Source organism: Flavobacterium sp. GSB-24 (genome assembly GCF_027924665.1).
Lineage (GTDB): Bacteria > Bacteroidota > Bacteroidia > Flavobacteriales > Flavobacteriaceae > Flavobacterium.
This window is the reverse complement of record NZ_AP027043.1, coordinates 3,459,664-3,517,334: the sequence shown is the minus strand read 5'-3', so window position 1 is coordinate 3,517,334 and position 57,671 is coordinate 3,459,664. Positions and strand designations below refer to the sequence as shown.

The window sequence follows — 57,671 nt, the reverse complement described above, 5'->3', positions numbered from 1 at the left end:
ACAATCGGAATCGGGGTTTCATCCTCTACAGAGTTTGACTACCAGTCATTTGGGGGCAATATCAGCTTTTCCCAGAAGACAAAAGACCGAAATGGGGAATTCACCGCTAAATTCCAGACCTTTATAGACCAGCTCAAACTGATTGAACCCGTTGAACTGCGCACTCCGGGAAGTGATGGATATGGAAGCTCCGGCCGAAATACCTTTGCGGGAACCCTGAGCTATTCGCAGATCATAAACAAAAACCTTCAGGTGATGCTGGTGGGTGATCTCATCAGCCAGAACGGGTATTTAAGCCTTCCCTTCCACAGGGTTTATTTCGCAGACGGGTCGGTGCACCAGGAAAAAATGCCTGATACCAGACTCAAAATTCCCCTGGGAATCAGGGCCAGCTATTTCTTAGGCGATAACATGATCATAAGGGCATATTATCGATATTATACCGATGACTGGAGCCTTAAGGCGCATACCGCAGATCTGGAAATTCCCGTAAAACTGACACAGGCTTTTTCGCTGAGCCCGTTTTACAGATATTATACCCAGACCGGCACCAAATATTTCAAACCTTACGCAGAACATACTGGCGCGGACGAATACTACACCAGCAACTATGATCTGTCGAAGTTTGACAGCAGTTTTTTCGGAATGGGAATGAAGTTCACCCCGCCAAATGGTATTTTCGGCCTTAAACACTGGAACACTCTGGAGGTCCGTTACGGCCATTACACCAGAACCACAAATATGACATCTGATATTATCAGCATCAATATCAAATACAAATAGCATTTAATTATCAAATCAATAATCAAAGCCCAATGCATAGCATTGGGCTTTTCAATTAGTGCAGTAACAGCAAAATTGAAAACAGAACTGCCTTGTCCAGTAAATTGAGCTGCCTGCAAATACGCATAAAGCAAAGATGAAAATTTGAACATCTTCTTTTTATTGATCTATTCTAACTATGCGCCCGTAAAAAAAATAATATTGTAAAAACAAGAACCTGATAATGCGAAAATAATATTTTCACTAATTAATAAATCCCGGCAATTGTTTTTATTGCACCGTTTGTTTAAATTTGTGGCTATTATGAAAAATTGGTGCACTAAACTCTTCATTTCAATTGTCATTCTTCTAAATGGATATGGCAGCGCTTATGCACACCGTAATATTGTAATTTTCAAAAAATTCTCATTCTGCACTCTTGTAAATAATGTTCATAATGAACCGGAATTAAATCGAGGACGCTCATTTGAATCTTTTAAAAGAAAAATATGCCTTTTTGATAATGAAGAAAATGAAGACAATTTTTCTGCAGCTCAAAAACAGCCTGCAAAAAATAACTACTTTTTAATTTTTCACAGCACCAATCATTTTGTCCATTCAGCGACTGCTTTTACCCAAAAAGTGAATGGCCGCAAAATCTTCAGTTTACTTGATAATAAAGTATATCTGCTGTTTCAGGTTTTCCGAATTTGATTTTTAAGGCTATTGCTGCTCAATAGCTCACTGCTTTATTGTTTTTATCCGCTGTAGGCTTTAATTAGAAAATAGACGGACAAGAACTCCTATGGTCTGTTTCTAAAGGCCTTTTTACCTAAAAATCAAAAATAAATTACGTTTTAACGCTGAAATAATTATGAAGAGAATTTTCATGATCATGAGTCTGTGCGCCTTAGTTTTGGCAGGCTGCAATTCTAAAAAAGAAGAAGAAAAAGAGGAAAAAACCAAATTTCTGGTTACCAATCCAATCGAAAAGGATACTACCATTACAAAAGATTATGTATCTCAGATACATTCCATCCAGCATATCGAAATAAGAGCCCAAGAACGCGGTTATCTTGAAAAAATTTATGTCGACGAAGGCCAGATGGTTAAAAAAGGACAGCTGTTATTTAAAATCATGCCTGCACTTTATGAAGCCGAATTAAAAAAATCCAAAGCAGAGGTAAGTTTCAGCTCAATTGAATACCAGAATGCTAAAAAATTGGCCGATGAAAAAGTGGTTTCTCCAAACGAACTGGCAATGGCCAAAGCAAAACTGGAAAAAGCAGATGCAGAAATGGCTTTAAGCAAAGTCCATCTTCAGTTTACAGAAATCAGAGCGCCTTTTGACGGAATCATAGATAAGTTTCATGTACGTCAGGGAAGTTTGGTCGATGAAGGAGAACTGCTGACAGAACTGGCAGATAACAGCTCGATGTGGGTGTATTACAATGTTCCTGAATCTGAATATCTGGACTATCAGGAGAAAACTGGAAAAACTGGAAAAATGAAAGTCAATCTCTTGATGGCCAATAATAAAAAATTCCAATATCCAGGAGTTGTAGAAACCATTGAAGCCGACTTTGACAATGAAACAGGAAACATCCCTTTTAGAGCTACTTTCCCTAACCCAAAAAGATTATTGAGACACGGAGAAACAGGAAGCATCCAGATGCCTATAGAACTGAAAAATGCTATGCTGATACCTCAGAAAGCCACATTTGAGGTTTTAGATAAAAAATATGTATATGTAATTGACAAAAACAATGCTGTAAAATCCAGAGAGGTTGTTATTGCTGCCGAGATGCCTCACCTATTTGCAATAAAAGAAGGCTTGTCTGTTGATGATAAAATACTTTTAGAGGGGCTTCGTCTTGTAAAAGAAAACCAGAAAATAGATTACCAAGTGGTAAAACCCCAGTCGGTTATCTCCAATTTAGAACTGTATGCAGAATAACCGAATCTAAAAAAAGAACACATGTTTAATAAATTTATACATAGACCCGTTTTTGCAATTATAATTTCGATTATAATTGTCTTTATAGGTACGCTGTCCATCAGACAGCTCCCTATATCGCAATTCCCTGAAATTGCACCCACAACCGTAAATATCTTTATCGCTTATCCGGGAGCAAGTGCCGATGTACTGGTTAAATCGACTTTAATCACCTTGGAGAATTCCCTTAACGGCACGCAAGGCGTGCGTTACATGGCGACAGATGCAACGAGTGCCGGAGAAGCAACTCTTAGAATCATATTTGAACCAGGAACAGATCCTAATGAAGCTGTAATCAGGGTAAAAACAAGGGTAGATCAGGTAATGCCATTATTACCTGAACTGGTTCAGCGTGAAGGGGTTGTCATTACTCCTATTCAGCCCAGTATGCTGATGTACGTGAACCTTTATTCGAAAAGCAAAAGCATGGATGAGAAGTTTCTCTACAACTATGCCGATGTGAAAATGATTCCTGAAATCAGCCGTGTTAAGGGTGTGGCAAGAACCCAGATATTAGGAAGCCGCAAATATGCCATGCGTGTATGGCTTAATCCGGACAGAATGAGGGCTTATAAAATTTCTGTTGAAGAAGTGATGCAGGCGCTTCAGGAACAAAGCATCATCGGCCGTCCAGGCCGATTAGGGCAGAGTTCCGGTATTGCCGCACAATCTTTAGAATATGTACTGACTTATAAAGGCAGGTACGACGAACCTAAAGAATATGAAAATGTAATTGTACGCGCCAATTCAGAAGGAGAAAGCATTCGCCTGAAAGATATTGCAAAAGTCGAATTAGGAAGCGAATTCTTTGATATTTATTCGAACCTGGACGGTCATCCTTCTGCCGCTATTGTACTGAAACAAAACTATGGAAGTAACGCGAGTGATGTAATTCGCGACGTGAAAGCAAAACTGGAAGAAATGAAAGCGGGTTTTCCTCCAGGAATGGATTATAAAATCAGCTACGACGTTTCGCAGTTCTTAGATGCTTCTATTGATCAGGTTGTCCATACGCTAAGAGATGCCTTCATTTTGGTTGCTTTGGTTGTATTTATATTTTTAGGAGACTGGCGTTCGACTTTAATCCCGATTATTGCCGTTCCTGTATCTTTAGTTGGAGCTTTCTTTGTAATCCAAATGTTTGGAATGTCAATCAACCTGGTAACGCTGTTTTCTTTGGTATTGGCAATCGGAATTGTGGTCGACAATGCGATTGTCGTCGTCGAGGCGGTCCATGCCAAGTTTGAAGAATTTCCGCATATTACGCCGTATCATGCCGTTAAATTAGTATTGGGCGAAATTGGAGGCGCCATTATTGCCATTACAGCTGTTATGGTTTCCGTTTTTATTCCCGTTTCCTTTATGTCGGGACCGGTGGGAACCTTCTACAGACAGTTTTCGGTTACCATGTCCAGCTCGATTATCATTTCTGCTATTGTAGCTTTGACCCTTACCCCTGTTCTCTGTGCCATTCTTTTGAAAAACAACCATGGAAAAGAGAAAAAAGGAAATATCCTGACAAAATCGCTTGATGCTTTCAACAGATGGTTTGAAAGGCTTACAGGCCGTTATGTTGCTGTTTTAAAAACAATCGTAAGCCGAAGAGTATTGACTTTTGGAATCCTGATTGCATTCTGCGCTTTCATTTTTATAGAGAACAAAGTGCTTCCATCCGGGTTTATTCCGAGCGAAGATCAGGGAACCATTTACGGAATCATCCAGACGCCTCCCGGCGCAACTTTGGAAAGAACCAATCAGGTCGCTCAGAAACTGCAGAAAATCTGCGAAAGTGTTGAAGGAGTTGAATCGGTTTCTTCTTTGGCGGGTTACGAAATCATGACCGAAGGTCGCGGCTCTAATGCCGGAACCTGTCTGATTAACTTAAAGTCATGGTCTGACAGGAAACATTCTGTAACCCAAATCATGGAAGAACTGGAGAAGAAATCAAAAGATCTGGGGGCTGTTGTGGAGTTTTTTGAACCGCCCGCAATTCCAGGATTTGGTTCTTCAGGAGGTTTCTCTATGCGTCTATTAGACAAAACGACGAGTACCAATTATCAGGAATTTGATAAAATCAACAAGCAGTTTATGGCCGAGCTGGGAAAACGTAAAGAGCTTTCTGGCTTGTTTACTTTCTTCGCCGCCAATTATCCGCAGTATGAGTTGGAGATCAATAACGATCTGGCTATGCAGAAAGGCGTTTCTATCGGCAAGGCAATGGAAAACCTGAATATCTTAATCGGAAGCACCTACGAACAGGGATTCATCAAATTTGGAAGATTTTTTAAACTATACGTGCAATCGGATCCAAAATTCAGAAGGCTGCCATCAGATGTGTTGAATCTTTTTGTGAAAAATGATCATGGAGAAATGGTGCCTTATTCTGCCTTTATGACGCTTAAAAAAACGCAGGGGCCTAATGAGATCACGCGTTACAACATGTACAATTCTGCCGCTATTCAGGGGCAGCCTGCAAGCGGCTATACCACAGCAGACGCGATTAAGGCGGTGCAGGAAACAGCTGCAAAAACGCTTCCGAAAGGTTATGATATTGCATGGGAAGGGCTTTCTTACGATGAAGCCGGCAGAGGAAACGAATCGATCTATATCTTTTTAGTGGTATTGGCTTTCGTTTACTTTGTACTAGCGGCGCAATATGAAAGCTTTATTATTCCATTGTCTGTAATTTTATCTATTCCTGTTGGAATTTTAGGCTCTTTTGTCATTCTGCAGATTATGGGCCTGCAAAACGATATTTATGCCCAGGTCGGATTGATCATGCTGGTTGGACTGCTGGGTAAAAATGCCGTACTGATAGTTGAATTTGCTGTCCTCAAGCACCAGCAGGGCGCCACAATACTGGAAGCGGCTATTGAAGGCGCCAAAGTTCGTTTCAGACCGATCTTAATGACATCTTTTGCCTTTATTGCCGGTTTGATTCCGTTAATCTTTGCTTCTGGAGCCGGTGCAATCGGAAACAGGACCATCGGTGGATCTGCACTTGGAGGAATGCTTTTCGGAACCATTTTCGGAGTAATCATAGTTCCTGGACTATATTACATTTTTGGCTCATTGGCCGAGGGCCGAAAACTAATTAAAGGAGAAGAAGAAAGTTCATTGTCTGATGATTTCATGCATCATGTAGATGATTTTTCAACAAACAATCAAACTCAGGAAAATGAAGAATAACAGAAATATAAAATACGCAGGTCTTGCCTGCGTAATGCTCTCTATAGCGGGCTGTAAGACGGCTTCTATTGCAGAGAAAACAGAAAACAGGACAGTACCCGAAAACTATGCCGATAATGGTTTAGATACGCTTAACACTGGAAAAGTAAAGTGGAGAAGCTATTTTACGGATGAAAATCTAGAAAACCTGATTGATATTGCACTGAAAAACAATCAGGAATTGAATATTACGCTTCAAGAAATCGAAATTGCAAAAAGCGAAGTAAAAGCCAGAAAAGGTGAATACCTGCCATTTGTTGGCTTTAGCGCTGGTGCTGATCTAACCAAGTCCGGAAGGTATACAAGCACAGGTTCAGGCGAGGCAACAACCGAGATTATGCCTGGCAGAGAAACGCCCGATCCGCTTCCCAATTATCGTTTTGCCCTTACTTCAAGCTGGGAAGTAGATATTTGGAACAAACTGCATAATGCAAAAAAAGCCGCTTTAAACCGATATTTAGGTTCCATCGAAGGAAAGAATTTTGTAATTACCAATTTAATTGCAGAAATAGCCGATTCGTACTACGAGCTTCTAGCTTTGGATAATCAGTTGGAAATTATCAAACAAAATATTGATATCCAGACCAATGCTTTAAGAGTTGTAAAAATACAGAAGGAGGCTGCCCGAGTAAACGAACTGGCTGTACGAAGATTTGAAGCGCAGATTTTAAGCACTCAGAGCCTTCAGTTTGATATTCAGCAGCAGATAACCGAAACGGAAAATAAAATCAATTTCCTGTTGGGACGTTTTCCCCAGAAAATTACCAGAAGCAGCAATACTTTCAGCACTATAACTCCAGCAGATGTTCATGCCGGAGTGCCTTCTCAGCTTTTAGAAAATCGTCCCGATATTAAAAAAGCCGAAATGGAACTAATCGCTGCAAAACTGGATATTAAAGCCGCTAAAGCTAAATTTTATCCTTCGCTGGGCATTTCTGCTGGAATCGGATACGAGGCTTTTAACACTAAATATCTGCTGACTTCTCCAGAATCTCTATTATATTCTATAGCTGGCGATTTAGTAGCTCCTTTGATTAACAGAAATGCAATTAAAGCAGAATACTTTACTGCTGGCGCTAAACAGATTCAGGCTGTTTACAATTATGAGAGAACATTGGTAAACGCTTATGTTGAAGTGGCCAACCAATTGTCTAAAATTCAGAATACGGCAAAAAGCTATGACTTAAAGTCAAAGCAGGTGCAGGCTTTAAATGAGTCTATTCAAATATCAAACAACCTATTTAGTTCTGCCAGGGCAGATTATATGGAAGTTTTATTGACCCAGAAAGACGCTTTAGAATCTAAGTTTGAACTTATTGAAACCAAAAAACAGCAGATGAACGCCTTTGTAAATGTTTACAGAGCACTCGGAGGCGGCTGGAATTAATAGTTTTCATTTTTATTTTTGAAAAGGAGACCTGTTAAATAACAGGCCTCCTTTTCTGCTTACCGCTTAGTCTAGGATCAAATCTAAATCTAATCCAGCTGTATAATTCCTTAGCATAAGCCATCCAAGCGATAGAGTTTGTCCACAATCTCCCTCTGCAACTATTATGATTTTATCAGCTCTTGCCCATTTTCAGATGCCGTTAAAAAATACTTTCCATCTTTACCAGCTCTATCAGCGCCATTTTTTTATTAATACAACTAAACAGGCTTTTATTCAAAGAATACGTTTCTATGCAAAAGATAAACTATCCGTTTGATATTGGTCTGTAAACAGCCGATAATCTGATCACCACTTAAATTTTCCAGCCTCATGACTCTGATTATTTATTGCCGCTCAACTGAGGCAAAAACTAGGTTTAATTCCCATTCTCAAAAGCCTGCAAAACAGCTGTGCGGAAAAAAAAAGCAGCATAGCATAAACCTTCGAAAATTGGCATTTTGAAAGTGATATCCTTTATTTCTGCTTTTGGGCCAGTTACGTAAAAAATAAATTACCTTTATCCGGCATTACCACTTTCTAAGAAATCAAAATTTATTTAAGCTTTAAATCCAATCCTATGAGCCAAGAAGAATTATTGGTATTAATCCGCAAAAAAGATGAAAGGGCTTTCACCCATCTCTACGATATGTACTCAAAAAGCTTGTTTTCGGTCATAAATGTTCTGGTAAAAAACCGCGAAGAAGCCGAAGATGTCCTGCAGGAAGTCTTTGTAAAAATCTGGAAAAACATCGATAGCTACAGCGAAAGCAAGGGCCGGTTCTACACTTGGATCCTTAATATTGCAAGGAATACATCTATTGACAAGCTGCGATCCAAAAATTTCAACAACACCCAAAAAAACCTTTCTTCGGATAATTTCGTAAATCTGTTAGATGACAGTAATAAATTAGCTAATAAACTAGATGCAATTGGCATTCAGGAATTCGTAAAAAAACTGAAACCAAAATGCATCGAGATTATTGATCTGCTATTCTTTAAAGGATATACCCAGCAGGAAGCTTCAGAAGAATTAGCTATACCTTTGGGAACTGTAAAGACACAAAACAGGAACTGTATCAATGACTTAAGGAATTATTTAAAGATATAATGGAAGCGAATCAATATATTGAGTCAGGCATTTTAGAAATGTACGTTTACGGCCTGCTGACAGAAAAAGAGAACCTGGAAATTGCCGAACTGGCCAGAAAAAACCCTGAGGTTGAAAGTGAAATCATTGCTATAGAAAAAGCTGTTTCGGCCTTATCATCTAGCTTCTCACCTTTCCACTCGGCTGCCAATTTCGAGAAAATAAAAGCGCGTTTAGAGCTTAAACATACTAAAGTTGTCGATATAAAACCAGCATCAAACCTGCCGCAATACTTCGGCTGGGCGGCTGCAGTATTATTATTGCTAGGTTTTGGATATCAGACTTTAGAATTGACAAAATCCAAACAGGCAGTCTCTGAGGCTGGAGGCAAAAAAAATAAAATTGAAAGAGAATATGCTATTTTAGACCAGCAGAATAAACAGACTGAGAAAAATCTGAGCATTGTGAGAGACATTAAAAATACAAGCGTTACTCTGGGCGGACAATCAGTATCTCCGGCATCATTTGCAAAAGTATACTGGAACAAAGAAACAAAAACGACTTATATCGACGCGGCAGGTCTGCCAAACCCTCCAAAAGGAATGGTTTACCAGGTTTGGTCTTTAAAACTAAGTCCGGTGCTTACACCGACAAGTATTGGTCTGCTGGATAATTTTGAAGAAAACTCTCAAAAAATCTTCGCTGTAAGCCAAACCGATTCAGCTGAAGCTTTTGGGATCACGCTGGAACCTGCAGGGGGAAGCCGTACACCTACAATGGAGCAGCTTTATACTTTAGGAAAAGTCTAATTCCATAAAAAGTCCTAACTAAAAAGCGCATATTGATACTAATCAATATGCGCTTTTTGGGATTCGATCTGCACTCTGGCGGAACTTTAACCAAACCCCTTAGCCATAGTAAAAAAATCTAAAATCATCGTCAAATTTTGACTTGAATAGTTTCTCTGTTAATAGTTTAAATTTGTGCAGCCAAAGTAGAATTTTAAAGCATCCTTTCAATAATTAGATACTTTCGACTTATACTTTATTTAATTAAAAAGTTTAAGCTTAACGTTTTTTAGCGTTTAACCCTCGAGGATGTTTATAAACTGTTTTTGACCAACAATTTCAAATAGTAATCTTCCAAATTCACTTGAAAAATAAGATAAATTGAAACTTAGCGTAAGTTAAAAGTTAACAGGATTCGAACGCCAAAAATGGAATAGACCCCATACTTCTTTTTTTAAAATTTCTAGTAATTGAAATAATGAAAACCCATTAAATCGTTAACTATTTATCATTTATTGAATTTTCCACTCTCACTCTCTGATTATCAATTATTGCTCAGCTGAGGCAGAAAATTAGTTTACTCCTCAAGCGTTTGGTACGCCGGCCCGCCTTTTTTATAACATGGATCAATGACGTGAGGCAATTTATAGTAAAAAAGCTGATTATAAAATTAATTAATAATCATGTAATTATCACCAAATTAATTAGTCTAACTTTACCAAATGAGGAATTGATTACTCCCATGCAGAATTAAGTAAACATTTTTTGGAAGATTATGTTTATGGACAAGCCCGTCGCAGCGTGCACCGCAGCTGACGGGTTCTATTTTTGCATGGCTTGTTTCAGTACTCTGGTAAGCTTTGAAACTGAAACTGATTAAGCATTTATGACAGATTGATTTTGTATTTTTCTTCTATTGGTGAAGAAGCCTTATTCGGTGCAAGCTGTCCTATCTGAAATACTTTTTCAATGAATTCAATGCTTTGATCCACTGAAGTGTTTTCATTTTTTAAATGGCTGGCAAAATGGTTTGTTAATTTTTGAATAATTCTTGAACTGATTAAATCCATCTGTGCATCATCAAAATGGGTTGTTTTCCTTTTTTGAAAAGCAAATTCTGCTGATACAATATCATTTAGCTTGGATTTTAAGGCATGAATAGTCGGAGCACATTTTCGGCCGTTCACCCAGGTATTCAGTTCTAATTTCAGATCATCAATAATGGCTTCCGCAGCAGGAATATGCTGTTTTCTTTTTTCCAGCGTGTCATCCGTAATTTGAGACAGATCATCCAGATGTATTAAAGTTACACCGGGGATTTCTTCTACATTGGCATCTACATTGCGCGGGATGGATAAATCCAGAATCAATAAGGGTTTCTGTAAAGCAAGCGATGTTTTGTCAATAGTGGGATTTTGTGCTCCTGTAGCTACAACCAGCACATCGGCCTGCTGCAGTTCCTGTTTTAAATCAGCATAATCTTTTACAATAACATTCAGCTTGCCAGCCAGTAATTCGGCTTTGTTTTTTGTTCTGTTTATAAGGACAATATGGCTGTTTTTAGTATGTTTTACTAAGTTTTCGCACGTATTTCTTCCTATTTTCCCCGTTCCGAATAACAAAATATTTTTATTCCCAATATCCGCCACATTTCGGATAATATACTGCACTGATGCAAAAGAAACGGATGTTGCACCAGAAGAAATTTTAGTCTCTGTTTTAACTTTTTTGCTCGCTTGAATAACCATATTTACTAAACGGTCCAGAAAAGTATTTACCAAACCTTCCCGTTTACTATGATTAAAAGCGATTTTAATTTGGCTGATGATTTCAAAATCGCCCAGAATCTGACTGTCTAAACCTGTTCCTACCCGGAACATATGGCTGACAGCTTCTTCATTCTTATATATATAAGCAGCCTGCTGAAATTCTTCTACAGAACCATTGCTGTTTTCGCAAAGCAATTTGATGAGTTCATAAGGATGATGGGCAAATCCATAAATTTCAGTTCTGTTACAAGTAGAAGTAACAATCAATGATTCTATACCTTCTGCTTTGGCTTGCATCAATAAATCAGATTGTGCTTTAGCATCTAAACTAAATTTTCCTCTTATAACTGCATCTGCTTTCTTATAGCTTAACCCTAATGCGTAAAAAGTGGTAGATCTGGACATATTAAAATTTTCCATATTTATGCTTTCCTTAAAAAGTTCAAAAAATTATTACTAAGTAATTTATATAACAAGGCTATAAGAACTTACTATATCGCTTTACAATACATCGATTCAAATTGGCGATTTTATATAATTTCCTGCCATTATACATGATATTAGACTTTCAAAATATTTATATACTGATTCTAAAATATTGTTAAGAGTCCCGCACTTCAAATAGTATTGAAATATAAAACGCTGCCTTTTTCAGGCAGCGTTTTGAGAAGAAATTTATTTTTGAACTATAGGAGTTCTCAATGATTCCAAAACAGCAACAATATCCGTATAAAGCTCTGTATTTGAAGCAACTCCATTTGCATTAGCGGCTGCCCCTACATAACCTTCGAATTTTGTATAATCTGCACTGCTTGATTTTGTTCCCATACGAGGATTTTTCGCAGGATCATGCGCTGCAACCATATTCAAACCAGAATATGTATTTACAGCATTGGTACCTCCGGTATTAAATGAAAAGAAATCAGTCAGATTATCTGATAATTTAGCAATATTAGTAGACTGGGTAGTTCCGGTTTCTGCCAATAAAGGTGCAAAATGTGCCTGCAGATTACCTGCCGCATTGGATTGGATATCAGCAACAATTAATCCAATAGTTGAATTTACGACTTTACGGAAACTCAAACGACCCTGCTCGATCATCTGCCCTGAATTATCCGGATCGGAAACCATTTTAGTTCCGCCTAATCGTTCGTAGATAGAAGCCTTAACCGGTGCTGGGGTTTCGTCGTCATTACTGCTGCAGGAAATCATAGCTGCCGATGCAGCAATTAGTACACTAAGTGTAAGTTTTGAATAAACTTTCATAAATTTAAAGTATTAAAGGGTTAATTAAAAAAACGATTTATCTTTTGAGACAGTTTATAGCTCAAACTATTTTGATTCATTGGGCAGACTTCTTTGTCTGCTAAATTTGCCGGTAAAATATAGCGCTGCGCATCGTAACGTCCTTTAGCCATCAGCTCGTTGAAAACTTTCTCCGAGTTTGTAATTTTATTATTGTGGAAATACACCACAACATTTCTTTTAACGATGATAGAGTCTGATGTCAGGCCTTTTATGCTTCTAAGGTCGGCACAAATTTTTCTGGCCTGCAGAGAATCAATATCTGATTTAAAATCGATTCTGCTTACTTGGAGATTTGGGGTGTCATAAACGGGCGGTTTGGCCGTTATAATGTGAAAAAGCAAAATCGCGGCAAACAGTACAAATATGCCGCTCAGAATTAAAAGTCCTTTTTTAATTATTTTATTAGTCTTCATAATTTTTTTATGGTTTTAAAATTATCTACGTGTACTTTAGAGCTGCGGTTTTAGAAATAATAGAAAATCGATTAATTTAGAATCATTTTAAATACAGAAATTACCTAATAATTTAATTATAAAGTAGATACTAAAAAACCCTGGCAAGATTAAATCCAAAAAATATATCTCCTTTTGTCCAGTCGCCAGTGGTTCTTCCTAGATATCCAGCCTCATCAATTGCCTGTGAACTGGTAAAATGCATCTGGAAAACATGTCCGCCGGTTTCCAGATCAAAACCAATAGACAGCGGATTTTTATAAAGTGAATTTGGCGCTCTGTTTAAATGCGCCGCATAATCCATATTTAAGGACCAGCGCTTAGCGAATTTATATCTTCCTCCAAATCCTATGGCATATTGGGAATTGCTTTGGTCTACATCATCAACAAAGTTTTGATGAAAGAATGACGGCACAATTTCTAAAGACAGCTTTTCAGAAAATTTTCTGGAAATCAGCAGCTGCGCAACATAAGTCAGCCTGTCTTTAAATTGAAGTTTCGGATACAGACTTTCTTTTAATGTGTTATTAATAGATAAACTATTAAAACCAGCAATAGTAACAGGAAAGCCGTCTTTTATTTGAGGAAACAGCATATATTTTGTTGCAAAGTCATAAGCAAATTCACTTCTGGCGGCACTTACGTTGAGTCCATTTGTTAGACCGTAAATAAATTTAATCTGCGTATTGGCATTATCCAGTCCATAGAAACCTTCAAAGCCATCTTTAATAGAGCCGAATCGGTGTGCAACAACAAAATACAAATCGCCTTTTGCTGCCAATTTTGTAGATTCGAGATTAACGATTTTTAAGGCTTTGAATGCAGAGGTCACTTTTTCTTTTGCAGAAGGAGTTTCTACCCCGGACAATAAATCGGTTTGGGAGAAGGTTAACAGCGGAAATAAAAAAAATAATAGGATAAAGTTTTTCATGAGGTTAGTTTTAAATTGTTATTTGTATTAGTGTACAACTGAAGATTGGTCTATTTTAAATTCCTGAAGCAGTTCGTCATATCCTAAAAAACGCCCTTTAATTTTTAGGTTTTTCCCGGATATAATATTTTGCGGCAAACGGTCTTTGAATGTCACAAATACTTTTTCGCCCATAACAATACCATTGCCGGCTTTATCGATACTGGTTACCCGTGCAGATAGTTCAATTGTTTTGTCCTGATATTTGATGTAAGCCAGAGAGTCGTTTGAGGTAAACTCTCTCTCCAGTCCGCTGACCGTTACAGCATAATCGGCAGTTTCCGATTCTATATCCCTATGTCCTTTGTAGAGGTAGAGGTACGTTGAAATTCCGATTATTGTAAAAAGTGAAATTGTAATTAGTATTTTTTTTCTCATAACTGGTTTTTAGCATTTGGTTTTATCTACGTTAAAAAATGCCTGTTGGATTTAAACCATTAAATATGCCTCCTTCGAAATCTGGATTATTCATTTCATCGTATATGATTTTGAAATGCCTGGTAATTCTTAAAGTCATGCATTTATTTATAACTAAAAACCAATCTTATGAATCTAAAAACCCTTCTGGCCATCTCATCATTAGCTTCAATTTTTGTAAGCTGTGCCAATGACGACCCAAGCACCCTAAGCGACACTGCGCCAATTAATGGTTTGGCAACATACAGGCAAAATGTAAAATCTATTATTGATAATAACTGTGTTGTATGCCATGCAGCAGTTCCTAAAAATGGAGCGCCGATGTCTTTAGTTACTTATGAACAGGTGAAAAATGCAGTTTTAAATAGAGGACTGCTTACACGAGTTTCTTTAGAAAACGGAGATAGTTCCTTAATGCCCCAGGGAGGGCCAAGACTGCCCCAGACAACTATAGAGATTATAAATAAATGGAGTCAGGATGGATTATTAGAACAATAATCCAGAACAAGAACATGAAGAAAATCATAATAATGCCAATGCTATTGGCTTCTTTTATTGTTTTTTCACAGGAAAAAATAGTAACTAAATCTGCAACAATAACTCTGGAAGCTTCAGTACCTTCTTTTCAGCCGGTTGCAGGAACTAACAGCAATGTAACTTTTGTTTTGAATCCCGCAACTGGAGAAGTGGCAAGTCTGGCTTTAATGAAAGGATTCCAGTTTGAAATGGCATTAATGGAAGAACATTTTAATGAAAATTACATGGAAACCGATAAATATCCAAAAGCTATTTTTAGAGGGCAAATAGAAGGATTCGACATTAAAAATCTAACTGAAGATTATAAAGATTACACCATAAAAGGAAAATTAGAAATGCATGGAAAATCCAAGGATATAAGTGCCGATGCAAAAATTACAAGATCGGGTTCCAGAGTCACCTTTATATCTGATTTTGAAGTAAATGCAAGTGATTTTAACATTCCGATTCCAGCGCTTATTAAATATAAACTGGATAATAAAGTCAAAATTCAAATTATTGCAGTTTTAAAATAAGAGCTGCACAAAATAGATAATGATCTAAAAAAAATAAAGGCGAAATAAATGAAAAAAACAATACTTATTGCAATGCTGTGTCTTTGCGCCATTGGCGTATCACAAGAAAAAATGGTCAGTAAATCGGCAAAAGTCATTTTTGAAGCTTCCGTTCCTTCTTTTGAAGAAGTTAAAGCAGTAAATCGGAATGTTACTTTTGTTTTGAATCCAGCAACAGGAGAGATTGCAAGTTTAGCCCTGATGAAAGGTTTCCAGTTTAAGGTTGCCTTAATGGAAGAACACTTCAATGAAAATTATATTGAAAGTGACCAATATCCAAAAGCCGTATTTAAAGGAAAGATAGAAGGATTTGATCTTCAAAGCCTAAGCGCAGATGCTAAGGATTTTATCATTAAAGGCAAATTACAACTTCACGGTAAATCCAGGGATATAAATACTGCTGCAAAGATAAGCAGATCACCATCAGGGGTCAGCATTTCATGTAATTTCAGCGTAAATGCCAGTGATTTTAATATTGAAATCCCAAATTTGGTTAAAAGCAAGCTTTCCAATAAAATAAATATCCAGTTTGCCGCAGTTTTAGAAGCCAATAGACAATAACCAGCTGGAAACTATCTCGAAAAGTCAATAATTTTTTATATCAAAAAAATGGAGGAAGAAATACAAATTGAGGACGGCCTTACCCTTATCCGTTTCCAGAACGACAGCTCAGAATCTTTTTCTGCACAGCACGAAATAGGTGCCGGCCTGATACAGTTTCATTTCGCACTAAAAGGTAATGCATTTTTTTTGTCCAGTCAGGATCATTGCACATTAGAATTGAAAGAGGAAAAATCACTGATTTTGTGCAATCTGCAGCATCAGTCATTGCTTAAGTTAGAACTTTCTCCAAATTCATGGATGATTTCTGTTATTGTTTCGATTAATAAATTTCACTCGTTATTTTCCGTTCAAGCAGATTATATTTCTATTTTAAGCCCCGATAAGAAGAAAAAAAAGTATTATGCCAAAGCGTACATCAGTCCTGCTATGGCTGTTGTTTTGAGCCAGCTGTTTCATTACAGCCTTCATCCTTCCCTAAAGAACCTTTATTATAAAGGAAAAGCATATGAATTATTGAGTCTGTATTTCAATAAAATGGAAGATCCAAACGCAGTGCAATGTCCATTTTTGACTGATGAAGATAACGTGCTGAAAATCAAAAAAGCCAGAGAAATACTTATCGCCAATATGGCCGAACCGCCAGGACTGCAGCAGCTGGCAGATGAAATTGGGCTGAATATGAAAAAATTAAAAACAGGCTTCAAACAAATTTATGGTGATACGGTATACGGTTTTCTGTTTGACTACAAAATGGATTTCGCCTTAAAACTATTGGACAGCGGTTCTTACAATGTAAATGAAGTCGGCCTGAAAATAGGATACAGCACCGGAAGCCACTTTATTGCGGGATTCAAGAAAAAATTTTCCACAACCCCAAAAAGATATCTAATGTCCATTAATACCAATCATAAAAACAGTTTCGCTTTTATAGATTAAGGCATAAATAAAAATATATTTGATTAATTTTAAGAAGCAACAAGTAATGAGTTTGAGGAAAATTAAAACAAAGCTTAAAACAAAAACGATAATGAAAGGCGTATTATTAGTAAATTTGGGATCTCCCGAAAGTCCCGCACCAAAAGATGTAAAACCGTATTTAGATGAATTTCTAATGGATAAATACGTGATCGACGTTCCGTATTTATTGAGAGCATTATTGGTTCGCGGCATTATTTTAAGAAAAAGGCCAGAAGAATCTGCGCACGCTTATGCGAAAATCTGGTGGGAAGAAGGTTCTCCATTAGTTGTTCTTTCAGAAAGAATGCAGAAAAAAGTACAGACTTTAGTAAATGTACCGGTTGAACTTGCAATGCGTTACGGAAGCATGACAATCGAGAAAGGACTCCAGCAATTGCATGATAAAGGCGTTACTGAAGTACTGCTTTTTCCGCTGTATCCGCAATATGCAATGGCTTCGACTTTGACTATTTTGGTAAAGGCCGAAGAAATCCGCAAGAAGAAATTCCCGCACATTACATTTACTGATGTTCCGGCATTTTATAACAAACCGGATTACATCAAGAATTTGGCAGATTCAATTCAAAAACATTTAGTTGGTTTTGAATATGATCATTTGTTGTTTTCTTATCACGGAATTCCAGAGCGTCACATTCGCAAAACCGACGTTACAAAATCACATTGTAAAATTGACGGTTCTTGTTGCAGTGCGCCATCTCCGGCACACGATTTCTGTTATCGTCACCAATGTTACGAAACAACAAGGCAAGTTGTAAAATTATTAGGGCTTCCCGAAGATAAATACAGTCTGACATTTCAATCGCGTTTGGCGGGAGATAAATGGTTAGAGCCTTATACTGATATTGAAATTGACAAAATGCCGGCAAAAGGAATTAAAAATCTGGCTGTTGTAACACCTGCTTTCGTTTCGGATTGTTTAGAAACGCTCGAAGAAATCGCCATGCGCGCCAAAGAAGATTTTGAGAAAAATGGAGGGGAAAATTTCCTGGCTATTCCCTGTTTGAATGACGACCAGAAGTGGTGCCAGACTGTTAGCAGCTGGATTAATGAGTGGGCTGAATAATGCTAAAATAACAATAGGGAATATTGGAGCTTTCATTATTAATATATCAATTCGCCTCTTGTATTCATTTTAATTTATTTTTTTACCTCTTTTAAAACCAAAAAGAATATTAAAGCGTAAATGACTTTATAACTTAAAAAAAGTAATTATGAAAACTAGAAAATTTTTAGCAGCAGCAATCCTGGCATTAGGATTTGGATTGACATCATTTGCACAAAAAACAGTAATGGTTGGTGGAGCAGCTATGTATCCTAATAAAAATATTATAGAAAATGCGGTAAACTCAAAGGATCATACCACCTTGGTAGCAGCAGTAAAAGCAGCAGGATTAGTTGAAACTTTACAAGGTAAAGGCCCATTTACTGTTTTTGCACCAACAAATGAAGCATTTAGTAAATTGCCGGCTGGAACTGTTGAAACATTATTGAAACCTGAGAATATTAAATCATTACAAACTATATTGACATATCATGTAGTGGCCGGTAAAATGAATAGTTCTGATATTGCAAAAGCAATAAAAGCTGGTAAAGGAAAAGCTTCTTTAAAAACAGTTAGCGGCGGAACTCTAACTGCCTGGATGGATGGAAAAGATTTGTACATTAGTGACGAAAGTGGCAATAAAGCTAAAGTTACAATTTCAGATGTAAATCAATCTAATGGTGTCATACATGTAGTGGACGCAGTACTGCTTCCAAAAATGTAGTTTGCTGAAAATAAATTACAATTAAGCCCTGAAATTTCAGGGCTTTTTATATAATTACTATGCGACAAAATAGTAATAGTCAATTGTATTAGAGATTTTGATTACCATTTTATTGCCAGCTCAAAACTTTAAATATAAGGAATTGATATCTTTTTTTTGCAAAAGATTAAGGCTGTCTCTTTTTATTTTTGGTAAAATAATACATAAAACTAAATATATTTTTGCTTCAATCCCCAACAGTACATCTAAACCAAAACTCTAAAGCCAATGAAAGACAAACATTACATGTAGTAAGCCAATTTCTTCAAATCATCCAAAAATGATGTTGTAATTTGTCCCGTTGAGGTCACTACTGGGGACAAAAGAAAAATATCATCTTTTGTCCCTTTTTTTTGTTTTTCAAATCCTTATTAGTCAAATAGATAGACTCTACAATTGAGCTAACTCTAGCGGTTTGTATTTTACTTTCTTGAATTGTAAAATTTTCGGGATAAACTAAACCAATTAGACTGAGCCTCTGACAAAATCCATATCTACATATGCTTGGTTCATTTTAATTAAATTATCAATCCCTACATTTAGAAGCTTTTCTATACTGTGTTTATCTTTAGTTACTAAAAAATTCGTGACATTATAAAACAGTTCCTCAAAAATAAGAGGTTCATGCAGTTTCTTAACAAACCTGCTTTCTTGATCTTTATATTTCGTAACAAATATTTTACCACAGTAAATAAGATTTCGTGTCAAGTCCCATATATTAGCTTTAGTTATTTTAATCCCCCTTCTAGCCATATGGTGTATTTGTTCAGTATTGAAGATTTCCTTAGCAAGAGAGCGGTTAAACAAATCCAAATTGCTGTTGAGGAAAATTATAATTCAAATTAATCTTCTTACTATAATGGTAAATTACGAACAAATGATCCAAAAAAATAGTTATAACGATTATACTCATGTAAAGTTCATTGTTCTACAGATATAGTTCTCATGATCAAACATTAAAGTGGTTATATATATTCACTAAGAGTAAAAAATATTCGACAAGATATATCGCTTTTGACAATTTTTATTGAATTATTATATATTGTTATGCAAAAACAAACACTACTTTAGCCCAAAATTCTTATAGCAGAAAAAACTTAGCATAATCTTAAACCAACCAGAAAATTAACCTTAATATGGAAAATCAAGAAATTTTAATTTTGAAGAGGAAAGTTAAATTCCTTACTATTAATTTGTATGTAATATCACTTTTAATCATTTGCTTTTTTGTGTTTTCGTTTGTTTCCAATAAAAATGAAACATTTAATGAAATCACAGCAAAAAAATTAACAATTGTAGAACCAAATGGACAAACAAGACTGGTATTAGCGAACTCTCAAAATTCACCTGCTAACCTAATGCATGGAAAAACTTACGGTTTAAAAGAAGGAGGAAGACCAGGGCTGATATTCTTTAATGATGAATTAACTGAATGTGGCGGGCTTGTTTTTACAGGAAAAAAAGATATTAAAACTGGAGAATATTTTGCATCTGGACATTTTTCTTTTGACCAATATGACCAAAACCAAGTGCTTTACCTGCAATATTTAGATGATAATGGTTCAAAAAAAACAGGACTTTATGTAGACGACTGGCACAAAGATCCAAATTTTGCAGAATGGAGAAAAGAATATAAAGAAGCAGAAAAAATTCCAAATGATATTGAAAGAAAAAAGAGACTAGAAGAGATTAGGTTTCCTAAAAATTCTGAACCAGCATTTGCAAATAGAGTTTTTATAGGAAAGGATATAAACAAAGATGCTGTACTAAACTTATCAGATACCAAAGGAAATGTTAGGCTGCAAATGAAAGTTGACTCTCTTGGAAATGCACAAATTCTGTTTTTGGACGATAAGGGCAGAATAACTTCCAAATTTCCTCAATAATAAAAATCATATCAACAGTTTAAACATGATAAATGCAGGTTGGGGAGATTTTGTTCGAATCTCTCTTGCTTCGATTATCTCTATTTGGAGTTAAATGGTTTGAAAAAATCACTTCCCAACACAGAATAAACAACTGAATTCCAGATAAAAAAAAACTCCCTTAAAAAAGGGAGTCCTTTGGCGGCCGGCGGCTGCCTGAAAACATATTGGTAATTAACTAAATCATTTGGGACAGAACCTCCAGACGAACACCGCCGGTCCCCTGTTTTTTCTGACTGATTATATAATGTCATTACCAGTATAAGTACAAATTTAAGGCAGTATTTCCAGCTGAAGCTTACAGCTTCTTACGATAATATTACAATATTTTAAGCTCTGTTCTCCAAAGTTGCGACTACCTGCATTTAAAAATAAAAAGGAGTTTACAAGAGGTGATTTAAAAGTTAGTCCGCCAATTTACAGAATGATCTAAATTATAGATATTCCTCGTTTGACCATCTGATTCTTTATAATCATATGCACAACTTCAATTCCACTCAATGCTCGCCTAGCCAGTTCAAAACTTTTAAAACCTAGTCTATTTGTATTCGCCATTTATAAAATGATGGTCCTGTTCGACAATATTGTTGAGATTTACATTTACCGGATTTAATCTTTGAGAATGAACATTTGTTATATCCTTTTATCGAAGGTGTATTAGAACCTCTTTTATCAATGTTTATTACTACTGGACGGCAATTATTACTAATTGCTTTAATTAGAAATGACGCTCATTCTCTGCCTTCTCTTGGTTAATAAGAAATCAACTGTATTGACAGATCTATCAACTTCCCTCTAAGATAACACCGTTTTCCTTTCATCTTAATGTAAGTCTCGTCCATTCAGGGACGCTGAGAATAATTGAATTAAACTGTATTCTTACCTGCCAAAAAAGAAATGTGACAATCATTTAGCAGAAGACCAAAAAGATTTTCAAAAAGGAAAATGACAAAACAGGAAACGATAATCTATCTTACAAACAGCTTTTAGTCAAGTCAGAGTAACACTCGGCACAGATCCGCAAACCTGCCGCCGTTCTAATTAGTCATAATCCTGTAAAATTCCGCCCGTTATTCTGTAATGAAACAGCACAGCTATTTTTTAATTTTATTACACTTAAAAATAGTCATCATGGGTGCTAAATCAAAAACAGCAAAAGGAGATGATTCGCGCATTAATGCTGAGAAATCCTATACCCAGAGCGCTGCTTCGGGACGGGGTAAAAGAAAATAGCCCTTGCAGGAGATAAGCAGTAACAAGTAGCATAGGCAGAGAAAACAAATATAAACTTTAAAGTAGTATATTATGAAAGAAGAAAACAATGAATCTTACGATCAGGAGGAGCGTAAAATTTCCAATTCAGACCCGAAAAGTACAGATCTAAACAGCAATCCTTACGATTCAGAAAATCTCGACAATGAATCGGACAGTGAATCAAAAGATATAACCGAACAAGACATTGAAGAGGATCTTAGAGAAAATGATCCATCTGAAGGTTTTGAAACTGAAATTGACACCCAGAAGAGTGATGAAGCTGAAAGTTCATCCTTTAAAACCATAGAATCAGATCAGGATAATCCCGTTAACAAGGAATTCGAAATAGGCGAAATTGGCAACGAGGAACTTAAAGAAGATGAACTTACCAGAAATGAGACAGGTAGTAGCACACTCCACAATTATAAACCTTCTCAGCGAAAATTTTAATGTACTCAGATTTAACACTTATAAAAAACCGTTATCATTAACGGTTTTTTTTATTCCTTCTTTAATTTAGTGATAATATCCTATCTAACTGCTTCTTAAAACCCTCACTGATGCAAATTAACTGCTTAGTAAAAAAATAAAGTCGATGAATTTCAGATTTGTAAAACATTACAAGTATAAAGCAATTTACTTTTAGTAAAGTAACAAATCCGTTTTAGTACTAATGCCTATCGGTTTCTATTCTGCTCCTTTCAAAAAATAATCTTTGGTTTATTCTTTCGTTCTCTTTAAACAAAAAAATCTTAAGTATTAATTTGCACCTTAAACTTATAGTCAAATACTATTTATTTCTGTATTGCTCCTCCCATAAACGTATAGTACTAATGCGTTCTAGCGAAGCAGTAATTAAAGTCCTGGACTGATAAGGTTCCTGCACATCTTTTACGCTCACTTCACCACTTATCAGCATTGGAATATAAACTCTTGCCTCTGACCATAAGAAATTTTCTTTCATTGCAATGGACTGCAGAATTACCATCTTATCTTTGAGAAGCTGTAATTCTTTGGAGAGATTTTCTTTTCCATATGTGGAATCGAACTGAACAATAAGCTTATTAACATAAGCCTCAGCCGCTTGAACAGCTTCAAAATTTTTATTCAGATAGCTATTGATTTGGTTTAGTTTAGAATAATCCTTTTCAATACTATTGTTTATTGAAATTGCAATGAATTCATTTCTTCTCTGAGCTGCGGTAAATACAGAATCTAGTCTGCTGTTCCAGGAGCGTATCTCATTATGCTCCACTTTCCTGTCATAAAGAATGGTTCTTTCGGTGCGTTCTTTAAGATAATCACCTGGCTGCATATAAAGTTCCCGAGTAGTCCAGTTATTAAACTTATCGTAAGTATACTTTAGCGTATATTCATTTGGCGTTTGATTTTTATAAAATACACGCACTACATCTCCTTGTTGATTTCTGACTAGTTTTTGTACGTTATGGAATCCATATAGCGGCAGACGCATTGCAAAATTCGTACTGAATATCTCGGGGCTTACTACTGATGATTTACTATGTATCTGCAAGATTTTCCCCTTCAAATATTCAAGTCGATATTGCATATCATAACTTGCCCCTAGGAAATAAGACTTTACAAGCAGAAGTTTGTTATCCTCAAACTCAAATTCCCAAGTATGATCCCCCGTTTTTTCAGTAATATGCTTAATATTTCCTTTCAAATTCATGGTTTGTGTATCAAACCTGACTTCCTTTTCCTGTTGAGAATTACAAGACATACATACCGCCAATAAGACAATTGAAAATATTTTTTTTACAATAGGTGTATTAAAACTCATAAGTTAGTTAGTGAAAGTTACTAAACTATTCAATAGTTATTTGACTAAAATAATGCTTTTTAACAAATAGCTGTTTTTATATTTTAAAAATTTTGTTTTAATAAATAAAAGTAGTTCAGAATTGACATTTGAATCTGTATCTAGTAGATTTTTTTTTCTAAACTTCCCTAATTCTCATCACGGCATTAATAAATTTACGATATATCGTAACAAATAATTATCCCGCAGATCTACAAAACCCTTATAAACAACTATATAAATTTAAAGGCATGTTATTTGGCTAATGTCATGCAGCGCTTACCTGTTTGAAGATGCATCACATCAAACAAACAAAATCAGGCGCTGGATAAAAGAGCTAAGAATTAATCTGGATTAAGAAGTACTGGTAGAGTACATCTTCTTAATCTAGGTTAACAGATCAACTTTCTTGTCTGTAATAGATTTGCAGTACCAACAAAGCAATACCACATAATAATAAATAAAATATTCAAACAATTTAATAATCTAAAAATCAAAACCATGAGTACAATTACAGCACAAGACGGAACACAAATTTTCTACAAAGATTGGGGAACAGGACAACCAATCGTTTTTCACCACGGATGGCCATTATCAAGCGATGACTGGGATGCACAAATGATGTTTTTTCTTAAACAAGGTTACAGAGTTATAGCTCATGATCGTCGTGGGCACGGTCGCTCGGGACAAAGCGGAGAAAACAATAATATGGAAACATACGCAGCGGATGTAGCAGCTTTAACGGAAGCTTTAGATTTAAAAGACGCTATTCACGTTGGTCACTCAACAGGAGGCGGAGAAGTAATTCGTTACGCTGCTAAATACGGAAAAGGACGCGTGGCAAAAGCTGTAATTATAAGCGCTGTAACACCAATTATGATTCAAAACGAATCAAATCCAGAAGGAGTTCCATTATCAGTTTTTGACGAAATAAGAGAAGGAACAGGTTTTAACAGAGCACAATACTTTTACGATTTCCCAATTCCATTTTACGGATGGAACCGCGAAGGACAAACTGTTCAGGAAGGCATCAAACACAATTGGTGGCGTCAGGGCATGATGGGTTCTGTTTTTGCTCATTATGAAGGAATTAAAGCATTTTCAGAATCTGATTTTACTGAAGATTTAAAAAGTTTAGATATTCCGGTTTTAGTTTTACACGGAGAAGACGACCAGATCGTTCCTTACGCTCAAGCACCAAGAGCCACAGCGCTTTTGAAAAACGGAAAATTAATTTCATATCCGGGATTTCCTCACGGTATGCCAACCACAGAAGCAAAAACTATCAATAAAGATATTTTAGAATTTATTAAAGCCTGATCTGACGGCTTTTAATTAACTAAACTGCCTGCTACCAGTCCGCTATTGCAGGCGGTTTAAAAATCATCTCCAATTATGAGTAAGTTGCAACAACCTTCTTTTGACACCGTTACAGAAGCTTTACAATGGCTGAACATACAGGGTTTTACAGAAAATTTTAATCTCGACGAAAACTGTATTCGCTATAACAACAACAAACAATCCATGTCACCAGAAGAATTTAAAATCGAATACTTATTCCGTTTTGAAGGAGATACCGATCCCGGAGACGAAGATATTGTATATGGAATCATTTCTGAAATCTACAATGTAAAAGGTGTTTTAACTAGTGCCTTTGGCATTTACGCTGATTCAATTTCCAGCGAAATGATCAAGAAACTTTCCACCCATTAATAGTAAAACCAATAATTTTAAAAATAAATAATATGAAACCATCCGCAAACTTATTATCCCCAGACAATCACGCCTTAGTACTAATTGACTTTGAAGGTCAAATGGCATTTGCAACCCACAATATTCCGTTAAGCGAACTGCGTACCAACGTTGCAATTGTGGCCGGTGCATCAAAAATTTTCAATGTTGATACTGTTGTAACAACAGTTCCCGAAGAAAGCTTTTCAGGACCTGTTTTCCCAGAGCTTGAAGAATTTTATCCTATTGCAACTTCGGGATATATTGACCGTACTTCAATGAATACGTGGGAAGACGAAGCAGCTTACAAAGCGATTACAGGAAAAAATAAAAAGAAATTAGTGCTTGCAGGATTATGGACAGGTGTTTGCATCGTTGGGCCAGCTTTGTCTGCAATTGAAGAAGGTTATGAAGTCTATGTAATTACAGATGCATGCGGTGACGTAAGCGCAGAAGCTCATGAACGCTCGGTACAAAGAATGATTCAAGCAGGTGCAATGCCAATTACATCCATCCAATATTTATTGGAACTACAAAGAGACTGGGCTCGCGAAGGAACTTATGTTCCGGTAACCAATTTGATGAAAAAGTACGGTGGTTCTTACGGTTTAGGAATTCACTATGCGCACAATATGTTAAAGCACTAATTCAAAATTTCAAATTTTAACATGAATGTCAAATTTCAGCTTAAAACTTGAAAATTCGGAAGAAACAAAAACTAAAGAAACCCCTAACCTTCATTATCTTGGAATCAGCAAAATCCAAATTCAAAATCGTCAAGTTATTACTCGTTTTTCTCCTCATAGGAAATTCGGTATCGGCTCAAAATTTTAAGCTTTTGCGCTACGACGAAAATTACGAATCGTTAAAAGATTCTACGCGAAATTTTTACGAGAAGTTGAAATTTATTCCTTTAAATGAAGAGCAGGATTTTTACCTTTCTTTGGGAGGTGAAGCCCGATATGAATATGTTGATTTTGATAATGAAGATTGGGGAAGGTTAAATATTGGTCATAACAATTTTCTTTTACAGCGCTACGATCTGCATGCCGATATTCATTTAGGAAAAACCTTCAGGGTGTTTGCACAATTAAGAAGTGCATTACAAGAAGGAAGAATCAACGGACCAAGAGGAATTGACGAAGATCAGCTCAACGTTCAGAATCTTTTTTTAGATGTGAATGTTTATCAAAAAGAAGATAAAAAAATAACTTTCCGCGCCGGAAGACAAGAATTGGATTACGGTTCCGGAAGGTTGATTTCGGTACGAGAAGGGCCCAATGCAAGATTGTATTTTACAGGAGGAAAAGTACTGTACTCCTCTGCCCGACTTTTTATTGACGCTTTTGCGATGATGGAAGACGAAATTTTCACAGGCGTTTTTGATAATAAAATGAAAAAAGAGCTGAATCTCTGGGGCGCGTATTCTAAGATAATTATTCCGAAAGCAGGAAACCTTGACCTTTATTACCTAGGAATTCGTAGAGATGAAGCCGTTTTTGAAGAAGGAATTGCTCCAGAACGAAGACATACTTTGGGTACAAGATTCTGGAAATACGGCGGCGGTTTTATTTACAATCTGGAAGCGGCTTATCAATTTGGAAAATTTGGTTCTGGAAATATAAATGCCTGGACAGGATCTGTTGATATTGGATATATGTTTGAAAATATCAAATTTAAACCGACCATAAATCTTCGAAATGATTACATATCGGGAGATAATAATCAAGGCGACGGAAATCTTCAGACGTTTAATCCGCTTTTCCCAAAAGGAGGCTATTTCGGATTTAGTCCGCAAGTGGGTCCAGTAAACCTTATCGATATTCATCCCTATGCCACGATGGATTTACTTCCTTCATTAAAGATGCAGGTCGATGTGGTTTTCAATTGGAGATATTCACTCCAAGATGGTGTTTACAGACCAAGCGGAGTGCTCAATCGTCCGGGAAGCATGTCAGACGAGCGCTATATCGGGACGGCTTATTTAGCCAATTTCACTTATAATGTCAACAAATATATATCAGTCGTAAGCGGCATTCAATATTTTAAAACAGGCGCTTTTATCAACGACATCATTCCAAATTCTAAAGACGGAGTTTTTTTTAATGCCCGCCTTGGATTTAAATTTTAAGCAAACTAATAATTTATTAACCACAAAAATTTATTTAAACACATAGATACATAGCTTTTTTAGTCCTGTACAAAAAGGCGTTTCACTTACATTAATGCACATAACTATATGTGAGAAACTAGTTTTTTCTGCATCCTTTTATCTGGCAAAAATAAAATATATGTCTACATGTGCTAAAAAATATTCCACAACTAAATATTTAAACAATGAAAAATACAATCTTAACATACAAGCTTAGAAACATAATGTTTCTATTTATTTTAACAGCAGGCTTGTTTATTAATCAAGCTTTTGCACAAACCGCCGCACTCGGTTCCACTACAACTTGGGGTAAAGTAGACGGAGTTTCGGTAAACGGATTGGTTCAGGGACCATCGTCTGCAGAAGCAGATTTACAGGTTGCCTGCGTTTTTGAATATACAGAAGGTGACATATTTAACCCTCCTGCCCTTCCGGCAAATCTAAACGGAATGGTGCATTTAGATGACGCTTTTAAAGGCTTAATTACAGAATTACGCAAAAGCGGCAAATTTACAGGACATTCACTTGAAACCTTATTAATTACACCGCCAAAAGGAACTTTAGCATCAAAAAAACTTTTGCTTATTGGTTTAGGCGACCGCACAAAATTTATGCCTGATTTGATGATCAGTGTGGGAAGTGTGGCAATGCGCGAGGCTTTGCGTTTAGGTGTAAGTGATTTTTCTTTTGCTTCTGATATTAAAGATGCTGGAATAGATTCTCCAACAGCTTTAGTAGCCGCAAATGTGGTTTTAGGTTCTTTTGAAGCCTATAGAACGCAGACGTATTTAAAACAGAAAAAATTATCAGATCATAAACCTTTAACTAAAATTATCCTGCTTGCAGGCCCAGCTTTTTATAATGTTGCAGGCGAAGGCATTCAAGAAGCAATTGCAAAACTGAACTCTAAATAATTGAAGTTATGAAAGCAGATTTAATTTTATTCAACGGAAAAATACACAGTTTCAATGCAGAAACCCCAAACGTAACGGCTGTAGCCATTAAAGACGGGAAATTTATTGCCGTAGGAAACGACAGCGATATAATGGAATTTGCATCTTCAGCAACCAAAATAATCGATCTTCAAAATAAAAGAGTGGTTCCCGGAATCAATGATTCGCATATTCACTTAATCCGTGGCGGCTTAAATTATAATCTGGAATTACGCTGGGATGGTGTTCCTTCTTTGGCAGATGCACTTCGAATGCTGAAAGAGCAGGTGGACCGCACGCCAAATCCGCAATGGGTTCGTGTTGTGGGTGGATGGTCGGAGTTTCAGTTTGCTGAACGCAGAATGCCGACTTTAGAAGAAATCAATGCGATTGCTCCCGAAACTCCAGTTTTTATCCTGCATTTATATGACAGGGCGATTATGAACAGAGCGGCTTTAAAAGCAGTTGGTTACAATAAAAATACAACAGCACCTCCAGGAGGTTATATAGAAAGAGATGCCAAAGGCGAACCAACAGGATTGATTATTGCAACGCCAAACGCCATGATTTTGTATTCGACTCTGGCAAAAGGGCCGACACTTTCATATGAGCATCAGATTAATTCGACGCGTCATTTTATGAAAGAATTAAACCGTTTCGGAATTACAAGTGTAATTGATGCCGGTGGCGGATTTCAGAATTTTCCTGATGATTATAAAGTGGTAAACGAATTGAATGAAAAGAAACAACTAACGGTAAGAATCGCTTACAATCTTTTCACACAAAAACCAAAACACGAATTTGAAGATTTTTCAGATTGGATTGATACCGTAAAATTGTATCAGGGCGATGATATGTACCGTCATAACGGTGCGGGCGAAATGCTGGTTTTTTCTGCTGCCGACTTCGAAGATTTCTTACAGCCAAGACCTGATTTACCAGAAAATATGGAAGCAGAACTGGAAAAAGTAGTCCGCCTTTTGGTAGAAAACCGCTGGCCTTTTAGACTTCATGCGACTTACAACGAAAGCATAACCAGATTTTTAAATGTCTTCGAAAAAATAAATCAGGACGTGCCTTTCAATGGATTACCGTGGATCTTTGATCACGCCGAAACGATTGACGAAAGAAACATCGAACGTGTAAAAGCGCTTGGCGGCGGAATCGCAGTACAAAGCAGAATGGCTTATCAGGGAGAATATTTTACAGATCGCTACGGCGCAAAGGCAGCCGAAAACACACCTCCAATCAAAAAAATGATTGAGATGGAAGTTCCAGTTGGCAGCGGTTCTGATGCTACTCGTGTGAGCAGCTACAATCCGTGGGTTTCTATGTACTGGATGACGGTTGGAAAAACAGTCGGCGGTCTTCAATTGTACAACGAAACTAGATTAGACCGACAAACCGCTTTGGAATTGTATACCAGAGGAAGCGCTTGGTTTTCTCAGGAGCAAACTAAAAAAGGCGATATCAGAACTGGAATGTTTGCAGATTTGGCAGTTCTGGACCGTGATTATTTTACAATTGAAGACGAAGAAATCAAAAAAATAGAAGCCGATTTAACCATTGTCGATGGAAAAATTGTGTATGCAAATGGCGATTTTTCTTCGTTCTCACCTCCGCATATTCCGATCCTGCCGGACTGGTCGCCAACAAATATTTATAACGGATATCCTTCGAAAAGCAGCTTCCAGAGTACAATCGAGAATAATGCAAAAGCCGATTCAAAACCAGGATTAACGTCTCAGATACACAGCTGCTCCGGAAGTTGTGATGTGCATGCACACAGCCACGATATCGCTAGAATGAGCAATGTTCCCGTTAATAATTATAACGCATTCTGGGGCGCATTGGGCTGTTCCTGCTTTGCATTTTAAATACAAAACAAATGACAGACATTATAAAACAAATCCTTAATTCAGATTTAGGAACTTCATTCAATAACATCGCGTTTTTAATATTCAGAGTCTTATTAGCAATAGAATTATTCAGGGTTCATGGAATGAAGAAATTCAGAGTCGAAAATGGACAAAAAGAGCACGTTCCGAATCCGCTGCATCTGCCGGAAAAACTAAACGGATTGGTTGCAACTTTCTCTGATACTGTTGTACCCTTTTTTATTATGCTCGGCCTAGGAACACGCCTTGCAATTTTACCTACAATTGGCGTAACGGCTGTTGGTTATTTTGTGGTACACCAGAAAGATTCACTAGAAGTGCGTGACATTCCGTACATGTACACTTTATCCTTATTATTAATTCTTGCACTTGGAGCAGGAAAATATTCACTTGATTATTATTTATTAAACCTAATTTAAAATGAAAGCAAACATCGGAATTAAACAAGAAAGAATTAACAATGTCGTAGAAGTATTAATTAAAATCCTTGCAGACGAATTTATACTTTACACTAAAACAAAACGAGCACACTGGAATGTTGAAGGACCAGATTTTTACAATAAACATCTTTTTTTCGAACAACAATACGATGCGATCGACCAAATTGTAGATACGGTTGCGGAAAGAATCAGATCTTTGGGTCATTATACGCCTGCAACTCTAAAAGATTTCTTAGCGCTTACGCATCTTTCAGAAGAGTTACAAGAGAATAATGACAGCAATGGCTTTATTAAAGAATTGCTTATTGATCACGAAAGCATTATTGTTTATCTGCGTGAAAACATTAATTTAATTGCTAACGAATTACAAGACGCGGGAACCAGCGATTTTATTACAGGTCTTGTAGAAAATCACGAAAAAATGGCTTGGATGCTTCGTGCTCATTTAAAATAATAAATTATGGAAATGCAAAAAAATATCTGGTACGTAACCCTGCTTCTCACTATGATAGCAGGGTATTGCGACACTGTAACTTTCGTCGCAGCCGATTCGATTTTCTCGGCACACGTTACGGGCAACTTTATTGTCTTCGCATATCAAATCATTAAAGGTTCTGATGCCCACGCGTGGATCAAATTGCTGACCTTTCCAGTCTTTATCTTTGCCGTAATCGTTGGCGGAAGAATCGCTTTAAAAAGTGTAAACCATTATACTATCTTATTCTGGGAAGGGATCGTACTGGTTTTGTGCGGTATCGCTTCTTATGTTTTTGGTTATTTGCAAATATTTTCAGAATGGGCAATTTATATCGTAGCCATGACAACCGTTTTTGCAATGGGATTACAAAATGCTTTTGGAAAATTATTTGCTAAGGAAACTCATGGCCCTACAACGATGATGACCGGAAATGTAACACAAGCTTCGCTGGATTTAGGAAGCCTTATAAAAAACGGTACAAACGATGCAGATTCGCTGTTAAGTTTTAAAAAGCAACTCGTTACTATTTTAGGATTTCTTACAGGCTGTTTTCTAGGAGCTGTTGCCGGAAAGTTTTTCGGACTGGGAACTTTATTGATACCAGGTCTGGCCATGATTATTTGTTACTGGTACCACCGCAATAACTAGACAAAATTAGATAAGGATTTGCAGATTTCTAATAATAGATTACCTTTAAAAAATGAATAATACCACCATTTTTTCCTTTAAAAACTATGTACGTTTTTTATGTACTCTATTATTATTTTTATCTGCAAACCCTAACTCCATTGCGCAGTCCAAAGAAGATCCAGTTGTGTTAAGAAAGAAAATTACTTTGGCCGGCAATGACAGCAAAAAAGTCGAATTGCTTTTGGCTTTAAGCAATTATTATCTTACCAAAACAGGCGAATTTAAGGAAGATCTTGACAGCGCATCTGTTATCAATCTAAAAGCAAAAAACCTTAGTAACTCTTTAGGTTACAAACTCGGAAAAGGAAAAACGATACTTTTAGCTGCACAAATCGCCAGAGAAAGCGGCAATTCCAGAAATGCACTCAAAAACACCCAGAATGCTATAGCTTATTTTGAAAAAAATAACATGCCAGAACAGCTTGGAGAAAGTTATAACGAACTGGCGATGCAATCTGAAGGCGACGAAAAAGCAAAATATAAAGAAAAAGCTATTGCATTATTCAAAAAATCAGGAGCCCGAAAAAAACAAGCTACGGTATTACAAGAACTTGGCGAATACTACAGCACCAGCGAAAATCCTGATAAAGCAGAAGCTATTTCATTAGAATCTCTTGCGCTTTATAAATCCATACATTATAAAGATATACAGGGAATTTGTAATATTCTTGCCGAAATTTATACACAAAAAGGCAATTTCCCAGAAGCCTTAAAATATGGACTTTTAGCAGAAAAAACTGCTATAGCATTAAACGATAAAACCTTACAGCTAAGTTCTATTTACAATCATGTAGCTTTGGTGTATTATTACCTCCGCCAGAATGATAAAACTGAGGAATACTGGCAAAAAGCTCTTAAAATTGCAACACAATATAAGGATACAGAATATGTACGAACAATTGCCGACAATTTGAGTTCATTATATATTCGCCAGAAAAAAGAAAACGAAGCCCTGAAACTCATCAAAGAAATGCAAGATCATTATCCAACCTCAAATATTGAGCGTATAATGACCGAGAATTATCTTTTATTTAATATTTACCGAATTCAAAAAAATGCCAAAGCAGCAATTTATTACAAAAAAATGGCCGATTACTATGGTGACAATGCCGATAGAAACGGTAATACTTTTGCTGTTTTAAGAAGTTTTGCAGCATATCACTATCAGGTTAAAAACTATCCTTCTTTTTATCGAAACATTAAAAAATTAGATTCAATTGCTGCGACAATGGGAAATAATAATATTCGTTCTGAAAGTCATAATATTTGGTTTAAAGCCGATTCTTCACGAGGAGATTACATCAGTGCGATTAAGCATTACCAATTATACAAAAGCCTTTCTGATTCGGTTTTTAAGGGAGAAAAAAGCAAGCAGATCAGCAGTTTGCAGGTTGAATTTGAAAGCGAACAAAAAGATAAAAATATCGATCTGCTTAAACAGCAGGCAAAAGTACAGGAAATTCAAATTCAAAAAGATACCGTAATTCGTTATGTTTTTATAGGCAGTGTGGTTGTTTTGATTCTTTTTCTGGCCGTTTTGTACAAAAGCTTCCGCCTGAAAAAAAAGAAAAACGAACAACTCGAAATCAAGCGTCAGCAGATTGAAGCACAAAACGAACTGAACAAAAAAATGCTTTTGGAGAAAGAATGGCTTTTAAAAGAAATTCATCATAGAGTAAAAAACAACCTTCAGATTGTCATTAGTTTATTAAATACACAATCGGCTTATCTGGATAACGAAGATGCTTTACTGGCAATCCAAAACAGTCAGCACCGAATGCACGCCATGTCGCTTATTCATCAAAAATTATATCAATCTGATAATCTCGCAAATATAGATATGTCATGGTATATTTTTGAATTGATCAGTTATATGAGGGAATGTTTTGATACTGATACCAAGATCAATTTTGCTTTAGAAACTGAAAAAGTATATCTTGATGTGGCACAAGCAGTTCCGCTTGGATTAATAATCAACGAAGCGATTAATAATGCGATTAAATATGCTTTTCCAAAAGACAGAAAAGGAAAAGTAACGATTGAACTTAAAAATACAGGCGAAAATAACTACAAACTAGTAATTGCCGACAACGGCGTTGGACTTCCTGAAAACTTTGAAGAGACGGAAAGAAATTCGCTGGGAATGAACTTAATGATGGGATTGACCGACCAAATTGATGGAGAGTTTGAAATGAAAAACGACAGCGGACTGACAATCAAAATTACATTTACAAAAAATACAGAATTTGAAGGCACCGCTGATGATTCTGAAATAATATAACTTAGATAATGAAGGAGAAAATTCTAATTGTTGAAGACGAATTTATTGTAGCAAATGATTTAAAAATTATGCTGAAAAAAGCGGGTTACGAAGTAACCGGGATTGCTTCTTCTGTGGTTCAGGCGAGAAAATTGATCGCCGAAAAAAGACCTGACTGGGTTTTATTGGATATAATGCTGAAAGGCGACCTTACTGGAATTGATCTGGCTTGGGAACTGCGCGAAATGCAGCTGCCATTTTTGTACATTTCTGCCAATACCAATCAGTCGACTTTGGAAGCCGTAAAAGAAACACATCCGTATGGATTTATGGTGAAGCCTTTTCGCGAACGCGATCTTGTGGTAATGCTTGACATTGCCAAGTACCGCTTTGATGAGGAAAAATGCAGTTATGCAGATGTTTCTGTCCCTGTTACAGAAGAAGAAATCGAAGGCATTATTGGCAGCAGCGACTTGATTAAAGAAGTAATTGAAAAGATTAAAATTGTAGCCCCAACAGAAACTTCAGTTTTGATTTTAGGTGAGAGCGGTACTGGAAAAGAACGTGTTGCACATGCAATACATGATCTTTCTCATCATAAATCGAATTCACTTGTAGTGGTAAACTGCGCTGCTTTACCACAGTCCCTTGTAGAATCTGAACTTTTCGGACATGAAAAAGGCGCTTTTACGGGAGCCAGTACCTTAAGAGTCGGAAAGTTTGAACAGGCCGATAATGGCACGATTTTTCTAGATGAAATTGGCGAACTACCTCTCGATTCTCAAGTAAAACTGCTTCGTGTTTTACAGGAAAAAGAAATCCAGCGTCTGGGTGGAAATTCAACCAAAAAAATCAATGTCCGAGTTATAGCCGCTACCAACAGATCGCTGGAAAAAGAAGTGGCAGAAGGTCGTTTCCGTCTGGATTTATATTATCGCTTAAATGTTTTTCCAATTGAATTGCCGCCCCTAAAAGAACGCAAAGGCGATATCGCAGCACTGGCTGATTTTTTCCTTAAAAAATATGCAGCAAGTGCCAGGAAAAATGTTACAGGAATGAGCCCTCTAGCTTTGCAGCAATTACTAGATTATGACTGGCCGGGAAATATCCGCGAACTAGAACATTTAGTAGAAAGAAATGTACTGCTGACCAAAACAAACGAAATCGAAAAATTTGATCTTCCCTCAAGCACGGATGCTAATCCTCTGCAAGCCAGCATCGGCAAAATGAAATCGATGGAAGAAATGGAAAAAGAACATATTATGAATGCATTGCAGGCCTGTAATGGAAAGATTTCCGGGATTGGAGGCGCAGCTGCGTTATTGCAGATGCAGCCGCAAAGTTTATATTCTAAAATGAAAAAATTAGGTATTAAGCAGGGGTATAAATAATACTTTGAGCCGGATCTAAACACAAAGACCGCAAGATATTACACAAAGTTCGCAAAAATTTAATCTTAGTTTTTCGTTTCGATCGAAGGGAGACTCCGATCAGTAGTAAAAAGACGAAGCAAATCTTCACATATAAAAAAAATCAATTTGTAAATTCTAGCTATGGAAAAAGAAACCGTAAGAATCGAAGGATTCAGTGATGCTGTTTTTGCTATTGCAATTACCCTTTTAGTACTGGAGCTGCGTGCACCTGAAGCTAATATCGTAAAAAATGGTACTCAATTACTGGATTTCCTACAAGGCGAGTGGACCACTTATCTGGCTTTTACTCTTTCTTTTTTTAGCATTTTTATTATGTGGGTCAATCACCACAAGATATTCAAACAGATTTACAGTCGTAATACAGGGATTATGTTTTCTAACGGATTGATTTTGTTTCTAGTTTCGGCTGTTTCTTATCCAACGGCTTTGCTCGCTCGCTTTTTTAACAGTGAAGCTTCGAATATTGCGGTGGCCATATATACCGGAATTTTTGTACTGATCAATATTTCATATAATCTTTTATGGTACAATGCAAGTTCAGACAAAAAACTACTCCGTCCGGGAATAACCGATTCTGCCATCAAAAAAATCAGGAATAATTACCTGTACGGCTTCCCAACATATTTAATTGCTTTTGGCGTTTCATTCCAATTTCCTTCTGTTGCGTTGGCAATTAATATGCTTTTATTGATATTCTGGGCATTTTCTTCGGGGAAAATAAAAGTTATTCAGGAATAAATCAGCTCAGGAAATGTTCTTTTTTAATACCTAATTTCTGCATTCGCGAAGCTAAAGTTGTCGAAGGCAGGCCTAGTAAAACTGCAGCACCCTGAGGTCCCGAAATTCTTCCGTTGCATTTTTTAATTACTTTTAAAATATGCTCCTTTTCTACTTCCTGCAGGGTTTTGGTAGAAAAATCAACTGGAGCGATTGAAGATTCCAGCGTAAAAATCTTCGGAAAAGTCATTTCTTTTATTACCTCTTCTTTGGCAAACAAAATACTGCGCTCGACCATATTTTCGAGTTCACGCACATTTCCAGGCCATGCATTGGCATTCATTTTATTCAGCACTTTTTTAGAAAAGCCTTTTACATTTTTTCCAATTTTCTGCGAATGTGTTTCTAAGAAAAAATTCCCTAAAACCTCAATATCTTCGGGACGTTCGCGCAATGCAGGAAGTGCAATTGGAAAAACATTTAACCGATAATATAAATCACTTCTAAAACGGCCCTCGGCAACTTCCTTTTCCAGTGATCGGTTTGTTGCTGCAATCACACGCACGTTAATTTTAAAAGGTTTTCTGCCTCCAATTCGTTCTACTTCTTTTTCCTGTAAAACGCGAAGCAGTTTTCCTTGTAATGCCAAAGGCAGTTCTCCTATTTCGTCCAGAAAAATGGTACTGTTTTCGGCTTGTTCAAATTTCCCAATTCTAACATCTGTGGCTCCGGTAAACGCGCCTTTTTCATGACCGAATAATTCGCTTTCAATTAAATTTTCGGGTATTGAGGCACAATTTACTTTTACCATTCTTTCCTTCGAGAACTCAGACAATTTATGAATGGCATTAGCAATTAGTTCTTTTCCTGTTCCTGTTTCACCAAAAATTAAAACGGTAGATTGCGAAGGCGCGACTTGAGAAATTAATTCATAAACTTTTTGCATGGCTTCACTCTTTCCGACAATTCCCTGAAAACCTTCCGTATTCGAAACGACAGCTTCTGGTTTTCTTTGGCTTAAATTCTTTTGCAAAAGTTTTAGCTGTGATACATTGCTCTCGTAATCCAATGCCATTTTTATATTTCTAACAGTAATAGACAAATGTGTACCGATGCCACGTATAATTCGATTGGATTCTCGGCTAAATGCGGCAGCACTTTTAAAGAAAAGAAAAAGGACATTTTGACTTCCTTTTAAATACGGAAGGCAAATTCCAATTCCGTTTTTAAAATTTTTATTGTTATTAGATTGGAGATAATCCGGAAGTTTATTGTCTGTTATTGATTTTAAATCAAAAATAACTGTATCGGCAGAATTCATACAAAGATCAAAAAAACCGTCGTTTAAAGGGTACTTTTCATCTGAATCAGTTTTATATTCTGAAAATTGATAGAAAATTTGATAATCATTTTCGTCGTCATTAGAAGAAACCAAAATGAAATCCTCAAAAGCAAGATACTCTTTTAAAACATCATTTACAAGAGTATGAAATTCGCTTTTCGATAGCGCCTCCGCAAGTGTTTTGCAGATGGACAATACAAGAAATTGTTCTCTTTCTCTCTCCTGCAATCTGTTTAGCAGTATTGCATTCTTATCGGCCTGCTTTTCCATAAGGTTTTGGTGTGATATTTATTGGTAACAGCGTAAATTTAAGAAATAGCCTTTATGAAATAACTATGAATTCTTTAAATAAAATATTTTTGATCCATAAAATTACGATATATCGTATAATTCAAAAATATCATAACCTATATAATTATAACTCGATTTACATACCAAAAAATAAAAAGAAGCTGATTATGGAGTTTACCTTAATTAAATTTCTAGGAGAATTATTGCATTCTGGATAATGTGAAATATTACCCAGTAGGAGATACCATTTCCTATTACAGAATTTGGGTTTAAATAATCCATAAAACTGGATCTTTCTGAAAGGACAGTCCGCAATTATTGCTCTTCAGGTAAATTAGAAGGAGCTTCATAACTGAAATAGTCAAAACCGGTAACTACTTTTCATAATAAAGCCATCAAAAAAATAATGATTTGACGGCTTTTTGAATTCAATATGAAGTAAATTAATCTTTTTGCAATATAAACCAGCCAAAGGCTCGTAATCTTACTTTATAAAATGAATCAGGAACTATAATGTCTATTTTTTTCCATGCGGCTTCAATAAGATCTTCAGCCTCTTTTGCACATGCATCAATAGCACCACAACTTTGCAGGACATTAATTACAGATCGTATCACTTTTTCATCTGTAGGCATTGTTTGAATTGTTTTCCAAACATATTCACGTTCATCAAAATTTAGTAAACCCATTGCCTTTGCAACAGGCATGGTAATTTTTCCTGCTGTAATGTCTTCTCCTTTATCTTTAAGATTATTCTCAAATCCTTTTAAATTTAGCACATCGTCCATTATTTGATAAGCCATACCTGCAGCTTCGAAGTAATTACTTATTTCATCTATTTCTTCAGGTGTTCCATTTCCTATTATTCCTCCAATTCGTGCTAATGTACAAGCTGGTGCTGCTGTTTTTAACCTGTGGATGGTATAAAGTCTTTTTTCGAGTGCTGTACAATCTCCGGTTCTTACTGCCTCGGGCATAAAGGCGTGAAGACCACTAATATCAAGTGCCTGTCCTGCATGTGCGGCACGCATCATTTCAAAAAAAAGTTGATAAATTTTCAAGCGGATTTGTTCTGAAATTTGAGAATCACCAACAACAATATCTCCTATAAAATAACATGCATTTCCAGCATTTATTGCTAAAGGTTCACCATAAATATGATGAAGTGTTTTACCTCCTCTGCGTTTCTCAGATTTATCCTGAACATCATCTACTATTAGTGAACCTGTATGTATTAACTCAGGCATTGCCAACAGATTTATAAACGGCTGCGAGTCACCTCCCACACTATCTATACAGGCAAGCAATACATATGAACGCCAGGATTTTTTATTCCTGTCAACAATTTCCCGAACAGGTTTAACAACAGAGGCAACATATTGTTCTTTATCTGCCTGACTAAAAAAATTAACCCCTAGCGGGCTATTAACTAACTTGTAAAACTCATCATCTGTTGGGACTAAGGGCAGCAGATTTTCTACTGTTTTCTGTGTAGTTTTACCAACTGCTTTTAAAAAACTTTCAATAGTTTCATTAGCATTAAACCCAGCTATTTCTACATATCCTAGGCCTTTAACCTGTGTATGCATAAAATTTCCAGAAGCATGGACACATCCTTCCCAAATTGCCGGCAATGAGAGTGCAGTTATAAATTCCTGTTCAGGAAAATCAGCAGTTATAGTAAGAGATACATTATAGTCAGGCATTTCTAAGTTCCAGGATATTGGATAGGAGACAAAAGTTTTAGTGCTTGTCCAATAATCTTTGGGAGAAAATGAGTAATTCTCAATACTAATTCTCTTACCATCTTTATCAATTATAACTGCAGTACCACCATCATATTCACCATTCTTCGTATTATCAAAGAGATCATATACAGATAATTGAAATTCATTATCCAGTTGCAGTGATACCCAATTCCATGCCATATCTTGTTTGAATTCTAGAGCTTTAATTTCATCACCTGGTTTACTAAATTCATGATCATACCAACCACTGCCTTCTACCTCATAAATCTCGTTCCCTATCCTAATCTCACCAGTAACTCCACATTTTGGAATAAAATAATAAAACATATCTTCACTTTTACTAATACCTGCAATACATCCATCTTCACCATGCTTTATTGGTTTTATTAATGGAATAAACTGAAGTTTGCATTCTACTTCTTTCAAAGAATTGTTAAGTCTTAAATGATATGTATCGTCTTTGTCTTTTTTAAAAGAATTTTCATCGTATTCAAGTGAAAACTCCTCTACACCAATCGTCGCAGGCTTCTTAAGCAGCCTGTCGGGCAGTGGCACATTCCCTTTTTCATACAGTTCTTTTAATGCACGGTAAAAAGGTTTATGAATTAAATCTTCTTTTTTATTAATAACTTTTATTGATTCTGCGGGCATGGATTGATCAACGAGTGAATCACTATAATATTTACGGGCATCTTTATCAGATAAAGACCAAATTACAGAATGTGCGTATGTCAAATCTCCTGTACGTTCATCTTTTAAAGACGTTCTAAAAAAGGAAGCAAATACAGAAAACTGCCTGCCATCTTTAGAGGATAAATGGCAGTTTTGATACCACCATTCTATTATGGATTTATTGTGTGGAAAATCATGAATCTTTAAATCAATTGGTCCATCTGCAGGCCATGTAGAAGGGTAAGGATTTAAAATAACTTTGGAATTTTGGGGCTGTAAACTCATTTCATTTTTCATATTGCTCTATATTAATTATTTATAAAAAATATTTACTTCAGCTGGAAAGTATCTCGATAGCAGAGACTGTATAAGAAATTGAATGTTATGCACAGACTGAAAAAATTTAAAGTCGCCTATCTTTTATAAAACACTTTAAATAATTTCAAATGAAATTTTTGTAAGAATAAAGTTAATATAATTAAATTAGATGAACAAGAGTATAATAACATAATTTACTGTAAAACAATTATTTAACACTTAAATTACAACTTTAAAAATGACATGTTTTTTTTTATATAAAACCAGTACGCAAAGAAAAACAAAGAAAATAAATGACTAATTTAGAATGTTATTTGTATTTAATCTAAATAAACATATATTTGCGGTCAAAATAAATAACCGCCATGAAGTTTATATTCTCCCTATTGCTGTTAGGCCTCTTTAATATTGGTCTCGCACAAAATGCTACAATTACTGGAAAAATCATTTCCGAAAATAATGAAGCTGTATCTTATGCTTCTATCTCAATCAAAACCCTTAAAAAAAACACTGTTTCCGATGATAAAGGAAATTTTGAAATCACAAATCTTGCTCCTGGAAAATACACTGTTTATTTCTCGGCAATGGGATTTACAGTAGAAGAAAGAAATGTAGAATTGACTGAAAATCAAAATCTTGATCTTTCAATTATTTTAAAGGAAAACGTTAACACTTTGCAGACGGTGGAAATTACAGGACGTAAAGAGAAATCGTACCGAAATACAAAATCTTTTATTGGAGCAAAAACAGAAATTGCTTTAAAAGATTTGCCACAAGCCGTATCTTACGCAACCAAAGAATTAATAGCCGATCAGGGTTCCATACGCGTAGGCGAAGTGGTTAAAAACTTCAGCGGGGTAAGCCAGTTTACTTTCTATGACGATATCTCAATTAGAGGTTTTAGAATAAACGGAGGCAGTAATACTCAATTGCTGAATGGTATGCGAACCTCTACAGGATTTTGGAAACAACCGCTTGCCAATTATCTGGAACGTGTTGAGGTTTTAAAAGGACCATCTTCTGCTCTCTTTGGAAATGCTTCACCTGGAGGAGTTATCAACAGGGTAACCAAAAAACCTTTGGATCAGTCTGCTAACAGCGTGAGTTTTTCTACCGGAAGTTTTAATACTTTGAGAGCTTTAGCCGATTTTACAGGTCCGTTAACAGAAGATAAATCACTTTTATACCGATTGAATTTAGGTTATGAAAATGCCAATTCTTTCAGGGATTTACAATTCGATAAAAATATTGTGCTTGCTCCTTCCCTGTCTTTCCTTCCAAATGACAAAACAAGTGTCAATTTTGATTTGATTTATACAAGTTCGAAAAGTATACTAGACCGCGGACAATCGACATACGAAGACAATTTGTATTCTACTAAAATTTCAAACTCCTTAAATTCTACTAACGATTATTTAAATGAGGAAACATACATTGTAACAACTTCATTAAATCATCAATTTACAGATCGTTTGTCATTTTCTGGATCGTACATCCGTACAGGTTATACAGAAGATCTTTTAGAGCATCGAGGCGCCAATAAATATGCATCTGCAGGTGACGGAACTACTATTCCTACTTCTATAGAAATGCAGGTTTTTATGCGTAAACGTAAACGTTATATCGATAATCTTTCGGCTTTCTTTAAATACGAAGCCAAAACTGGAGCATTAGATCATAATCTAATTGTGGGTTACGACTATGCACAGGAAGAAGTACCTGCTGGAGGATCTCAGCTGCAGGCTACAGGATATAGAAATGCATCTAATACTGGATCAATTGCCACGTATAACCCTGCGAATAAAGCTAATTATTTATTGGATGCTAAAGGAAATCCAGTACCAAACGTGGCGCATTTTGACCTCACAAACCCCTCTGCATCACAGCAGTTAAAAGACATGAGCAAGTATTTTTATGCGGCTCGCCCTTTTGATCCAACATTTTATTCTTTGTATGGAGTTTATCTTCAAGATCATATTAAGTTTGGCGCTTTTCAGGCATTAATTGGAGTGCGCTACGACGAATATACCGATAAAGAAAACTACAAAAAAGCTGCAGAAAAGAAAGTCAAACAACATTCGTTTTTACCGCGTTTTGGACTGACTTATACTCTTAATCCAAACATTAATTTGTACGGAACTTACGTAAAAGGTTACAACCCTCAGACAGCTTCTTCTTTATCAAATCCAAATGCGGGCGGACCTTTTGATCCGTTAGAAAGTAATATGATTGAATTTGGAGGAAAATCATCATGGTTCAAAGAAAAACTTTTTGTAACGGTTGCCCTTTTCAAAATTCAGCAGAAAAACACGCTTTATCCAGCAAACGATACTGCAAATCCAGACTTAATGCGCGCAATTGGAGAAGAAGAATCTAAAGGTATTGAAATTGATTTGAATGGAAATATCACACGAAACTGGAGTATTTCTGCTGCTTATTCGTATAATGAGGCTGCAATTACTGAAAGTCCGATTGAATCTGAAATTGGAAGACAAAAACCAAACACGCCACGCCAACAGGGTAATTTATGGACACGTTACAATTTTACAAACGGAGCTTTGAAAGATTTTGGTCTTGCATTTGGAACTAATTTTGCCACTACACGTACATTAAGCCAGACCGACACTCAAACCTTGCCAGGCTATACTTTATTTAATGCGGCATTATATTATAACATTAATAAATTTAAGATTCAGGTAAATGCCAATAATATACTGAACAAAACGTATTGGGTTGGTGGTTACGACTTTATCCGTTTGTTCCCTGGTGCGCCGTCGAACTGGCTTTTAACATTGGGGTACTCTTTTTAAAAGCTTTAATTATATTTGGAAAATATTTCCTTCCTCCTACATGAATAAAACATTTAAAAAAAATATTGGATTTTTACATTTATGGCTCGGACTTGCGTCCGGGCTTATTGTATTTATAGTCGCACTTACAGGAAGCATTTTAGTTTTTGAAAAAGAGATTGATACTTTTGTCAATCCCGAATTTTATGAAGTTTCTAGTATTGGAACAAAGAAATTGCCCGTTGACATTTATGTCAATGCCATCAGGAAAAAATATGCGATCACAGAATTAGAGCGTATTCAGACTTATCAAGATCCCAAAAGAACTGTAATTATTTCTGGAACCGATGCCGATAAAAATGAACAGATTTTCTCTGTAGATCCATACACTGGAAAAGTTTTGTGCCAAACTACGGAAAAAAGCAGGTTTTTTTCTGTGGTATTGGACTTACATCGTCATTTAATTTTAGGTGAAGCTGGAAAATTTATTACAGGCTGCAGCTGTCTTATTTTTGTTTTTCTGCTCATTTCGGGTCTTATTTTATGGTGGCCGAAAAAAATGAAAAATCTAAAGCAGCGATTAACTGTAAAATGGAGCGCTTCTTTTAAAAGAGTCAATTGGGATTTTCATTCCACATTTGGATTTTACAGCTTTTTGTTTCTTCTAACAGTATCGCTTACTGGACTAACCTGGTCTTTTAAATGGTTTGAAAGCGGTATTTATTTATTTGCTGATGGAACCACAAAAAAACATTCGGCTAAAGTTGAAAACCCAACAAAAGTTGACCCTAAACTGGATAAAACCTATTTCTATCAAAACATATTCTCAAAAACTGACAGTATTTATAAATACAAAGGAGATACCCAAATCAGAATTCCTTCTGACACGATAAATAGTATCATGGTCATTAAACTAAATATTGAAAAATCGATACCGAATATTTCGAGTATGGCTTATTTTGATAAATATACAGGTGAACTTTTAAAAATCAAACCTTATGAATCGTTTAGTAATGGCGATAAAGTAAGGCGTCTTATTTATCCCATACATACAGGAAGTATCTATGGTTATCCAACCAAAATTCTAGCTTTTTTGATTTGTCTTTTTGCGGCGACACTGCCTATTACAGGTTTACTTATATGGCTGGGAAAGAAGAAGAAAAAGTAACCCTTTTTTTTAACTACTCACTTTTTTAACGCAAAGAACGCTAAGGTTTTTTTTTAAATAAGGTATGATTAAAAAGTTCGCAAAGGTTTGTATTGAACAATGCTTTGCGAACTTTTTAATTATATAAAACCTTGCGAACCTTGCGAAAAACCTTTGCGCTCTTTGCGGTAAAAAACCACGCATTTTAATAGTAACTTATTTTTTCTGAAAGTACAGATAATCAGTTGTAGTACCTACATCTCTTAATCGGATCTGAGAATTATTAAATTCAAATAATTTCCAGTTAAAATTCAATTTTCCAAGTAATTCACTTGTAAAATGTATCTTCAGTTCTCGTACTCCATATTGAACAGTACTTTCCCATTGACCAGTTTCGTAAACTCCTCCTTTACTGGCCACAACAGATTTATCACTTTTAAAAACAAAAGAGTAACCGCTGTAATTTGACGTTTTTACGGTATCATCAAAATAATACGGGATTTCCCAGAAACCATTTGTTAGGGTTTGTTCAAAATCTAATGTTACAATATTATTTTCTGGACAATAATCTATAGCATATTTAATAGCATTTTCGAACTCTAAATTATTGGTAATCGATTTTGTCTGTCCGTTATAATCTGCTATCGTAATAGGATATTTTAAAGAAATATACTGACTCTCATTTAAATTTTTAATAAAATTAAAAAATGCCTGATCGCTTATAATCGATTGTGAACTTGCTATTTGACTAGCGCTGTTGTAAATATTAATTGTTATAGGATAATTGATTTTTAATCCATTAATTTTAGATAAAAGATCTGGATAAAGATTCCAGTAATCAATCAAAGAATCAAAATCAGCCTGATTGGGAATCAATTTTTCAATGTAATTATAGTATACCATAGTTACAGGAAAATCAATTTTCACAATATCATCATCATAATTACTGGCATTGATATTATCTACAACCTTTTGATAATCGGCAGTTGTATTAACTGCAATCTGCTGGTTGTTTACAGTAACCGTATAAGGGAGTTTTATAGTACAATAGCTAGATCCGTCGATAACATTATCCTGAACGGTCTGTACCATTGCAACTCTCTGCAGATATGTAGTCAGCGGGGAAACATTTGTAATTGTTCCCTGTGCATTATTATTTTCTTCATCTGTTTCACTTTGACAGGAAAACAGCAGGAACAGGAAAACTGCGAGTGATAAATATTTTTTCAAAAGGAACATATTTATGTTTTTACAAAGGTAATAAATTTTAAGAAACTGTTTTTTTTAATAAAGTAACAACAAGGATTTCAGTATGTTCTTCTATACTAAATTATCAAAAGCCGATACCATTTTATTCTTCTATTAAACAATCGGCTTTGCTTTTACCCTACTTCAATTAAAAACAAATACTTTTGCGTCGTACAAACTGAGAACCTACATGCCAGATAAAAACCAATCCAATACTTGTGATGAAATAATTTTTTCGTCTTTCTTTAAAAGTCATATCAAAGCGCTTCGGAATTTTCTTTTATACAAATTTGGCAACGCAGAGCAAGCAGAAGATGCAGCCCAGGAAGCATTCGTAAAACTTTGGCAGAACTGTGCTTCAGTGCCGTTAGAAAAAGCCAAATCATACATTTACACGATTGCGAACAATACTACTTTAAACCAAATTGCACATCAGAAAGTTGTTCTGAAATATGAAAAAAACTTTACAGGTTTAGATAAAACAAATCAAAGTCCGGAATATCTTTTGGAAGAAAAACAGTTTCAAGCCAAACTTTTAAAAGCCATAGAAAACCTAAACGAAAAACAGCGTACTGCTTTTTTGATGCATCGAATCGACGGCAAAAAATACAGTGAAATTGCCATAGAACTCAATATCAGCGTAAAGGCGGTAGAAAAACGCATTCATTTGGCTCTTTTAAGCTTACGTAAAGAAATTGATATCTAAAAAAGTAGGGTAAATTTAGTTCTAATTGTTTTAATTAAATAATACGATAAAATGAAAAAAGATCGCTTATTAGCAAAATGGCTCAACGATGATTTATCTCAAGATGAATTGGCGGAATTTGAGGCGAGCCCTAATTTTGAAAAATACCAGAAGATAAAGAAATATACAGCTCATCTAGAGACAGATGACTTTGATGAAAATACTATGCTGTCTAACATTTTAAGCCAGAAAAAACCAGCTCCAAAAGTTGTTCCGTTATACAGAAAATGGATGTTTCGCGCAGCGGCCATATTTGTCCTCGCACTTGGAGTTACATTTGCGATGAAAGTTTTTATGTCTGAAACGGAAACCGCAGACTTTGGAAAAAAGACCACTTTTTCACTACCGGATAATTCTGAAGTAGTGTTAAACTCCGGTTCTGAAATAAACTATAAAAAATGGAACTGGGACAATAATAGACATCTTGAGTTAAAAGGAGAAGCGTATTTCAAGGTTGCAAAAGGAAGACGTTTTGAAGTGGAAACAAGCCTTGGAAAAGTAACCGTTTTAGGAACACAGTTTAATGTTAAAACCAGAAAAAACAGGTTTGATGTGGTGTGTTACGAAGGGCGTGTAAAAGTAAATTATGATTCGACCGAAATTCTACTAACCCACGGTCAAAGCGTGAGTTTTGAAAACGGAAAGCAGATTAAACTCACTGTAAATTCTTCGAAACCAGAATGGATAAATAATCAGATATGCTTTTATCAGGAAAATATACAAAGCCTTTTAGAAGAGGTTGAAAGACAGTATAATATTAAGATCGAGTTAAACGCCAAAGACACGATCTCTTTATTTACAGGAAAGTTACCTGCTAAAGACTTAAATACAGCTTTGCAGATTATCAGCACAACGTATCATCTAAAAGCCAAAAAAGTTTCAGAAAACAAAATAATTTTTGACGAAAAATAAATGCTCCGCCCCAGACAATTTCATTTTTTGTTTGTTCTAATGCTTCTTGCCCTGAATCTTTCTGCTCAGGACAAGGGCAAGTCAATGCCTTTCAAAAAAATAATACTTGATATTGAAAAACAACACGATGTCAATTTTAATTACACGGAGGATAACATTGCTGGACTGGAAATCAATCCTCCAAAAAGATCCCTTTCTTTAGAACAAAAACTGGAATATCTGGGTAAAAAAACGCATTTATCTTTTGAAAATATTGGCAATAAATTCATCAATATCTATAAAAAAGAGAATGCCACAGAAATGATCTGCGGCTATGTCATTTCAGCAGCAGATAAAAAACCTATTGAAAACGCAAATATCAGTTTGCCTAACAAAACTCAGTTTGCAACTGACTCAGAAGGTTATTTTGAATTTGCTAAAGAAGACAAAAGTATATTTACAATTAGTCACGTAGGATTTATATCCAAAAGAATTTCACCTGGAAATTTAGTTTCTAAAAATTGTCCCCAGATATTGCTGGAACCTGAAATTACAGAACTGCACGAAATAAAAGCCAATGCAATTTTAGCATCAGGAATTTCGAAAAACAACAACGGATCGTTTGAAATTAAACCTAAAAAATTTGGTATACTTCCCGGACTTATCGAACCTGATGCCTTACAGACTATGCAGCAGATTCCTGGTGTAAACAGTCTTGACGAAAGTGTTTCCAGCATTAATGTTAGAGGCGGTACACACGACCAGAATTTATTTTTATGGAATGGAATCCGAATGTTTCAAACAGGACATTTTTTCGGTTTAATATCTGTTTTCAATCCCAATTTAGCCCATACAATTTCTATCTATAAAAACGGAAGTTCTGCGTTTTATGGCGAAAGTGTATCCAGTGTTGTGGCTATTTCTTCTACTGCCGAAACAGCAGAAAAAAACTCGTTTAGTGCAGGAATTAACATGATTAATGCCGATGTTTATGCCAAATACAATCTTTCTAAAAAAAGTTATATTGAAATTTCTGCCCGTAAATCGATTACTGATTTTGTAGAAACTCCTACTTACAAAGAATATTTCAATAAGGTTTTTCAAAACACAACCATTACAGATTTCTCTCAAAATCAAAACGTAAACTATCAAAGCGACAAAAAATTTGGTTTCTACGATGCGACACTCAAATATGCCCAAAAAATAGGATCAAAAGATCAAATAGTACTGGATTTAATTACCATAAAAGACAATTTGGAGGTTTTTCAAAGTGCCACCGTTTATAACACCAATAAATCAGAAGAGAATGTGCTGCGCCAGCAGAATTATGGTGGAAATTTGTCATGGCGAAGAAACTGGAACAGCTTCAATACTACAAAAATTAATTTCTACAATTCTTCTTATGAACTTCTAGCCAATCAGAAAACGACTTTAGGAGATCAAGTTGTCATTCAGGAAAATACAGTTAACAATAACGGAATTAACTTAGAAAACAATCATATCATTAATTCTAATTTTAGTTTTAATGAGGGTTATCAGTTCAATGAAATGGGTATCACTAATTTGGAACAGGTAACAAATCCAGACTTTTACCGTAAGGTAAAAGACGTGCTTCGAACTCATGCTTTAATTGCAGAAGGAAAATACAACGATACAATTTCCAAAATCTATTTTAAAGCTGGAATGCGGCTTAATTATATTGAAAAATTTAAAAAATATATTGCAGAACCTAGAATACAATTTGCGTACGGCATCAATAAAAATGTAAATCTGGAACTTTTGGGCGAGATCAAAAGTCAAAACTCCCAGCAGATTATTGATTTACAAAAAGATTATTTTGGGATTGAAAAAAGACGCTGGATCATTTCAAATAATACTACAATTCCCATTCAAAAAAGCAGACAGTTATCTTTAAATTTATTTTATAAAAAGAATGACTGGCTTCTCGACATTGAAAATTTTTATAAAAAAGTAATAGGAATCACCACTTCCAGTCAGGGTTTTCAGAACCAGTTGGAATTTGTTAGAACTACCGGAGACTATGAAGTTTGGGGAACAGAAATGCTTATTCAAAAAAAAATAAATCAATTTCTAACTTGGTTTAGTTATACGTACAATGAAAACAATTATCATTTTCCAAATTACCAATATCCTAGTTTTCCAAATAACTTTGAGCTGACCCATACTTTATCATGGGCTGGAATTTACGAGAAAAACAATTTCAAAATTGCTCTGGGGACAAAATGGTCTTCTGGCCGGCCAAAAACCTCTCCCGATTTTGCCCAAATAGATCCTTCAAATCCTGTTTTGTTTTATAACAAACCTAATAATACCAATCTGCATATTTTCTCGCAGGTTAATATTTCTTCAACTTACAAATGGGAAACATCAAATGGAATTCAGTACAAAATTGGAATTTCAATCTTAAATATTCTCAACCGTAAAAACGAAATCAGCGAATATTATAGAATAAGTTCCCTAACAAATTCTATAGAAGAAGTTGATACTTTTTCGCTGCAACGAACTCCAAACGTGAGTTTTAGAGTTTCTTTTTAATTCTATCTCTACAAGGGTTTTAAAAAACTCTTTTTCTTCTTTTTTATTTTTTTTCAAAAAACACAATTCTTTGGTAGGGTAATCTTTATCAAGGCTGTTTTACTATTAAATCTTATCAAAATAATAAAAAATGAAAAGAAGAAAAACAGCAATAGTAACTGCTATATTACTGATTATCATCTCAGCCGGTATTTACTTTTACTACGGATTCCTATTTAAAGAAGCACGGAATATCGAATCAGAAACGCCTGATTTCAGTATAACTGCCACAAAACTACTGGAAGATTATAACACGAATCCTAAAACAGCAGATTCTTTATATCTCAATAAGACTATTGAAATTACAGGAATGGTAACCAAAGAAACAGATTCTGTGATCACTCTAGAAAATACTGTTTTCTGTCTCTTCACTCAAAAATTAAAAAATAAATCTGCTAATACTATAACAAGAGTTAAAGGTAAATGCATTGGATATGATGAACTTTTTCAAGAAGTCAAATTAGATCAATGCACATTATTAAACAAACAAATCAATTAATCAATTTATGAAGAAATTTTTAGTTCCAATCTGCTTCTTTCTGACGGCCATGGCATATTCACAAGATGACTTGCTGCAGGGTCTTGATTCTACTCAGGTAGAAGAAAATTACTCAACCGCAACTTTTAAAGCTTTACAGCTGGTAACATTGCAGACCACAAAAATGCCAGCAAAAAAAGAGTTTTATTTTGTGGTATCACATCGATTTGGCAGCGTTAAAGATGGTTTCGACAGTTTTTTTGGTCTTGATAATGCCACTACAAAACTAGGCGGTATTTATGGCGTAACCAACTGGTTATCGGTAAGTCTTTCCCGACATACCTTAAACAAAATGTATGAAACAGGATTAAAATACAGAGTTGCCAGACAAAACGATAATTTTCCTTTGGACATTGTTGGTTACAGCGTTGCAGATATTAACACTTTCTTAGAAAAAGATCAATATCCTGGTTTAGAATTTAAGCATCGTCTTACGTATGTACAGCAGGTTTTAATATCTAGAAAGATCAGCGAAAAACTGTCACTGGAATTAGTACCGTCATTTATCCACAAAAACCTTTACAATCCTGATATCGAAAGAGATAATCAGTTTTCTTTTGGCGGCGGCGGACGCTATAAAATCACTAAAAGACTATCTGTTAATTTAGAATACATGCACAATTTTGATAAACCCGACTTCTATAAAAATCCATTATCTGTAGGACTTGACGTAGAAACAGGCGGGCACGTATTTCAGTTAATCTTTACCAATTCACAATCTATGAGCGAGAGCGGATACCTTACTAATGCATCTGGTGACTGGGGTAAAGGTGATTTCTTTTTCGGCTTTAACTTATACAGAGTATTTTAATAACTATAAATCAATAAATCATGAAAAAAACAATCTTACTTACAATTTTATTAGCTGCATTGGCAAGCTGTAGTGACTCAGATACAGTTCAGGATATCGAAACACCAACAACGCCGACGAATCCAACAACATCAATTACTTATAGTAAAAATGTAAAATCTATTATTGATGCCAACTGTATCAGCTGTCATTCAAGCGGAAGATCTGCAGCGTTTAGACCTCTAACTACATTTGCAGAAGTTAAAGCGGCTGTTGAAAATTCTGGTTTATTAAACCGAATTCAACTGCAAAACGGCCAGCAGGGGCTTATGCCTCAAGGCGGAAGAATGTCGCAGGCTAATATTGACTTAATCGTAAAATGGAATACGGACGGATTAAAAGAAAATTAATCATTATGAAAAAATCATTGCTGAATTTCTTCTTTTTGCTGTTAATTATTACTGTAGGTACAAATGCTTCTGCACAAAAATTAATTACAAAAACAGGAAATATAAAATTTCAGGCTTCGATGCCTTCTTATGAGGAAGTTGCAGCCGAAAACAAATCTGTATCTGCAGTTCTTGATCAGTCAACTGGTGATTTTGCTTCTTTGGTTTTAATAAAAGGATTCCGATTCAAAGTTGCATTAATGGAAGAGCATTTTAATGAAAATTACATGGAATCTGAAAAATTCTCGAAAGCAACTTTAAAAGGCAAAATAGAAGATTTTGATATTTCTAAGATTACCAATACTCCTAAAAATTTTACCTTAAAAGGCGATCTTACCATTCACGGCAAAACAAAACCTTTAACAGTAATCATAAAAATTTCTAAAGCTGCGAACGGAGTTAATGCAATTGGTTCTTTTGAAGTAAAACCAGAAGATTTTGATATTGAAATACCAAGTCTTGTCAGAAAGAAAGTTGCCGATAAAATAAAAATCAATTACAATTTTTTATTAGTTAAGTAATCTTTTAAAAGGTGCTTTTTAGCAAAGAAACTACTCTTCAAAGATCTGGATCGAATTATTGATTTAGAACCTCATTAAACATGACTAATGTTCTGGGGTCAGTTTTTATATAAGCTGGCCTCTTTTTTTTAACCTCAATCAAAATTAGATGATCTGCAAAAACTACGTTGTTACCGGAGAAGATGTGAATGATTTTATGGTTATGGAAAGTGCCGCATACATTTCATACTCAGTCCGATTATTGTATCACTTTTTATTTTATAATGGTTTTTCAAAAGAGAAACTGAACACTCTGAATCTCGATCTGCACGAAGGAAATCATGAACTGATTTGTTATAAAGATCTAATGTTTACCCAGCATTTTTTTGTTGAGCTCAAACATTTTTATATCGATGACAAAATCAGGATTAAAAGCTCTTTTTTCAATTCAAAAAATGAATGCTGTGCAGAGGTAACGAAAGAAGTCGAATGGTTTGACCCAATTCGCAGACAAGTTATAGAAACTCCAAAACAAATCCTTTTACATTTTTATCCCAATTTGTAAAGTAAAGCAAAACGGAAATAATCTAGTTTTTGAAATGGAAACCTTTTTTGCCACAAAAGTTAAGACGGTATCTTTTACATTAAGTAAAAAATAAATGTTTCTTGCATTTCATTTTTACAATTTAATAACGAGAAATTCGATTATAGTATCGGCCCAGCTCCATTTGACTATCTGTTTACATCATTTTTATTATATTGCAGAGAATAAGAGTAAAACGGAATATATAAGATGATAAAAAACTTGCTGTTTACGTTTGCATTGGGTCTTCTGGTCCATGCACAGACCAAAGCTCAAAATATTACACTTAGTCCTTATAAGGTAATTTGCTCACAGGTTACTGTAGAGCAGGTTGATTACAAAGGTAAAAAAGCATTACAGGTTCAGGGACTGTCCAATGATGAAAAAACACTTGCGATCCTGAAGGATATTGATTTTCACAACGGAACAATTGAAGCGTCTATTTCTGGACAAACGCTTGCCAGTGCTGGAGAAACCGCACGCGGATTTGTTGGTATTGCTTTTCGCGTGAGTAATGATGCCTCTAAAATGGAAGTATTTTATTTGCGTCCTACAAACGGCCGGGCAAATGATCAGGTTCGTAGAAACCACTCCACACAATATATCTCAGTTCCTGGATATCCATGGGAAAAACTGAGGAAAGAAACTCCTGAAAAATATGAAGCTTATGCTGACATGCAGCCTGCAGAGTGGATCAAAATAAAGATTGAGATAAAGGACGAAACCGCAAAACTTTACGTCAACGGAGCTTCACAGCCAACACTCATTGTCAGCGATCTGAAACAGGGTAAAAATCTGCGGGGAAGTATTGGCCTTTGGGTTGGTCCTGGAACATTGGCCCATTTCACCGATCTTAAAATTACTAAAGAAAACGGATAAAATTAATCTAAGAACTCTAGTACTTTTAATACAAAGAGTTTTGAGCGGTTATTATTTGTTTGTATTGCCACAATTTCTGTAGCGACTGACAAATTATTTTTTGAAAGCAAAGGAGAAATACGACAAGTTTCAAAACTAGTTTCTTAGAAAACATCAATAGGTTTTGTTTGTTTTCCTGTCAGCCAGTGATTGGCAAGCCCCGGCAACTAAGTGTAAATTTTTTAAAACAAGAAATATCTGTTTAAGGAAAAGCTTATTGAGGGCAATTTTAAATTAGACTGCTGATAATGATTTTAGATTTCTCTATCATTTCATTAGACTTGAACATCTGACTCTCTATTAGAGAGCTCTCAAAAAGCATATATATATGATCCGATAAAGCTTCATCATTAATAAAATTTGAAAAAAATTTCCTTAGATCTTTCTTATGATCCTGAATTACGTTCAGTATTTTAAGATTATCACTAGGGATTTCAGATAAAATATTTAAGAAGCTACAGCCTCTGAAATTTTCCTTAGAGTTCATGTAAATTAAATAATCAAACGATGACAAAATCTTTGATTTAGTATCTTTTTTGTCGGTTATAAAATTATTGAGTTCATTGAACCAATATGTATGTCTTGCGTTTAAGAATGCTACGCATAGATCTTCTTTGGACTTAAAATGTTGGTAAAAGCTAGCCTTGGCAACTTTTGCTTCAGAAATAATCTGATTAATACCGGTCGAATTGTAACCCTGGTTAGCAAAGAGGCCAAAGGTTACATCCATAATTCTTTCTTTTGGAGATATCATGAGCTGATTTATTTTGGAACAAATATACAACTACCGAAACAAACATACAAACCTGTCTGTCTACTAAAATAATATTTAATAGCTGACTTTCCTAAATCAAATCTAGCTAAAAATGTCTTTTGGATTGTGATTTATAAAAAAAACAGAACTAGCTGCAGTAAAATTTTGCTAATCCTGTTTCTAATACATTTTTCCGCTATTAGAACTTTCGTTGTTCTTCTGTGATTTGCAAATCATTGATACTGGCATATCTTTTGGCCATCAACCCATTCTCATCAAATTCCCAATTTTCATTACCATACGCCCTAAACCAATTACCTTTTTCATCCATATACTCATATTCAAACCTTACAGCAATGCGGTTGTCTGTATGCGACCAGTACTCCTTCTTCAGTTTATAATTTTGCTCTTTTTTCCACTTATCGGCAAGAAACTTGACAATTTCTTCCCTGCCGTTTACGAATTTATCTCTATTTCTCCACTCGCTGTCAATAGTGTACGCTTTGGAAATTTTTTCAGGGTCTTGGGAATTCCATGCATCTTCAGCAAATTGAATTTTCTGTAGTGCTGATTCAAATGTAAATGGTGGTAGTGGATGTTTCTGTTCCATTTTTTAATAAATTAAATTGTTAATACTCTCTTTATTCGTTTATTTCGATTATACATCTAGTAATAATTAGACAGAACAAACTTAAAACAAAAAAATAAAACAGACAAACTTGTCTGTCTATTTTTTGTTTATTTTTTTTCCAATTTTAATTTTTTAATCAAAAAACAAAGATTATTGTCCTTTTGTAATCCTTTAGATTTTTCTGGCTTGAAAAACAAAAGCCTGATGCCAAAAGGCATCAGGCTTACTTCCACAGATATATTAATACTTCGCTTAAGCTTAAAATCAAATTTTAACTTTTCCCAGCAGATTTTCAATTCTGGAAGGTAAAATTTCTGGATTTGCTCCTGGAGCTTCGGCTACTAGAGCTCCTACCGCGCAGGCAAAATCAATGGCATTCTTAGGTGCTTTATCGGTAAGCAGTGATGTGATTAAAGCCGCTAAAAAGGAATCCCCTGCTCCAACTGTATCAGATACCTTAATAGGATATCCTCCATTTTGATAAAGCTCTCCTTCCCACATTAATAAGGCTCCGTGTTTTCCCTTAGTGACACACATAGCCCTTACTTTTGTTTTCTCTGCAATAAAATGCATATTGTCTTCCAGACTTGTAAAAGGAGATTCCATAGCTGTTGCTATCTCTAGCAATTCCTCATCATTGAACTTAATAAAATCAGCTGAGTTCATTAATTCCTGCAAAATTTCATAGGAATAATGCGGTTTTCTTAAATTGACATCAAAGACCTTGTAAGCCACTGAATTCAGCAGTTCTTTTAAAGTTTTTCTTGAAACGGCATCTCGACAGACTAAGCTGCCATAAATAAGTACATCTGCTTGCTTCACTATTTTTTCAGTCTGCTCATTCAATACAATTTTATCCCATGCTGACGGGTAGCTGATTTCATAACTTGCCGAACCTCGTTCGTTTAAAGTGACATTTACCAGACCGGTTGGAAAATCTTCTGAGGTAACTATTGTATCGGTTTTAAGTCCCAGACTCTTTATCTCTTCCTTAATCACTCTGCCATCTTGATCGTTTCCTACACAGCTAATCATAGCCACCTCGCAGCCAAAAGTTTTCATGCGCAGGGCGACATTAAGCGGTGCCCCTCCAATCTTTTTCTCATTGGCAAAAACATCCCAAAGTACCTCTCCGTACGCCACCGCCTTAAGGTTTTTTCCGTTATTCATTCTAAAATATTTTATTATTAATTTCTATTCTGGCTGAGTTATCTGAAGATTTGAGATTGTGCTTGTCTGTCCTTCAGCGATTAATCCCCATTTGTTTTTGTCTCTTCCGTAAATGCGGTTGGTGAGCGTTGCTTTTCCATTAATATAGATCACAACAACACTTCCCTCGGCAATTATTTCAACATCATATTTTACATTTGTCTGAAAGGCAAAAGGCAAACGAGTAACTTCCTGCGAAGCCGATTTATAACCGCTTATTTTTCCATTAGCAATATCAAAAACAATTTTATAGTAACTTCCTGTATCATTGGTATGAAAAACAAATCCGGTTGTTCCGGTAGCTTTCGCTAAAGTGACTTCGGCTTTTATTTTGACCTTCTTTCCAATACTTTTAAAAGTTACCGTTGCTTTTTCTGTTTCTCCCGATAAAGAATAGGTTCCATTACTGGCTGTTGCATTTGCTGAAATGGCATCTACTTCAGCAGTAGCGTTCTTTTTAGAAAATAAATCCTTTACTGACTTCGGAGATTGAGTCCCTAAAGTTCCATCTGAATTCTGAATCAATTCATGAATAACCATATTCCCCGCCCAATCTTTATTTCCTAAATCATTTTCAGGTGTTTTTCTGGCACTCCATCCAAAAACATATCTTTTATTTCCGTCAGAAGCCGTTTTTCCTGCATAGAAATATTCTCCGTCAATTCTGTCATTCTCAGGTTTTGTCCAGGGACCATTGATAGATGATGCAATTCTGTAATGTGTACCTTTGCTTCCGCTCCAATTCTCAGAAAACATTAAATACCAGTTACTTCCCATCTTGAAAATATCCGCACACTCCATCATTAGATAATTATCCTCTAGAGTTGTAGTATAAAGTGGAGCTTCAACATCCCATTTTCCTGATGCAGGATCAGCACTTGTAAAATGCAGCAGAACGGCTTTCCTTCCCGGTTCTGTCTGTGTGCTTACCAGCATTGAATATTTTTTCAGTTCATCATTGTAAAATACATGAGGATCTCTAAAATCATAGTTATAATATCCTGTCGGTGCAGTTATTTTAAAAGAGGGAACTTTTGTCCAGTTTTTCAAGTCGCTGCTAATTGCGCATAATACGCTTTCTCTTGCATTGGATTGAACAAAAGCTGGAGTTTCGTTATGTCCAGTATAATAGAAATA

At 35.6% G+C, this 57,671-nt stretch carries 52 protein-coding genes (2 of these 52 only partly in view); 38 read left to right on the top strand and 14 right to left on the bottom strand.

The genetic code is table 11. The features are described 5' to 3' along the window. From QMG60_RS15210 to QMG60_RS15180, 7 genes are all read left to right on the top strand, one after another. On the top strand, positions 1–783 hold the 3' portion of the coding sequence (locus QMG60_RS15210) for a DUF3570 domain-containing protein (RefSeq protein ID WP_281865504.1). It extends 402 nt beyond the left edge of the window; only the last 783 of its 1,185 coding nucleotides appear in the window; its start codon lies beyond the left edge, outside the window; its stop codon occupies positions 781–783. A 303-nt stretch (positions 784–1,086) separates the two neighbouring features. Next, positions 1,087–1,476 carry a hypothetical protein gene (locus QMG60_RS15205; protein WP_281865502.1) on the top strand — a complete coding sequence of 130 codons (390 nt, stop codon included), beginning with the start codon at positions 1,087–1,089 and terminating at the stop codon, positions 1,474–1,476. A 160-nt stretch (positions 1,477–1,636) separates the two neighbouring features. Next, positions 1,637–2,719, top strand: coding sequence for an efflux RND transporter periplasmic adaptor subunit (locus tag QMG60_RS15200; protein WP_281865501.1), 1,083 nt, complete (start codon positions 1,637–1,639; stop codon positions 2,717–2,719). Positions 2,720–2,740: 21 nt separating this feature from the next. Then, on the top strand, positions 2,741–5,947 hold the full coding sequence (locus tag QMG60_RS15195; RefSeq protein ID WP_202002426.1) for an efflux RND transporter permease subunit: 3,207 nt from the start codon (positions 2,741–2,743) through the stop codon (positions 5,945–5,947). Further along, a complete protein-coding gene (locus QMG60_RS15190) occupies positions 5,937–7,373 on the top strand; it encodes an efflux transporter outer membrane subunit (RefSeq protein WP_281865500.1) in 1,437 nt (478 codons plus the stop codon). The genes QMG60_RS15195 and QMG60_RS15190 overlap by 11 nt, the downstream gene beginning before the upstream one ends. A gap of 619 nt (positions 7,374–7,992) precedes the next feature. Then, positions 7,993–8,523, top strand: a complete 531-nt coding sequence (locus QMG60_RS15185) for an RNA polymerase sigma factor (RefSeq protein ID WP_109193296.1) — start codon at positions 7,993–7,995, stop codon at positions 8,521–8,523. After that, positions 8,523–9,311, top strand: coding sequence for an anti-sigma factor (locus tag QMG60_RS15180; protein WP_281865499.1), 789 nt, complete (start codon positions 8,523–8,525; stop codon positions 9,309–9,311). The genes QMG60_RS15185 and QMG60_RS15180 overlap by 1 nt, the downstream gene beginning before the upstream one ends. A gap of 863 nt (positions 9,312–10,174) precedes the next feature. Here QMG60_RS15180 and hemA read toward each other — a convergent pair. The 5 genes from hemA to QMG60_RS15155 form a co-directional block, all read right to left on the bottom strand. Next, positions 10,175–11,479, bottom strand: a complete 1,305-nt coding sequence (gene hemA, locus QMG60_RS15175; protein WP_281865498.1) for a glutamyl-tRNA reductase — start codon at positions 11,477–11,479, stop codon at positions 10,175–10,177. Between the two features lie 255 nt (positions 11,480–11,734). Next, a complete protein-coding gene (locus QMG60_RS15170) occupies positions 11,735–12,325 on the bottom strand; it encodes a hypothetical protein (protein WP_281865497.1) in 591 nt (196 codons plus the stop codon). A 20-nt stretch (positions 12,326–12,345) separates the two neighbouring features. Beyond that, the gene (locus tag QMG60_RS15165) at positions 12,346–12,780 is read right to left on the bottom strand and encodes a hypothetical protein (RefSeq protein WP_109193293.1); all 435 of its coding nucleotides are present in this window, start codon (positions 12,778–12,780) and stop codon (positions 12,346–12,348) included. A 130-nt stretch (positions 12,781–12,910) separates the two neighbouring features. Next, positions 12,911–13,750 (bottom strand): DUF5777 family beta-barrel protein, encoded by an 840-nt coding sequence (locus tag QMG60_RS15160; RefSeq protein WP_281865496.1) that lies wholly within the window; start codon positions 13,748–13,750, stop codon positions 12,911–12,913. Positions 13,751–13,777: 27 nt separating this feature from the next. Then, on the bottom strand, positions 13,778–14,167 hold the full coding sequence (locus QMG60_RS15155) for a hypothetical protein (RefSeq protein ID WP_281865495.1): 390 nt from the start codon (positions 14,165–14,167) through the stop codon (positions 13,778–13,780). 168 nt (positions 14,168–14,335) lie between these two features. On the opposite strand from QMG60_RS15155, the gene QMG60_RS15150 reads away from it, so the two are divergent. From QMG60_RS15150 to QMG60_RS15125, 6 genes are all read left to right on the top strand, one after another. Continuing rightward, entirely contained in the window at positions 14,336–14,704 is a 369-nt protein-coding gene (locus QMG60_RS15150) for a hypothetical protein (protein ID WP_281865494.1), read from the top strand. Positions 14,705–14,718: 14 nt separating this feature from the next. Next, on the top strand, positions 14,719–15,258 hold the full coding sequence (locus QMG60_RS15145) for a YceI family protein (RefSeq protein WP_281865493.1): 540 nt from the start codon (positions 14,719–14,721) through the stop codon (positions 15,256–15,258). 48 nt (positions 15,259–15,306) lie between these two features. Further along, the gene (locus QMG60_RS15140; protein ID WP_281865492.1) at positions 15,307–15,858 is read left to right on the top strand and encodes a YceI family protein; all 552 of its coding nucleotides are present in this window, start codon (positions 15,307–15,309) and stop codon (positions 15,856–15,858) included. 48 nt (positions 15,859–15,906) lie between these two features. After that, entirely contained in the window at positions 15,907–16,797 is an 891-nt protein-coding gene (locus tag QMG60_RS15135) for an AraC family transcriptional regulator (protein WP_281865491.1), read from the top strand. Positions 16,798–16,888: 91 nt separating this feature from the next. After that, complete coding sequence (gene hemH, locus QMG60_RS15130) at positions 16,889–17,902, top strand: ferrochelatase (protein WP_281865490.1); 1,014 nt, start codon at positions 16,889–16,891, stop codon at positions 17,900–17,902. A 148-nt stretch (positions 17,903–18,050) separates the two neighbouring features. After that, the gene (locus QMG60_RS15125; RefSeq protein WP_109193286.1) at positions 18,051–18,605 is read left to right on the top strand and encodes a fasciclin domain-containing protein; all 555 of its coding nucleotides are present in this window, start codon (positions 18,051–18,053) and stop codon (positions 18,603–18,605) included. A gap of 504 nt (positions 18,606–19,109) precedes the next feature. Here QMG60_RS15125 and QMG60_RS15120 read toward each other — a convergent pair. Further along, a complete protein-coding gene (locus QMG60_RS15120; RefSeq protein WP_281867938.1) occupies positions 19,110–19,397 on the bottom strand; it encodes a recombinase family protein in 288 nt (95 codons plus the stop codon). 383 nt (positions 19,398–19,780) lie between these two features. Between QMG60_RS15120 and QMG60_RS15115 the strand changes: the two genes are divergently transcribed. Continuing rightward, positions 19,781–20,530, top strand: coding sequence for a hypothetical protein (locus QMG60_RS15115; RefSeq protein ID WP_281865489.1), 750 nt, complete (start codon positions 19,781–19,783; stop codon positions 20,528–20,530). Between the two features lie 1,344 nt (positions 20,531–21,874). Further along, complete coding sequence (locus QMG60_RS15110; RefSeq protein WP_281865488.1) at positions 21,875–22,273, top strand: hypothetical protein; 399 nt, start codon at positions 21,875–21,877, stop codon at positions 22,271–22,273. Between the two features lie 340 nt (positions 22,274–22,613). Here QMG60_RS15110 and QMG60_RS15105 read toward each other — a convergent pair whose 3' ends face one another. Then, the gene (locus QMG60_RS15105) at positions 22,614–23,627 is read right to left on the bottom strand and encodes a hypothetical protein (protein ID WP_281865487.1); all 1,014 of its coding nucleotides are present in this window, start codon (positions 23,625–23,627) and stop codon (positions 22,614–22,616) included. A gap of 519 nt (positions 23,628–24,146) precedes the next feature. Between QMG60_RS15105 and QMG60_RS15100 the strand changes: the two genes are divergently transcribed. The 12 genes from QMG60_RS15100 (at position 24,147) to QMG60_RS15045 (ending at position 36,397) form a co-directional block, all read left to right on the top strand. Then, positions 24,147–24,965, top strand: coding sequence for an alpha/beta hydrolase (locus QMG60_RS15100; protein WP_281865486.1), 819 nt, complete (start codon positions 24,147–24,149; stop codon positions 24,963–24,965). Positions 24,966–25,040: 75 nt separating this feature from the next. Continuing rightward, a complete protein-coding gene (locus tag QMG60_RS15095; RefSeq protein ID WP_281865485.1) occupies positions 25,041–25,358 on the top strand; it encodes a phosphoribosylpyrophosphate synthetase in 318 nt (105 codons plus the stop codon). Positions 25,359–25,390: 32 nt separating this feature from the next. Next, the gene (locus tag QMG60_RS15090) at positions 25,391–26,023 is read left to right on the top strand and encodes a hydrolase (protein WP_281865484.1); all 633 of its coding nucleotides are present in this window, start codon (positions 25,391–25,393) and stop codon (positions 26,021–26,023) included. A gap of 98 nt (positions 26,024–26,121) precedes the next feature. After that, a complete protein-coding gene (locus QMG60_RS15085; RefSeq protein ID WP_281865483.1) occupies positions 26,122–27,507 on the top strand; it encodes an alginate export family protein in 1,386 nt (461 codons plus the stop codon). 206 nt (positions 27,508–27,713) lie between these two features. Next, on the top strand, positions 27,714–28,442 hold the full coding sequence (locus QMG60_RS15080; RefSeq protein WP_281865482.1) for a M17 family peptidase N-terminal domain-containing protein: 729 nt from the start codon (positions 27,714–27,716) through the stop codon (positions 28,440–28,442). Positions 28,443–28,450: 8 nt separating this feature from the next. After that, complete coding sequence (locus tag QMG60_RS15075; protein ID WP_281865481.1) at positions 28,451–30,337, top strand: amidohydrolase; 1,887 nt, start codon at positions 28,451–28,453, stop codon at positions 30,335–30,337. Between the two features lie 11 nt (positions 30,338–30,348). Continuing rightward, a complete protein-coding gene (locus tag QMG60_RS15070) occupies positions 30,349–30,777 on the top strand; it encodes a DoxX family protein (protein WP_057118088.1) in 429 nt (142 codons plus the stop codon). Position 30,778: 1 nt separating this feature from the next. Beyond that, positions 30,779–31,252, top strand: coding sequence for a DNA starvation/stationary phase protection protein (locus QMG60_RS15065; RefSeq protein WP_281865480.1), 474 nt, complete (start codon positions 30,779–30,781; stop codon positions 31,250–31,252). Positions 31,253–31,258: 6 nt separating this feature from the next. Beyond that, the gene (locus tag QMG60_RS15060) at positions 31,259–31,924 is read left to right on the top strand and encodes a YoaK family protein (RefSeq protein WP_281865479.1); all 666 of its coding nucleotides are present in this window, start codon (positions 31,259–31,261) and stop codon (positions 31,922–31,924) included. 52 nt (positions 31,925–31,976) lie between these two features. Further along, on the top strand, positions 31,977–34,247 hold the full coding sequence (locus QMG60_RS15055; RefSeq protein ID WP_281865478.1) for a histidine kinase dimerization/phosphoacceptor domain -containing protein: 2,271 nt from the start codon (positions 31,977–31,979) through the stop codon (positions 34,245–34,247). Positions 34,248–34,255: 8 nt separating this feature from the next. Continuing rightward, positions 34,256–35,617: a sigma-54 dependent transcriptional regulator gene (locus QMG60_RS15050; RefSeq protein ID WP_281865477.1), complete on the top strand. Its 1,362-nt coding sequence runs from the start codon at positions 34,256–34,258 to the stop codon at positions 35,615–35,617. Positions 35,618–35,779: 162 nt separating this feature from the next. Further along, a complete protein-coding gene (locus tag QMG60_RS15045; protein WP_134141382.1) occupies positions 35,780–36,397 on the top strand; it encodes a TMEM175 family protein in 618 nt (205 codons plus the stop codon). Position 36,398: 1 nt separating this feature from the next. Here QMG60_RS15045 and QMG60_RS15040 read toward each other — a convergent pair whose 3' ends face one another. Both QMG60_RS15040 and QMG60_RS15035 read right to left on the bottom strand, forming a co-directional pair. After that, positions 36,399–37,988, bottom strand: a complete 1,590-nt coding sequence (locus tag QMG60_RS15040; RefSeq protein WP_281865476.1) for a sigma-54 dependent transcriptional regulator — start codon at positions 37,986–37,988, stop codon at positions 36,399–36,401. A gap of 464 nt (positions 37,989–38,452) precedes the next feature. After that, positions 38,453–40,726, bottom strand: coding sequence for a polyprenyl synthetase family protein (locus QMG60_RS15035; protein ID WP_281865475.1), 2,274 nt, complete (start codon positions 40,724–40,726; stop codon positions 38,453–38,455). Between the two features lie 386 nt (positions 40,727–41,112). Between QMG60_RS15035 and QMG60_RS15030 the strand changes: the two genes are divergently transcribed. Beyond that, positions 41,113–43,557, top strand: a complete 2,445-nt coding sequence (locus tag QMG60_RS15030) for a TonB-dependent receptor (RefSeq protein ID WP_281865474.1) — start codon at positions 41,113–41,115, stop codon at positions 43,555–43,557. 40 nt (positions 43,558–43,597) lie between these two features. Next, on the top strand, positions 43,598–44,704 hold the full coding sequence (locus QMG60_RS15025) for a PepSY-associated TM helix domain-containing protein (RefSeq protein WP_281865473.1): 1,107 nt from the start codon (positions 43,598–43,600) through the stop codon (positions 44,702–44,704). Positions 44,705–44,899: 195 nt separating this feature from the next. On the opposite strand, the gene QMG60_RS15020 is transcribed toward QMG60_RS15025, so the two are convergent. Then, positions 44,900–45,922 (bottom strand): hypothetical protein, encoded by a 1,023-nt coding sequence (locus QMG60_RS15020; protein ID WP_281865472.1) that lies wholly within the window; start codon positions 45,920–45,922, stop codon positions 44,900–44,902. Positions 45,923–46,121: 199 nt separating this feature from the next. Here QMG60_RS15020 and QMG60_RS15015 point away from each other — a divergent pair, with 199 nt between their 5' ends. The 9 genes from QMG60_RS15015 to QMG60_RS14975 all read left to right on the top strand — a co-directional run bounded on the left by QMG60_RS15015 (position 46,122) and on the right by QMG60_RS14975 (position 53,901). Next, positions 46,122–46,637: a sigma-70 family RNA polymerase sigma factor gene (locus tag QMG60_RS15015; RefSeq protein WP_057118100.1), complete on the top strand. Its 516-nt coding sequence runs from the start codon at positions 46,122–46,124 to the stop codon at positions 46,635–46,637. A gap of 51 nt (positions 46,638–46,688) precedes the next feature. Beyond that, positions 46,689–47,588: a FecR family protein gene (locus QMG60_RS15010; RefSeq protein ID WP_281865471.1), complete on the top strand. Its 900-nt coding sequence runs from the start codon at positions 46,689–46,691 to the stop codon at positions 47,586–47,588. A gap of 84 nt (positions 47,589–47,672) precedes the next feature. Continuing rightward, positions 47,673–50,123: a TonB-dependent receptor gene (locus QMG60_RS15005; RefSeq protein ID WP_281865470.1), complete on the top strand. Its 2,451-nt coding sequence runs from the start codon at positions 47,673–47,675 to the stop codon at positions 50,121–50,123. Positions 50,124–50,253: 130 nt separating this feature from the next. Beyond that, entirely contained in the window at positions 50,254–50,661 is a 408-nt protein-coding gene (locus QMG60_RS15000; RefSeq protein WP_057118103.1) for a hypothetical protein, read from the top strand. 7 nt (positions 50,662–50,668) lie between these two features. Beyond that, positions 50,669–51,511: a DUF5777 family beta-barrel protein gene (locus tag QMG60_RS14995; protein WP_134141402.1), complete on the top strand. Its 843-nt coding sequence runs from the start codon at positions 50,669–50,671 to the stop codon at positions 51,509–51,511. A 20-nt stretch (positions 51,512–51,531) separates the two neighbouring features. After that, a complete protein-coding gene (locus QMG60_RS14990; RefSeq protein ID WP_057118105.1) occupies positions 51,532–51,900 on the top strand; it encodes a cytochrome c in 369 nt (122 codons plus the stop codon). A gap of 5 nt (positions 51,901–51,905) precedes the next feature. Continuing rightward, positions 51,906–52,460, top strand: a complete 555-nt coding sequence (locus QMG60_RS14985) for a YceI family protein (RefSeq protein ID WP_281865469.1) — start codon at positions 51,906–51,908, stop codon at positions 52,458–52,460. 148 nt (positions 52,461–52,608) lie between these two features. Next, positions 52,609–53,004 (top strand): hypothetical protein, encoded by a 396-nt coding sequence (locus QMG60_RS14980; RefSeq protein ID WP_134141405.1) that lies wholly within the window; start codon positions 52,609–52,611, stop codon positions 53,002–53,004. A gap of 258 nt (positions 53,005–53,262) precedes the next feature. After that, on the top strand, positions 53,263–53,901 hold the full coding sequence (locus QMG60_RS14975; protein ID WP_281865468.1) for a hypothetical protein: 639 nt from the start codon (positions 53,263–53,265) through the stop codon (positions 53,899–53,901). A 268-nt stretch (positions 53,902–54,169) separates the two neighbouring features. Here the strand turns inward: QMG60_RS14975 and QMG60_RS14970 are convergent, their stop codons facing one another. From QMG60_RS14970 to QMG60_RS14955, 4 genes are all read right to left on the bottom strand, one after another. After that, positions 54,170–54,694 (bottom strand): TetR/AcrR family transcriptional regulator, encoded by a 525-nt coding sequence (locus QMG60_RS14970; protein ID WP_281865467.1) that lies wholly within the window; start codon positions 54,692–54,694, stop codon positions 54,170–54,172. Between the two features lie 199 nt (positions 54,695–54,893). Next, positions 54,894–55,304, bottom strand: a complete 411-nt coding sequence (locus QMG60_RS14965) for a nuclear transport factor 2 family protein (protein WP_281865466.1) — start codon at positions 55,302–55,304, stop codon at positions 54,894–54,896. Between the two features lie 285 nt (positions 55,305–55,589). After that, positions 55,590–56,495, bottom strand: a complete 906-nt coding sequence (locus QMG60_RS14960; RefSeq protein ID WP_281865465.1) for a carbohydrate kinase — start codon at positions 56,493–56,495, stop codon at positions 55,590–55,592. A 24-nt stretch (positions 56,496–56,519) separates the two neighbouring features. Further along, on the bottom strand, positions 56,520–57,671 hold the 3' portion of the coding sequence (locus QMG60_RS14955; protein ID WP_281865464.1) for a glycoside hydrolase family 32 protein. It continues 405 nt past the right edge of the window; the window shows 1,152 of its 1,557 coding nt (coding positions 406–1,557); the start codon falls outside the window, past its right edge — the gene reads right to left on this strand; the stop codon is at positions 56,520–56,522.

Excerpts from the sequence above, each read along its gene's own strand:
- QMG60_RS15030 (WP_281865474.1), top strand. The coding sequence starts at position 41,113 with ATGAAGTTTATATTCTCCCTATTGCTGTTAGGCCTCTTTAATATTGGT.
- QMG60_RS15155 (WP_281865495.1), bottom strand. The coding sequence starts at position 14,167 with ATGAGAAAAAAAATACTAATTACAATTTCACTTTTTACAATAATCGGA.
- QMG60_RS15200 (WP_281865501.1), top strand. The coding sequence starts at position 1,637 with ATGAAGAGAATTTTCATGATCATGAGTCTGTGCGCCTTAGTTTTGGCA.
- QMG60_RS14970 (WP_281865467.1), bottom strand. The coding sequence starts at position 54,694 with ATGATATCTCCAAAAGAAAGAATTATGGATGTAACCTTTGGCCTCTTT.
- QMG60_RS15115 (WP_281865489.1), top strand. The coding sequence starts at position 19,781 with ATGGAAAATCAAGAAATTTTAATTTTGAAGAGGAAAGTTAAATTCCTT.
- QMG60_RS15100 (WP_281865486.1), top strand. The coding sequence starts at position 24,147 with ATGAGTACAATTACAGCACAAGACGGAACACAAATTTTCTACAAAGAT.
- QMG60_RS15185 (WP_109193296.1), top strand. The coding sequence starts at position 7,993 with ATGAGCCAAGAAGAATTATTGGTATTAATCCGCAAAAAAGATGAAAGG.
- QMG60_RS15040 (WP_281865476.1), bottom strand. The coding sequence starts at position 37,988 with ATGGAAAAGCAGGCCGATAAGAATGCAATACTGCTAAACAGATTGCAG.
- hemA (WP_281865498.1), bottom strand. The coding sequence starts at position 11,479 with ATGGAAAATTTTAATATGTCCAGATCTACCACTTTTTACGCATTAGGG.
- QMG60_RS15000 (WP_057118103.1), top strand. The coding sequence starts at position 50,254 with ATGAAAAGAAGAAAAACAGCAATAGTAACTGCTATATTACTGATTATC.
- QMG60_RS14985 (WP_281865469.1), top strand. The coding sequence starts at position 51,906 with ATGAAAAAATCATTGCTGAATTTCTTCTTTTTGCTGTTAATTATTACT.
- QMG60_RS15015 (WP_057118100.1), top strand. The coding sequence starts at position 46,122 with ATGCCAGATAAAAACCAATCCAATACTTGTGATGAAATAATTTTTTCG.
- QMG60_RS15205 (WP_281865502.1), top strand. The coding sequence starts at position 1,087 with ATGAAAAATTGGTGCACTAAACTCTTCATTTCAATTGTCATTCTTCTA.
- hemH (WP_281865490.1), top strand. The coding sequence starts at position 16,889 with ATGAAAGGCGTATTATTAGTAAATTTGGGATCTCCCGAAAGTCCCGCA.
- QMG60_RS15005 (WP_281865470.1), top strand. The coding sequence starts at position 47,673 with ATGCCTTTCAAAAAAATAATACTTGATATTGAAAAACAACACGATGTC.
- QMG60_RS15195 (WP_202002426.1), top strand. The coding sequence starts at position 2,741 with ATGTTTAATAAATTTATACATAGACCCGTTTTTGCAATTATAATTTCG.
- QMG60_RS15120 (WP_281867938.1), bottom strand. The coding sequence starts at position 19,397 with ATGGCTAGAAGGGGGATTAAAATAACTAAAGCTAATATATGGGACTTG.
- QMG60_RS15170 (WP_281865497.1), bottom strand. The coding sequence starts at position 12,325 with ATGAAAGTTTATTCAAAACTTACACTTAGTGTACTAATTGCTGCATCG.
- QMG60_RS15110 (WP_281865488.1), top strand. The coding sequence starts at position 21,875 with ATGAAAGAAGAAAACAATGAATCTTACGATCAGGAGGAGCGTAAAATT.
- QMG60_RS15145 (WP_281865493.1), top strand. The coding sequence starts at position 14,719 with ATGAAGAAAATCATAATAATGCCAATGCTATTGGCTTCTTTTATTGTT.
- QMG60_RS15150 (WP_281865494.1), top strand. The coding sequence starts at position 14,336 with ATGAATCTAAAAACCCTTCTGGCCATCTCATCATTAGCTTCAATTTTT.
- QMG60_RS15140 (WP_281865492.1), top strand. The coding sequence starts at position 15,307 with ATGAAAAAAACAATACTTATTGCAATGCTGTGTCTTTGCGCCATTGGC.
- QMG60_RS15075 (WP_281865481.1), top strand. The coding sequence starts at position 28,451 with ATGAAAGCAGATTTAATTTTATTCAACGGAAAAATACACAGTTTCAAT.
- QMG60_RS15025 (WP_281865473.1), top strand. The coding sequence starts at position 43,598 with ATGAATAAAACATTTAAAAAAAATATTGGATTTTTACATTTATGGCTC.
- QMG60_RS15190 (WP_281865500.1), top strand. The coding sequence starts at position 5,937 with ATGAAGAATAACAGAAATATAAAATACGCAGGTCTTGCCTGCGTAATG.
- QMG60_RS14990 (WP_057118105.1), top strand. The coding sequence starts at position 51,532 with ATGAAAAAAACAATCTTACTTACAATTTTATTAGCTGCATTGGCAAGC.
- QMG60_RS14980 (WP_134141405.1), top strand. The coding sequence starts at position 52,609 with ATGATCTGCAAAAACTACGTTGTTACCGGAGAAGATGTGAATGATTTT.
- QMG60_RS14965 (WP_281865466.1), bottom strand. The coding sequence starts at position 55,304 with ATGGAACAGAAACATCCACTACCACCATTTACATTTGAATCAGCACTA.
- QMG60_RS15020 (WP_281865472.1), bottom strand. The coding sequence starts at position 45,922 with ATGTTCCTTTTGAAAAAATATTTATCACTCGCAGTTTTCCTGTTCCTG.
- QMG60_RS15070 (WP_057118088.1), top strand. The coding sequence starts at position 30,349 with ATGACAGACATTATAAAACAAATCCTTAATTCAGATTTAGGAACTTCA.
- QMG60_RS15060 (WP_281865479.1), top strand. The coding sequence starts at position 31,259 with ATGGAAATGCAAAAAAATATCTGGTACGTAACCCTGCTTCTCACTATG.
- QMG60_RS15095 (WP_281865485.1), top strand. The coding sequence starts at position 25,041 with ATGAGTAAGTTGCAACAACCTTCTTTTGACACCGTTACAGAAGCTTTA.
- QMG60_RS15035 (WP_281865475.1), bottom strand. The coding sequence starts at position 40,726 with ATGAAAAATGAAATGAGTTTACAGCCCCAAAATTCCAAAGTTATTTTA.
- QMG60_RS15090 (WP_281865484.1), top strand. The coding sequence starts at position 25,391 with ATGAAACCATCCGCAAACTTATTATCCCCAGACAATCACGCCTTAGTA.
- QMG60_RS15165 (WP_109193293.1), bottom strand. The coding sequence starts at position 12,780 with ATGAAGACTAATAAAATAATTAAAAAAGGACTTTTAATTCTGAGCGGC.
- QMG60_RS15135 (WP_281865491.1), top strand. The coding sequence starts at position 15,907 with ATGGAGGAAGAAATACAAATTGAGGACGGCCTTACCCTTATCCGTTTC.
- QMG60_RS15065 (WP_281865480.1), top strand. The coding sequence starts at position 30,779 with ATGAAAGCAAACATCGGAATTAAACAAGAAAGAATTAACAATGTCGTA.
- QMG60_RS15045 (WP_134141382.1), top strand. The coding sequence starts at position 35,780 with ATGGAAAAAGAAACCGTAAGAATCGAAGGATTCAGTGATGCTGTTTTT.
- QMG60_RS15010 (WP_281865471.1), top strand. The coding sequence starts at position 46,689 with ATGAAAAAAGATCGCTTATTAGCAAAATGGCTCAACGATGATTTATCT.
- QMG60_RS15125 (WP_109193286.1), top strand. The coding sequence starts at position 18,051 with ATGAAAACTAGAAAATTTTTAGCAGCAGCAATCCTGGCATTAGGATTT.
- QMG60_RS14995 (WP_134141402.1), top strand. The coding sequence starts at position 50,669 with ATGAAGAAATTTTTAGTTCCAATCTGCTTCTTTCTGACGGCCATGGCA.
- QMG60_RS15080 (WP_281865482.1), top strand. The coding sequence starts at position 27,714 with ATGAAAAATACAATCTTAACATACAAGCTTAGAAACATAATGTTTCTA.
- QMG60_RS14960 (WP_281865465.1), bottom strand. The coding sequence starts at position 56,495 with ATGAATAACGGAAAAAACCTTAAGGCGGTGGCGTACGGAGAGGTACTT.
- QMG60_RS15055 (WP_281865478.1), top strand. The coding sequence starts at position 31,977 with ATGAATAATACCACCATTTTTTCCTTTAAAAACTATGTACGTTTTTTA.
- QMG60_RS15105 (WP_281865487.1), bottom strand. The coding sequence starts at position 23,627 with ATGAGTTTTAATACACCTATTGTAAAAAAAATATTTTCAATTGTCTTA.
- QMG60_RS15180 (WP_281865499.1), top strand. The coding sequence starts at position 8,523 with ATGGAAGCGAATCAATATATTGAGTCAGGCATTTTAGAAATGTACGTT.
- QMG60_RS15050 (WP_281865477.1), top strand. The coding sequence starts at position 34,256 with ATGAAGGAGAAAATTCTAATTGTTGAAGACGAATTTATTGTAGCAAAT.
- QMG60_RS15160 (WP_281865496.1), bottom strand. The coding sequence starts at position 13,750 with ATGAAAAACTTTATCCTATTATTTTTTTTATTTCCGCTGTTAACCTTC.